Origin of the sequence: Nonomuraea sediminis (genome assembly GCF_018531495.1) — a bacterium.
Lineage (GTDB): Bacteria > Actinomycetota > Actinomycetes > Streptosporangiales > Streptosporangiaceae > Nonomuraea > Nonomuraea sediminis.
Genome location: NZ_JAHDTI010000024.1, coordinates 1 through 56,404, shown reverse-complemented (window position 1 = coordinate 56,404; position 56,404 = coordinate 1). Strand labels below are relative to the sequence as shown.

55 protein-coding genes and 2 pseudogenes are annotated in these 56,404 nt (G+C 68.5%); 18 read left to right on the top strand and 39 right to left on the bottom strand.

Features of this window, described 5'->3' with window-relative positions; genetic code table 11:
* Window positions 1–23: 23 nt before the first annotated feature.
* Window positions 24–977, bottom strand: a complete 954-nt coding sequence (locus KIK09_RS54360) for a methyltransferase domain-containing protein (protein ID WP_214327500.1) — start codon at window positions 975–977, stop codon at window positions 24–26.
* A 595-nt stretch (window positions 978–1,572) separates the two neighbouring features.
* On the opposite strand from KIK09_RS54360, the gene KIK09_RS54355 reads away from it, so the two are divergent.
* On the top strand, window positions 1,573–2,157 hold the full coding sequence (locus KIK09_RS54355) for a hypothetical protein (RefSeq protein WP_214327499.1): 585 nt from the start codon (window positions 1,573–1,575) through the stop codon (window positions 2,155–2,157).
* A gap of 245 nt (window positions 2,158–2,402) precedes the next feature.
* Here KIK09_RS54355 and KIK09_RS54350 read toward each other — a convergent pair whose 3' ends face one another.
* The 4 genes and pseudogenes from KIK09_RS54350 to KIK09_RS54340 all read right to left on the bottom strand — a co-directional run bounded on the left by KIK09_RS54350 (window position 2,403) and on the right by KIK09_RS54340 (window position 4,700).
* On the bottom strand, window positions 2,403–2,939 hold the full coding sequence (locus KIK09_RS54350) for a barstar family protein (protein WP_214327498.1): 537 nt from the start codon (window positions 2,937–2,939) through the stop codon (window positions 2,403–2,405).
* Window positions 2,936–3,133, bottom strand: coding sequence for a helix-turn-helix domain-containing protein (locus KIK09_RS60995; protein ID WP_443678898.1), 198 nt, complete (start codon window positions 3,131–3,133; stop codon window positions 2,936–2,938). Before KIK09_RS60995 ends, KIK09_RS54350 begins: the two co-directional genes overlap by 4 nt.
* Window positions 3,134–3,166: 33 nt before the next feature.
* Window positions 3,167–3,521: pseudogene (locus tag KIK09_RS58805) on the bottom strand (recombinase family protein); the annotation flags it as partial.
* Between the two features lie 228 nt (window positions 3,522–3,749).
* The gene (locus KIK09_RS54340) at window positions 3,750–4,700 is read right to left on the bottom strand and encodes a helix-turn-helix transcriptional regulator (protein ID WP_214327497.1); all 951 of its coding nucleotides are present in this window, start codon (window positions 4,698–4,700) and stop codon (window positions 3,750–3,752) included.
* A gap of 187 nt (window positions 4,701–4,887) precedes the next feature.
* On the opposite strand from KIK09_RS54340, the gene KIK09_RS54335 reads away from it, so the two are divergent.
* Entirely contained in the window at window positions 4,888–5,325 is a 438-nt protein-coding gene (locus KIK09_RS54335; RefSeq protein ID WP_308164849.1) for a carboxymuconolactone decarboxylase family protein, read from the top strand.
* Between the two features lie 163 nt (window positions 5,326–5,488).
* Complete coding sequence (locus KIK09_RS54330; protein WP_214327495.1) at window positions 5,489–6,094, top strand: YdeI/OmpD-associated family protein; 606 nt, start codon at window positions 5,489–5,491, stop codon at window positions 6,092–6,094.
* A 103-nt stretch (window positions 6,095–6,197) separates the two neighbouring features.
* Here the strand turns inward: KIK09_RS54330 and KIK09_RS54325 are convergent, their stop codons facing one another.
* The 3 genes from KIK09_RS54325 to KIK09_RS54315 all read right to left on the bottom strand — a co-directional run bounded on the left by KIK09_RS54325 (window position 6,198) and on the right by KIK09_RS54315 (window position 7,719).
* On the bottom strand, window positions 6,198–6,584 hold the full coding sequence (locus tag KIK09_RS54325; protein WP_214327494.1) for a Tn3 family transposase: 387 nt from the start codon (window positions 6,582–6,584) through the stop codon (window positions 6,198–6,200).
* A gap of 119 nt (window positions 6,585–6,703) precedes the next feature.
* The gene (locus KIK09_RS54320) at window positions 6,704–7,453 is read right to left on the bottom strand and encodes a sulfite exporter TauE/SafE family protein (protein WP_214327493.1); all 750 of its coding nucleotides are present in this window, start codon (window positions 7,451–7,453) and stop codon (window positions 6,704–6,706) included.
* Window positions 7,450–7,719: a YciI family protein gene (locus KIK09_RS54315; protein ID WP_214327492.1), complete on the bottom strand. Its 270-nt coding sequence runs from the start codon at window positions 7,717–7,719 to the stop codon at window positions 7,450–7,452. The genes KIK09_RS54320 and KIK09_RS54315 overlap by 4 nt, the downstream gene beginning before the upstream one ends.
* Before the next feature lie 59 nt (window positions 7,720–7,778).
* Between KIK09_RS54315 and KIK09_RS54310 the strand changes: the two genes are divergently transcribed.
* Entirely contained in the window at window positions 7,779–8,444 is a 666-nt protein-coding gene (locus KIK09_RS54310; protein ID WP_214327491.1) for a Crp/Fnr family transcriptional regulator, read from the top strand.
* A gap of 470 nt (window positions 8,445–8,914) precedes the next feature.
* On the opposite strand, the gene KIK09_RS54305 is transcribed toward KIK09_RS54310, so the two are convergent.
* The 8 genes from KIK09_RS54305 to KIK09_RS54270 form a co-directional block, all read right to left on the bottom strand.
* The gene (locus KIK09_RS54305) at window positions 8,915–9,904 is read right to left on the bottom strand and encodes an MBL fold metallo-hydrolase (protein WP_214327490.1); all 990 of its coding nucleotides are present in this window, start codon (window positions 9,902–9,904) and stop codon (window positions 8,915–8,917) included.
* A complete protein-coding gene (locus KIK09_RS54300; RefSeq protein WP_214327489.1) occupies window positions 9,901–10,308 on the bottom strand; it encodes an SRPBCC family protein in 408 nt (135 codons plus the stop codon). Before KIK09_RS54300 ends, KIK09_RS54305 begins: the two co-directional genes overlap by 4 nt.
* Window positions 10,305–11,552, bottom strand: a complete 1,248-nt coding sequence (locus KIK09_RS54295; RefSeq protein WP_214327488.1) for a M24 family metallopeptidase — start codon at window positions 11,550–11,552, stop codon at window positions 10,305–10,307. Before KIK09_RS54295 ends, KIK09_RS54300 begins: the two co-directional genes overlap by 4 nt.
* Window positions 11,553–11,631: 79 nt before the next feature.
* A complete protein-coding gene (locus KIK09_RS54290) occupies window positions 11,632–14,340 on the bottom strand; it encodes an ATP-binding protein (RefSeq protein WP_214327487.1) in 2,709 nt (902 codons plus the stop codon).
* Between the two features lie 293 nt (window positions 14,341–14,633).
* Entirely contained in the window at window positions 14,634–14,861 is a 228-nt protein-coding gene (locus tag KIK09_RS54285; RefSeq protein ID WP_214327486.1) for a cupin domain-containing protein, read from the bottom strand.
* Between the two features lie 57 nt (window positions 14,862–14,918).
* Window positions 14,919–15,698: an ABC transporter permease gene (locus KIK09_RS54280; protein WP_214327485.1), complete on the bottom strand. Its 780-nt coding sequence runs from the start codon at window positions 15,696–15,698 to the stop codon at window positions 14,919–14,921.
* Window positions 15,695–17,203: a DUF1349 domain-containing protein gene (locus KIK09_RS54275; RefSeq protein WP_214327484.1), complete on the bottom strand. Its 1,509-nt coding sequence runs from the start codon at window positions 17,201–17,203 to the stop codon at window positions 15,695–15,697. The genes KIK09_RS54280 and KIK09_RS54275 overlap by 4 nt, the downstream gene beginning before the upstream one ends.
* Window positions 17,200–18,117 (bottom strand): ATP-binding cassette domain-containing protein, encoded by a 918-nt coding sequence (locus tag KIK09_RS54270; RefSeq protein WP_214327483.1) that lies wholly within the window; start codon window positions 18,115–18,117, stop codon window positions 17,200–17,202. Before KIK09_RS54270 ends, KIK09_RS54275 begins: the two co-directional genes overlap by 4 nt.
* An 86-nt stretch (window positions 18,118–18,203) precedes the next feature.
* On the opposite strand from KIK09_RS54270, the gene KIK09_RS54265 reads away from it, so the two are divergent.
* Together KIK09_RS54265 and KIK09_RS54260 are read left to right on the top strand one after the other, a co-directional pair.
* Complete coding sequence (locus tag KIK09_RS54265) at window positions 18,204–19,358, top strand: sensor histidine kinase (protein WP_214327482.1); 1,155 nt, start codon at window positions 18,204–18,206, stop codon at window positions 19,356–19,358.
* A complete protein-coding gene (locus tag KIK09_RS54260; RefSeq protein WP_214327481.1) occupies window positions 19,355–20,011 on the top strand; it encodes a response regulator transcription factor in 657 nt (218 codons plus the stop codon). Before KIK09_RS54265 ends, KIK09_RS54260 begins: the two co-directional genes overlap by 4 nt.
* A 310-nt stretch (window positions 20,012–20,321) precedes the next feature.
* On the opposite strand, the gene KIK09_RS54255 is transcribed toward KIK09_RS54260, so the two are convergent.
* Window positions 20,322–21,521 carry a serine hydrolase domain-containing protein gene (locus tag KIK09_RS54255; RefSeq protein ID WP_214327480.1) on the bottom strand — a complete coding sequence of 400 codons (1,200 nt, stop codon included), beginning with the start codon at window positions 21,519–21,521 and terminating at the stop codon, window positions 20,322–20,324.
* A 554-nt stretch (window positions 21,522–22,075) separates the two neighbouring features.
* On the opposite strand from KIK09_RS54255, the gene KIK09_RS54250 reads away from it, so the two are divergent.
* Both KIK09_RS54250 and KIK09_RS54245 read left to right on the top strand, forming a co-directional pair.
* Window positions 22,076–22,333: a hypothetical protein gene (locus KIK09_RS54250; protein WP_214327479.1), complete on the top strand. Its 258-nt coding sequence runs from the start codon at window positions 22,076–22,078 to the stop codon at window positions 22,331–22,333.
* Window positions 22,334–22,977: 644 nt separating this feature from the next.
* On the top strand, window positions 22,978–23,673 hold the full coding sequence (locus KIK09_RS54245; RefSeq protein ID WP_214327478.1) for an alpha/beta fold hydrolase: 696 nt from the start codon (window positions 22,978–22,980) through the stop codon (window positions 23,671–23,673).
* Here KIK09_RS54245 and KIK09_RS60890 read toward each other — a convergent pair.
* Window positions 23,670–23,861, bottom strand: a pseudogene (locus tag KIK09_RS60890) (response regulator transcription factor); the annotation flags it as partial. The gene KIK09_RS54245 and the pseudogene KIK09_RS60890 sit on opposite strands and share 4 nt — an antisense overlap.
* Before the next feature lie 427 nt (window positions 23,862–24,288).
* On the opposite strand from KIK09_RS60890, the gene KIK09_RS60885 reads away from it, so the two are divergent.
* Window positions 24,289–24,741 carry a GNAT family N-acetyltransferase gene (locus KIK09_RS60885; protein ID WP_372455831.1) on the top strand — a complete coding sequence of 151 codons (453 nt, stop codon included), beginning with the start codon at window positions 24,289–24,291 and terminating at the stop codon, window positions 24,739–24,741.
* On the opposite strand, the gene KIK09_RS54230 is transcribed toward KIK09_RS60885, so the two are convergent.
* The 7 genes from KIK09_RS54230 to KIK09_RS54200 form a co-directional block, all read right to left on the bottom strand.
* On the bottom strand, window positions 24,684–25,532 hold the full coding sequence (locus tag KIK09_RS54230) for a family 3 encapsulin nanocompartment shell protein (RefSeq protein WP_214327476.1): 849 nt from the start codon (window positions 25,530–25,532) through the stop codon (window positions 24,684–24,686). The genes KIK09_RS60885 and KIK09_RS54230 overlap by 58 nt on opposite strands.
* 10 nt (window positions 25,533–25,542) lie before the next feature.
* On the bottom strand, window positions 25,543–26,265 hold the full coding sequence (locus KIK09_RS54225) for a sulfotransferase-like domain-containing protein (RefSeq protein ID WP_214327475.1): 723 nt from the start codon (window positions 26,263–26,265) through the stop codon (window positions 25,543–25,545).
* A complete protein-coding gene (locus tag KIK09_RS54220; protein WP_214327474.1) occupies window positions 26,262–27,245 on the bottom strand; it encodes an aldo/keto reductase in 984 nt (327 codons plus the stop codon). The genes KIK09_RS54225 and KIK09_RS54220 overlap by 4 nt, the downstream gene beginning before the upstream one ends.
* A 1-nt stretch (window position 27,246) precedes the next feature.
* On the bottom strand, window positions 27,247–30,186 hold the full coding sequence (locus tag KIK09_RS54215) for a non-ribosomal peptide synthetase (protein WP_214327473.1): 2,940 nt from the start codon (window positions 30,184–30,186) through the stop codon (window positions 27,247–27,249).
* Window positions 30,187–30,270: 84 nt separating this feature from the next.
* Entirely contained in the window at window positions 30,271–31,377 is a 1,107-nt protein-coding gene (locus tag KIK09_RS54210; protein WP_214327472.1) for an NAD(P)/FAD-dependent oxidoreductase, read from the bottom strand.
* The gene (locus tag KIK09_RS54205) at window positions 31,374–32,807 is read right to left on the bottom strand and encodes an MFS transporter (RefSeq protein WP_214327471.1); all 1,434 of its coding nucleotides are present in this window, start codon (window positions 32,805–32,807) and stop codon (window positions 31,374–31,376) included. Before KIK09_RS54205 ends, KIK09_RS54210 begins: the two co-directional genes overlap by 4 nt.
* Window positions 32,807–34,459, bottom strand: coding sequence for an AMP-binding protein (locus KIK09_RS54200; protein WP_214327470.1), 1,653 nt, complete (start codon window positions 34,457–34,459; stop codon window positions 32,807–32,809). The genes KIK09_RS54205 and KIK09_RS54200 overlap by 1 nt, the downstream gene beginning before the upstream one ends.
* 193 nt (window positions 34,460–34,652) lie before the next feature.
* Between KIK09_RS54200 and KIK09_RS54195 the strand changes: the two genes are divergently transcribed.
* Window positions 34,653–35,546, top strand: coding sequence for an ATP-grasp domain-containing protein (locus KIK09_RS54195; RefSeq protein WP_214327469.1), 894 nt, complete (start codon window positions 34,653–34,655; stop codon window positions 35,544–35,546).
* 70 nt (window positions 35,547–35,616) lie between these two features.
* Here the strand turns inward: KIK09_RS54195 and KIK09_RS54190 are convergent, their stop codons facing one another.
* Window positions 35,617–36,003, bottom strand: coding sequence for an aldehyde dehydrogenase family protein (locus tag KIK09_RS54190; RefSeq protein WP_250575338.1), 387 nt, complete (start codon window positions 36,001–36,003; stop codon window positions 35,617–35,619).
* Window positions 36,004–36,022: 19 nt separating this feature from the next.
* Between KIK09_RS54190 and KIK09_RS54185 the strand changes: the two genes are divergently transcribed.
* Complete coding sequence (locus tag KIK09_RS54185; RefSeq protein WP_214327565.1) at window positions 36,023–36,166, top strand: hypothetical protein; 144 nt, start codon at window positions 36,023–36,025, stop codon at window positions 36,164–36,166.
* A 60-nt stretch (window positions 36,167–36,226) separates the two neighbouring features.
* Here KIK09_RS54185 and KIK09_RS54180 read toward each other — a convergent pair whose 3' ends face one another.
* From KIK09_RS54180 to KIK09_RS54170, 3 genes are all read right to left on the bottom strand, one after another.
* On the bottom strand, window positions 36,227–36,397 hold the full coding sequence (locus KIK09_RS54180; RefSeq protein WP_250575337.1) for a cupin domain-containing protein: 171 nt from the start codon (window positions 36,395–36,397) through the stop codon (window positions 36,227–36,229).
* Window positions 36,398–36,526: 129 nt separating this feature from the next.
* Complete coding sequence (locus KIK09_RS54175; protein WP_214327466.1) at window positions 36,527–37,951, bottom strand: FAD-binding oxidoreductase; 1,425 nt, start codon at window positions 37,949–37,951, stop codon at window positions 36,527–36,529.
* 50 nt (window positions 37,952–38,001) lie between these two features.
* The gene (locus tag KIK09_RS54170) at window positions 38,002–38,907 is read right to left on the bottom strand and encodes an LLM class flavin-dependent oxidoreductase (protein WP_214327465.1); all 906 of its coding nucleotides are present in this window, start codon (window positions 38,905–38,907) and stop codon (window positions 38,002–38,004) included.
* 577 nt (window positions 38,908–39,484) lie between these two features.
* Between KIK09_RS54170 and KIK09_RS54165 the strand changes: the two genes are divergently transcribed.
* Together KIK09_RS54165 and KIK09_RS54160 are read left to right on the top strand one after the other, a co-directional pair.
* A complete protein-coding gene (locus KIK09_RS54165; protein WP_214327464.1) occupies window positions 39,485–39,871 on the top strand; it encodes a hypothetical protein in 387 nt (128 codons plus the stop codon).
* Window positions 39,872–40,129: 258 nt separating this feature from the next.
* Window positions 40,130–40,369: a hypothetical protein gene (locus KIK09_RS54160; RefSeq protein WP_214327463.1), complete on the top strand. Its 240-nt coding sequence runs from the start codon at window positions 40,130–40,132 to the stop codon at window positions 40,367–40,369.
* 4 nt (window positions 40,370–40,373) lie between these two features.
* Here KIK09_RS54160 and KIK09_RS54155 read toward each other — a convergent pair whose 3' ends face one another.
* Window positions 40,374–40,871, bottom strand: a complete 498-nt coding sequence (locus KIK09_RS54155; protein WP_214327462.1) for a hypothetical protein — start codon at window positions 40,869–40,871, stop codon at window positions 40,374–40,376.
* Between the two features lie 185 nt (window positions 40,872–41,056).
* Here KIK09_RS54155 and KIK09_RS54150 point away from each other — a divergent pair, with 185 nt between their 5' ends.
* Both KIK09_RS54150 and KIK09_RS54145 read left to right on the top strand, forming a co-directional pair.
* A complete protein-coding gene (locus tag KIK09_RS54150) occupies window positions 41,057–43,450 on the top strand; it encodes an NACHT domain-containing protein (protein WP_214327461.1) in 2,394 nt (797 codons plus the stop codon).
* Window positions 43,451–43,545: 95 nt separating this feature from the next.
* Window positions 43,546–43,923, top strand: a complete 378-nt coding sequence (locus KIK09_RS54145) for a hypothetical protein (RefSeq protein WP_214327460.1) — start codon at window positions 43,546–43,548, stop codon at window positions 43,921–43,923.
* A 139-nt stretch (window positions 43,924–44,062) separates the two neighbouring features.
* Here KIK09_RS54145 and KIK09_RS54140 read toward each other — a convergent pair whose 3' ends face one another.
* The 5 genes from KIK09_RS54140 to KIK09_RS54120 form a co-directional block, all read right to left on the bottom strand.
* Entirely contained in the window at window positions 44,063–44,275 is a 213-nt protein-coding gene (locus KIK09_RS54140) for a hypothetical protein (RefSeq protein ID WP_214327459.1), read from the bottom strand.
* A gap of 264 nt (window positions 44,276–44,539) precedes the next feature.
* On the bottom strand, window positions 44,540–44,764 hold the full coding sequence (locus KIK09_RS54135) for a hypothetical protein (RefSeq protein ID WP_214327458.1): 225 nt from the start codon (window positions 44,762–44,764) through the stop codon (window positions 44,540–44,542).
* A gap of 4 nt (window positions 44,765–44,768) precedes the next feature.
* Complete coding sequence (locus tag KIK09_RS54130; RefSeq protein ID WP_214327457.1) at window positions 44,769–45,872, bottom strand: branched-chain amino acid aminotransferase; 1,104 nt, start codon at window positions 45,870–45,872, stop codon at window positions 44,769–44,771.
* A 66-nt stretch (window positions 45,873–45,938) separates the two neighbouring features.
* The gene (locus KIK09_RS54125; protein WP_214327456.1) at window positions 45,939–46,586 is read right to left on the bottom strand and encodes a beta-ketoacyl synthase N-terminal-like domain-containing protein; all 648 of its coding nucleotides are present in this window, start codon (window positions 46,584–46,586) and stop codon (window positions 45,939–45,941) included.
* 10 nt (window positions 46,587–46,596) lie between these two features.
* Complete coding sequence (locus KIK09_RS54120; RefSeq protein ID WP_214327455.1) at window positions 46,597–47,202, bottom strand: CGNR zinc finger domain-containing protein; 606 nt, start codon at window positions 47,200–47,202, stop codon at window positions 46,597–46,599.
* Window positions 47,203–48,012: 810 nt separating this feature from the next.
* On the opposite strand from KIK09_RS54120, the gene KIK09_RS59790 reads away from it, so the two are divergent.
* Together KIK09_RS59790 and KIK09_RS54110 are read left to right on the top strand one after the other, a co-directional pair.
* Window positions 48,013–48,492 (top strand): site-specific integrase, encoded by a 480-nt coding sequence (locus tag KIK09_RS59790; protein ID WP_275956603.1) that lies wholly within the window; start codon window positions 48,013–48,015, stop codon window positions 48,490–48,492.
* Between the two features lie 798 nt (window positions 48,493–49,290).
* The gene (locus KIK09_RS54110) at window positions 49,291–49,818 is read left to right on the top strand and encodes a site-specific integrase (RefSeq protein ID WP_214327454.1); all 528 of its coding nucleotides are present in this window, start codon (window positions 49,291–49,293) and stop codon (window positions 49,816–49,818) included.
* 842 nt (window positions 49,819–50,660) lie between these two features.
* Here KIK09_RS54110 and KIK09_RS60460 read toward each other — a convergent pair.
* From KIK09_RS60460 to KIK09_RS54090, 4 genes are all read right to left on the bottom strand, one after another.
* Window positions 50,661–52,949: a golvesin C-terminal-like domain-containing protein gene (locus tag KIK09_RS60460; RefSeq protein WP_443678897.1), complete on the bottom strand. Its 2,289-nt coding sequence runs from the start codon at window positions 52,947–52,949 to the stop codon at window positions 50,661–50,663.
* Window positions 52,950–53,033: 84 nt separating this feature from the next.
* A complete protein-coding gene (locus tag KIK09_RS54100; RefSeq protein WP_214327452.1) occupies window positions 53,034–54,329 on the bottom strand; it encodes a hypothetical protein in 1,296 nt (431 codons plus the stop codon).
* Complete coding sequence (locus KIK09_RS54095) at window positions 54,326–54,742, bottom strand: hypothetical protein (protein WP_214327451.1); 417 nt, start codon at window positions 54,740–54,742, stop codon at window positions 54,326–54,328. Before KIK09_RS54095 ends, KIK09_RS54100 begins: the two co-directional genes overlap by 4 nt.
* A gap of 160 nt (window positions 54,743–54,902) precedes the next feature.
* Entirely contained in the window at window positions 54,903–55,868 is a 966-nt protein-coding gene (locus tag KIK09_RS54090; RefSeq protein ID WP_214327450.1) for a ketopantoate reductase family protein, read from the bottom strand.
* Window positions 55,869–55,958: 90 nt separating this feature from the next.
* Between KIK09_RS54090 and KIK09_RS54085 the strand changes: the two genes are divergently transcribed.
* Window positions 55,959–56,404, top strand: a 446-nt coding sequence (locus KIK09_RS54085; RefSeq protein WP_214327449.1) for a TetR/AcrR family transcriptional regulator, incomplete at its 3' end; no start/stop codon positions are given.

The following is a 56,404-nucleotide window of genomic DNA, read 5'->3' as shown; positions in this document are numbered from 1 at the left end:
TCGGACAACGCCTGGATCTGCACCTAACCGAGTGCCGGCGGGTCCTCGGCTGGACGGCGTCCCCAGGCCGAGATCAGCGGCGCGAGTGTCAGGTCGAGTTTGCCCGCGTGGATGGCGGCCAAGTGCGCGTCGATCTCGGCGTCGTCGGCCAGGCCGGCCGCGAGCAGCTCGCCGCGCACGTGCCGGATGGTCGCCGCCTCCAGCCGGTCGCAGGCCAGCCCGCCGACCGGGAAAGAGCCCGCCGCGGCGACATCTACCAAGCCGGCCTCACGCAATGCCCGCGGCAGTGTCCGGCCGTAGCGCAGGTCCGCGCCGCGGCGCGTCAGCAGCTCCCGGACCGCGTCGCGCAGCCGGTTGGCCCGCCGCTGCGCCGGACCGCTGTCGTCCAGGCATGCCAGTGGCTGCAGAGCGGTATCGGCGTCCTCGACCAGCAGCCAGCCACCGGGCCGCAGCGCCGCCACCATCGCGGCCAACGCCCGAGCCCGGTCGGGTACATGGACCAGCACGAGCCGGGCGTGCACCAGATCGAACGTCCCCAGCTCCGGGGGTGGATCAGCGGCGACGTCGTGCCGGCGCACCTCGTACCCGCCGCCTGCCTTCAGCCACGACGGGTCGATGTCCGTGGCCAGCACGTGCCCGGTCGGACCGACGGCCGCCGCGAGCGCCTCCGGGATACTGCGGCCACCGGCCCCCACCTCCCAGCAGCGCGAGCCAACTCCGACCCCCAGTCGATCGAAGTGCCCCCGCGTCATACCGTCGAACAGCTCGGCCAGCCAAACGAATCGCTCGCCCGCCTCGGCGCGCGCGTTGTCCAGCAGGTACCCGCGGGCGGGAGCGGGCTCTCCACCGAGCGCGGTAGTCCCGCCTATCGGATCCGGTCGGCCACCTACGTGCGGCGGGCGCGGCGAGGAGGTCATCACTACATGGTCACCCCCCCAGACCACCAGCACCACGACGACGGGAGAGGGATATCTCACACAGCCAGCGAACCCCGCACGTCCTACAGCACGGTTCTGCACCGTGACGCGCCGGACGGGGTACATGTATTCGGCCCCCACAGCCAGCGCACCAGGCGCGGGTCAGCGCGCTGACCGGACTGTCGGACCTGGCTACCGGGAGCCTGGCAGACCGCTTAGCCGCGTGCGACCGTGGGCACCATGTCCTCCCCTGGCGGGGACACCATCCGCACCATGCACCGGAAGCCCCCCCATGACTTGCCTGGTCGATGCTGGGTGGTCATGAAACACCCCCGATACACATCGGCGAGCTGGTCGAGCACTGGACGATCCTGGACGAGGGGTGCCACCGGAATACGGCAGACACGGGTCGCGCCGGAGCGCTGACCAGACAAAACCTTGACTCTGTCCCGTTCCTGGAGTGGCGTACTCCCAGGTCAGCGCAGTGGAGCAACTGCGAGCCAATCCGGCCCCACGCTGGACACGATCACCCACAGGCGAAACCCCGGCGTCCGACCCCATCGCCTGACCTGCGGATTTCGGTGGACGTAGCCCCTCTCAGCCGTATTCCGGTGGCACCCGCTATACGATCTTGCCCACCCAAAAGGGGGTGGACATGACCAAGGCGGGCGCCTGGATGCTGGCCATCGGGGCAGTTGTATTGCTGGTCTGGCTGGTGGTGGCCAAGGACGCGGAAGAGCCCCGGTGCGGTTTCGACCGGATGAGCCCGGGCGAGTACTGCTCAAGCAGAAAGTCGGGGCCGAGGAGCTATGAGGAGTCCAAGAGTAACTCCGCGGCCGTAGCGTCCGGAATGCTGCTGGTGGGCGGGACCCTCACCGGGGGCGGCGTGCTCCTGCTGGCCGGCGGCCTGGTGCGCGGCAGCCTGGACGTCCCGATGACGCGCCTGCGCGAATGGCGCCGGATCAGAGGTGCGGCGCACACCCCTCAAGCGAGGCTCGTACGAAAGATCCGCGGCACTCACGTTCCTGTCGTGCCCCAGGGCTACAGTGCGCGGCAGGTCGACGCCCTGATCAACCAGATCATCGCGGGCCTGGAGGGGCGGGGCCCCACTGTCCGCGCGGGGGCCTCCTCGAACGGGATCAAGATCTTCCCCAGCTTCTCGATCACCTCTCCAGGCCTGGATACGAGCGCCGTCGACAAGTTCTTTGTTGAGCTGGACGACGCGATGGACCAGCTCTGAGCTGTGTGTGACAGCAGCTGGCCAACATCCGCCGCATCTGCGGCCCGGAAATGGAGGCGCTCGGCGTGCTGGCCATCGAGATCGAACTCCTCCAGCCCGCCACCTCATGACAATCGCACCCCAGAACGAGCCAGAGCCCGTGCACCACGTGGGCCCTGGCCGCATCCGGGGTCTTGGGCATCCACTGACCGGCCGGGAAAATGCAGGTCCAAGTAAGTCATCTGCACAGCTGATGCCGGGATGGCTCAGTCGGGGTGCCGCTTGGAGTCGAGCCACTCGGCGTCGTTCCACAGGACGGGCATCGCGCCTACCGGGTCGAACCTGGTGTCAGGGTCGTCGGTTTGCACTAGGCAGCACATCCGGTGGCCGAACAGCGCCGCGCTGCGCGCCTGGTCAGCGATGATGGTCAGGGTGATTTGGGCGGCGCGTGGGCAGTGTGCGGCGAACTTGTCGTACCCGGTGAACACGATGACGAGGCCTGTCGCGTCTCGGCGGGCGCCGTACTCGAACGACGTGACATCGCTCAGGCAGTCGTTGAGGGCGTCGAGGTTTCTGCCGTAGTAGTTCGGAAACTCCAGCGCCTGCGCGATCGCCGTGTGGAGATCTTCCTCACGGGTCCATGCGGAGGCGTCCAGACGGACTACCTGGTAGCCGTGGTCGAGCAGCCAGTCGATGGACTGGTCCAGCAGGGCATGTCGCCAGAACAGCCGGACGAAGGAGGCGGCCACCAGGCGGAAGGCGACATCACTGGACAGGTCGCTGTCTGGGTCAAAGGCGCTCATGCTCGTTCCGTGGTGGCGTTGGCGGCGCGATCGAGGACGCGGTAGACGGCGGCGCGCCCGACAGAGAACAGCTCCATCAGTTCGGCGATGGTGTAGTCGCCGCTGGAGTGCATCCGGACGAGCTCGGCCTGCTGGCGTGCAGTGAGTTTGGGCTGGCGGCCTTTGAGTTTGCCGCGGGCGCGGGCGATGGCCATGCCCTCGCGGGTGCGCATCTTGAGCAGGTCGGCCTCGAACTCGGCGAACACGGCCCGCATGTTGAAGAACATCTTCGACATCGGGTCAGCTGGGTCGTAGATGCTGCCGCCCAGCGAAAGGCGTACGCCGCGGACGATGAGGGTGTCGCCGATGTCGCGCGCATCGGGGACCGACCGGGCCAGCCGGTCCAGCTTCGGGACCACGAGAGTGTCGCCGGCGCGCACGGCCGCCAGCGCCTGTTCGAGGCCGGGCCCGGTTGGTGCCGGTGAGCCCCTTGTCGAGGTAGATCCGTTCGTCGGCGACGTCGAGGGCAGCGAGGATCTCGCGCTGGGCGGTGAGGTCCTGCAGTGCGGTCGAGCACCTGGCGTAGCCGATGAGGTCTCCCACCCGCCAACCGTACCGTTCAGCCCCCCATCACCGGACAGCCCGCGGACCACCTATCTGGGCCGCGGGCGCGGCCTGTCGAGCTGGGCTTGCGTGATCTCCGTGGCTGCACGTCCCGGTGTCCGGTTGAGGTTCCTCGATTGAGACAGTCAAGATTGCAGTCGCACTTCATAGTGGCTGACAACATCCGTCACCGCAGGTAGCCGTGTCAGCTATCGGCGAGTGTTTGTGTCACTGGTTGTCCTTGAGGAGTTGTCGTGTGCGGGTGAGGAATGCCTGGCGGACCTCTTCTGGGTGCAGTATCTGGAGTGGTCGGCCGAGGCTGAGCAGGTAGCGGGCCAGGCCGTCGGCGTCTGGCCCGCCGATGTCGATGATCGTGGCGTCATCGCCGTCCGGGTGGTGGACGCCGACCGTTAGTGGTACCAGCCTGACGGCCTCATCGGCCGGTACGGCCAGGCGGATGGTCACCCGCACCGGGTAGGGCCTCAGCGCGATGCCCGTGCTGACCATCTGTGCTGGATCTGGCAGGTCGGGCAGGGCAGTGGCCTGCCCGGTGGCTGTGGCATCGATGATGCGATCGGTACGGAAGGTGCGCCAGTCCTGCCGCGTCAGGTCGTAGGCGAGGAGATACCAGCGGCGGCCGGTGTAGATGAGCCGGTAGGGGTCCACTCGGCGGGTGGACGTCGTTCCGGCCCGTTCGCGGTAGGTCAACTGGGTGCGTTCGCCTCGCCGGCACGCGGTGGCCAAGTCGAGCAGCAGCGCGGGGGAGATCTGGCTGTCGTCGGGTCGTGCGGTGTGGGTGAACGCAGCGTCCAACTCGCCGAGCCGGTCGGCGATCCTGGCCGGCAGCACCTGGCGTAGTTTCAGCAGCGCCGACAGGGCTGCCTGGTCGCTGCCGGACACTCCGCTGAAGGCGGCGGTGCGCAGCCCGACAGCGACCGCGAGGGCCTCCTCCTCGTCAAGGATCAGTGGCGGAATGCTGGTTCCGGGCCCGAGGTGGTAGCCGCCCCATGGGCCCATCTCCGATTCGATGCCGTAGCCGAGTTCACGTAGCCGAGCGATGTCCCGGCGAACCGTCCGTTCGGTGATCTCCAGCTGGGCGGAAAGATCAGCGCACGTCCAGGACTGCCGCGTTGACAGCAAAGACAGCAGCCGCAGCAGCCGCGCCGAGGTGTTGACCATGGCAAACAGTCTGCTCGATAACCAGGACCGTTTCTGACCGGGTCATACCGTAACGTCGCCGGCATGACCGAGAACTCCTCGGCCGAAAAGTCCATTACGACGACGATGACCTCCGCCAAGGTGCGGTAGATGACGGGCCCGGATGGGCGCACGTAACCGACGAGGGGCAGGACCCATGGAAGCACGCATGAAGAGCGTGGCGAATCCCGACGTGATCACAGCGATCCAGCATCTCCACAAGGCGATTCACGCCGGTGGCGTCGACCCGCTCGTGCTCGAGCTGGTCCATCTGCGGGCCAGCCAGATCAACGGCTGCAGCCCGTGTGTGTTCGCCGGCGTCCAGTCGGCGAAGAAGCATGGGGAGACCGAGGAGCGGCTGCACAACGTGGTCACCTGGCGCGAGACCCCGTTCTTCACCGAGGAGGAGCGGGCAGCGCTCGCCCTGACCGAGGCCGCCACCCGGATCCAGGACGGCGCGCCGGGCGTGACCGACGAGATCTGGGACGGTGCTGCCACCCACTTCGACGAGAACCAGATGTCCGTGATCATCCTGAACATCGCAATCACCAACTTCTTCAACCGGATCAACCACACGATCCGGGAGCAGGCCGGCAAGACCTGGTGAAGGCGGGCGGGCGTCATCTGTCCAGAGGCCGCGGTGGCGACGTGACGAAGGACGTGATCGGCCAGCTCCACCGCTGACCGATCCAGCGCCACTTTCCGGCAGGCCCCCGTCCTGGGCTCCCACCTTCGGGGTGACCGCCGACTTTGATGATCATGAGGGGCACATGACGATGAGCAACGAACTACTGGAACTGACCGTTACCGATTCCCGAGCCTGGCGGGAGTGGCTCAGCAGGCACCACGACAGCTCGGCAGGGGTATGGCTGGTCCTCGCCAAGCAGAACACGACCCGGCCCACCAGCCTGACCTATGACCAGGCGCTCGACGAAGCCCTGTGCCACGGCTGGATCGATGGTCGGCTACGACGGCGGGATGGGATCACCTTCTGCCGGCGCTTCACCCCTCGCGGAAGGCAAAGTCCCTGGTCAGCGCGGAACGTTTCCATCGTCACCCGTCTGATCAGCGAGGGCCGGATGCATCCGGCCGGAACGACCGAGGTCGAACGCGCCAAAGCCGACGGCCGCTGGGACACGGCCTACGCGGGACAAGCCGGCATCGAGGTACCAGCCGACCTGGCCGCCGCATTGGCCGCGAAACCCCAGGCACAAGCGATGTTCGACATCCTCACCTCCCAGAACCGCTACGCCGTTCTCTATCGGATCGCGAACGCCAAACGCGCCGAGACCCGAGCCCGCCGTATCACCCAGTTCGTTGACATGCTCGCCCGCGGCGAGGCGATCCACCCACAAAAGCGCGCCCTCGGCAGTTGAATGCGGGCCCACTCCTCTCCCCGCCTCGCTCCTCCAAGCCCACGCACATGGCGGCTCGGCGTTCGGCCAGACCCGGAACCTTACCCAGCCCCCCAAGAACCCGTCATGGGCGCAGGTTCGGCTCAACAGCGGCCGGGCGCAAGGGGCGCCAGCCGCCTCCGTCGAGTTCGGCGAGCTCGGCTTCGACGTCGACGGTGATGACGCCGAAGAAGTTGACGTTCTCGCTGTGGGCCGGGGAGATGTAGGCCAGCAGCTCATCAGGCACATCCCGGCCGCCGGCGCGCAGGTTTTTGACGGCGAGCTGGTAGTACTCGACCCACGTGATGACCGCGTTGGTCAGCACCGTCAGGCACCAAGCTTCGACACCGGCCGGGACAGTCAGCTCGTCGGGCTTGGCGCTGGCGGCGCGGACGGAGAGGCCAGCGGAATGGTGGCGGTTGATGACCGCCTGACCGACCTTGCCGCGGGCGCCGGTGATGAGGGTGGTCATGGTTACTCCTGTTGGTTGTTCATCAGGGCTTGTTGCCGCCATTTCCTGGCGGTGGATCCTTCGGTCGCCGGGCCCGGCGTGCTCCAAGCTGCGCCGACCCCATCTCAGCCAGACACCCCTCAACTCTTCATCGCAGTGACGATCGCGGTGGCAGCACTGGCGAACAGCAGAATGGCCACGAAACCCTCGCCCCAACGAGGGGCCAGTAGTCCAGCTACTCGCTCGCCGATCTGACGACCAACGAAGGCGAACGGCCAGCCGATGCCGGCACTGATCAGGGACTCCGTATTCACGGACCCGGCAGCGTTGAGCAGAGCCAGGCTGACGAGCCCGCTGGCGAAGAACACCCACGCGAGAGTCGCTCGCAGTCGAGGCCCGGAAATGCCTTGTATCTGCATTGCGATCACCAGCGGAGGCCCGTTCGTTCCTGTGCTCGTCGACAGGATTCCTGCACAGGCGCCGCCGAGCAGATCGAGGAGACCTCCACGACTGCTGACCCTGACGCCCCTGATCAGTGTCACCGTCAAGCAGAGGACCACAACCCCGACCACCCCCTGCATGACCCGGTCACTCAGCACCGATAGCAACCACACTCCGACTGGCGCGACTGCCGCGGCAGCCGCCACCATCCGGACAGCGACACCGCGGCAGGCCACCCGGCGATGACGTAGCGACGACCAGGCGTTGATCGGCAGGGCGATCAAGCACAGAGCCACCACCGACTCCTTGGGGCCTGCGACCACCGCGAACAAGGGCGCAGCGACCAGTGCGAACCCAAAACCTGTGATCCCCTGAGCGAGGGCCGCCACCACGACAATCACCGGCATTGCCAGAAGACCTGCGGATATCACCAGATCAGTTCTGTTCAACCATGTTCAGGCTTCAGAATGGGACACCACACGCGCAGCGAGACGACGTCGACACCCGCCGTGGAGTAGTACGGATCCTCGGCCATGATCCGATCCACCCGTGCACGGTCGACGGTGAAGACCAGCAACGCCCCCGAGTCGTCCTCCCAAGGGCCGGCCAGAAGCAGAGCGCCCTGTTCATACAGCGCACGCAACCGTTCCCGGTGAGCGGGCCGCGCCGCCAGACGCGCGCGGTCGTTGGTAAAGGACAGTTCTACGCAGATCACGGAGGGAACGGTACGGACTCCTCGCCCGCGCCGCTGTATCGCGAGATACTCTCCCAGACGTGGACAAGGGGAAACTGGCGGCGGTACCTCTGTTCTCAATGCTCGAGGATGCGCGCCTCGACTGGCTCGCCGAGCAGTGCCCGCCGCGGGAAGTCCCCACGGGCGCCACTGTTGCGCGTTTCGGTGACCCGGCTCAGCATCTGGTCATTCTTGAGCGGGGGACCCTGGCTGCCACTTACGACACCGGCGACGGCTCGAGAGTTCGATTCGCGACGGTGACGGGGCCCCGCGTGATCGACAAAGCCGCGGCGCTGGACGGCGGAGCGCACACGGCCACCTGGACCGCCTCGGCCGCCTGCCGGGTTCGCTTCCTGCCGGCAAGCCTCCTTCGAGGTCTCATCGACGAAGTGCCAGCGCTACGCGACCACGTACTGCGCCACCTGTCGGGGCAGGTCAACCGTGACCGGCGGGCCCATGTCCGCCGCGCCGCGCCGCAGCCGGTCGTCCAGATCGCGGACTGGGTCGCCGAGTCCATGCGCGAACAAGGGAGCCGGATCACGCTGCCAGGGGCGCAACAAGGACTCGGCGAGGAGATCGGTCTGTCGCGGGTCACGGTCAACCGCGCTCTGCGAGTCCTCGCCAAGGCAGGCGCCATCCGCATCGAGCCCGGCATCATCGTGGTGCTAGATCCCAGACGACTCACCGCCATGTCCCGTAGAAGCTGAACCTCCCGCTGCCGAAATCTGGTGTTGCACAGCAGCCCCAGCTATCGCAGTTCCGTCACCTCCGAGTCCTCCATGGGCCTGACCACCACACCGGTGGTGTGTTCGAGATGGATGATCTCTGGCGAGGCCGAGATACGCCATTGGTTGCTCGCTCGTTGCTCTTCGGCCACCAGCACCCAACGGCCCAGGGCGTACCCCACCGCCCTGGGCCGTTCCACGTCCGTCCCTCTGCCCCGCCTGACCGGATGATCAATCCTTAGTGGGAATTCTCGGCCTGCGCGGAAAGCTCAACTCCTTGGCGAGGTACTCCTCGCCTGCTGCGGGGCCGGGACAGCCCTCCGGGTGAGGCGTGACGCGCCGCTGTACAGCCAGACCGAACAGCGCGCAAGGAGCGGCAGACCACCCCCAGCTCAACAGGTGGACCCATCAGCGGGTCGTGCTCGCAGATGGTGCCGCTATCACCTCTTCTCCTAGCCGCCTGCGTAGAGGCGGTAGGTGGCCAGGATGTTGAGCCGGTGCAGGTTCCTGCACAGGTCCAGCATGGCTTGCCTGGCGCGATCCTGCGGGATCCGGTAGGTCGCGAGTGCGGCCTCAAGCACCGGATCGAGGCCCTCGTCCCACGGGTCTGTGCTGGAGGCCATCGTCTCCTCCGGCGTGAGGCCCGCCTGCACGCGGTCGACGACCTCGTCGTGCAATCGTTCGAGGTAGGCGATGAGCGCGTCGATGGCCGCGTGGCCGTCGCCCATGGGCCCGTGACCCGGCACGATCGTCGCCAACTCGGGGAGTGTCTCTTTCATCCTGCGCAGGGTGGCGATGTAGGGTTCGGGGCCGCCCTGCAGCAACATGTGGGCGATGCCCGCGTGGCACAGGAGGTTGCCGGTCCATGCGGCGCGCGCATCGGGGACGTAGACGACCGTGTCGCCGGGGCCGTTGCCGGGGCCGAAGTGCCAGAGCTGGACCGTGCGCCCGCCCAGGTCGATCTCGGCGAAGGTGTCAAACACGATGTCCGGGGTCCGCCATGCGGTCACCGAGTCGAACAGTGCCTCGTCGCCGTACATGTTGCCCGACCTGACCTGCTTTTCGTAGGCGAAGTCGGTCATGTTCTCCTTGTTGAGCCGCGACGACACGATGACGGTGTCCCTCGGAAAGGCCATGTTCCCGAAGGTGTGGTCACCGTGGTACGTCGTGTTGACCAGATAGCGTGCGGGCCGATCGGTCAGGTTGGCGGCCACCTGCTGGATGTGTCGGGAAATTTCGGGGGTTATCCCGGCGTCGACGATCAGGGCGGCGTCGCGGCCGACGATGAGCCCGTTGTTGTCCTTGGGCGGGATGTTGGCCATGAGCGCATGGACGCCGTCGGCCAGGGACCGCGGGAGCAGCTGCAGGCCTACGGGCGAGAGGTTGGGGCCGGCGTAGCCGCTGGGCCGCTCGGCGATTTCGCGCTCGGGGATGCGCATCATGCCTCCAGGAGCGCGCCGAGGCGCTCGAACATCAGCGGGACCTGCTTGCCCAGCTGGGCCTTGACCAGGTGCTCCGCCATCTTCGGCACCCCGTCGAGCTCCAGGTGGAACGCCACCTCGCTGCCCTGTCCTGCCGGCCGTACGACGTAGCTCTGCGTGACGCCGGGCCGGGTGCCGGCGGCGGTCTGGAGGGTGAGTCGCTCGCCAGGGAGGAACTCGGTGACGTTGAGGTCGATCTCGGCGCGCCGCCCCATCACCTTCCGCACCTGGGCGACCCCCTCCTCGGTGCGCCGTGCTTCCAGCACGTCGACCTGCCAGCGGGGATAGCCTTCCAGATCGGACAGGACCGCGAAGATCTCCTGCGGCGGCCGCGCATAGCCGGCCACGTGGTCGATGGTGATCACGACGTGCTCCTCAGCAGCTGAGCGGTGAAAGGGTTGAGCTCGATGGGCTCGTCGTCGCCGATGACGACGGTGCCGCCTAGGTTGACCAGGTGCTCGCCGATGACGGCGTTGGGCTCGAAAGCGAAGGTCATGCCGGGCGCCAGCGGCAGCTCGCCGCCCATGGTCGGCAGGTCGAACAGCCGGCCGTACTCGGCAGCCTCGGGCAAGCGGCGCAGGCCCGGACCGAAGCCGCAGACCGGGCCCATCGGGTTGAGCGTGTGCACCAGCGGGTGGACGTTCCAGGCATCGGCGTCGCGCAGCGGGCCTTGCATGGCCTCGACCAGGTCGCCGAAGGTGTTGCCCGGACGGGCCGCGGCCAGGCCGGCCTCGTAGCTGGCGCGCGCCACCTTCGCGCCCGCCTCGATGGCCTGGTGCGGCTCGCCGACGGCGATGGCGACCTGGTGCTGGGTCTCCTTCATGCCGAACCGGCAGAACACCTCGGCCATGACGACGTCGCCGTCCTCGATGACGCGCGGCGCCTGCGGCCGGTAAGACCAGGCGGGCGGCCCCCAGGAGATAGGGTTGGGCCCGGACGACAGCAGCATGTCGGGGGCGGCCAGCCCGCGGCGGAAGGCCGCCGCCATGCCGGCGGCGTAGACGTCCGCCTCGGTCACGCCGGGCCGCGCGGCCTCCAGCATCGCCTGGGCCATCGCGTCGCCGGTGGCGGCCGAATGCCGGATGACCGCCAGCTCCTCCTGCGACTGGCAGATGGTGGCGAACAGATAACTCAGCCCGACGGGCTTGAAGGTCACCTCGGGTAGTTCGGCCAGCACCTGGCTCCACAAGCCGTGCGGCATGATCGGGTTGATGTGGAACGGCGGGTAAGGGTCCAGCCCCAGCACGCCGACCGCCGCGCTCTCGAGGCGGTGCTCGCGCAGGACCTCCACCACGCCCGCCGCATGCTTGGCGACGCGGATGCGCTCCGGCGGGATCCACAGCCTCTCGCCCCGCCTGCGTGCCTGGATGTGATCGGCCACCGGCAGCGTCGACCAGGTCAGCTCGATCGGATCGGCGTCGCGGCAGAAGATGACGATCGCGCCGGGCCGATCGTTGGTGAAGTACACGTCGGGGGCGAAGGGCGCCAGATCGACGCATTCGTGCTCGCCGTAGGCGATGAGGGCCTGCACGCCCTCGGCTTCCATGATCTCCCGGGCGAGCGCCCAGCGGCGGTCCCGCTCGGCGATGGAGTAGGTGGGGACGTTCATGCCGCTGACGCTAGGGATGTACGGCGACGCGCCGCGTCCGTCACGTGACCGTAGTGACCGGTACGGCTCGGCCGCGCGCTTAGGTCATCACGTACTTGGCCAGTTCCGCGCGTGAGGTGATGCCGAGCTTGGGGAAGGCCTTGTACAGGTGGTAGGCGACCGTACGCGGGCTCAGAAACAGCTGGGCACCGATCTCGCGATTGCTGGCTCCCGTGGCGGCCAGCCGTACGACATGGAGCTCTTGGGGGGTGAGCGCGGCCAGCGGGTCCGAATCGTGCGGACGGTCCCGTTGGCTGGCGCCGGCGGCGCGCAGTTCGGTCGCGGCGCGCTCGGCCCACGGGCGGGCGCCGAGCCGGTCGAAGGTCTCGAGGGCGACCTGGAGATGGGGCCGGGCTTCGGCGCGGCGCTGGTGGCGGCGCAGCCACTCGCCATACAGGAGTTCGGTGCGCGCCTGGTCGAAGGGCTGGTCGCTGCGCTGATGAAGGGCGAGCGCACGCTCGTACAGTTCTGCGGCCTCGTCGCCGTCAGCCAGCAGGGCCCGGCAGCGGAGCAGCACGGCCGTCGCCCACGGCTGCTTGATCACCTTCGCCCAGGCAGCGAAGCGGGCCAGTGCCCGCTCCGACCGCCCCGGATCGCCCGCTCGGACCGCGGCCTCGACATAGTCGGGATAGGCATGCAGCCAGACCAGCGCATGTCCGGCGGGACCGTCGATGGCGCGGTCCAGCCGTGCCAGGGCCGACTCGTAGCGGCCCAGTCCAAGATCCAGCACGCACCGCGCATAGGTCGCCCAGCCCAGACCGAGCAGCCGAACCTCATCGCCTCCCTGTCCGGCGCTCCTGGCGGCCATGGCCAGGCATTCCTCCTCTGCACCCGCGACGCCCGCCAGCCACGCGGCCAGCCCTGTGAGATAGCTGCCCCACTGAGACTGGCCCAGATCCATGGCGACGCGCAGCCCCTCCTCGACGCTCGCCCGCGCGGCGGGGTGCCGCCCGCTGACCACCTGGGCCGCGGCCAGCACCCGCAGCGCCTGCGACAACCGCCCGATCCGCCCCGTGCTGCGGCAGTCCTCGACCAGGCGGGTGGCGTCCTCGAGCATCGTGCGATGGCCACCGCACGCCAGCCCGAGGTAGGCGGCCAGCACCCGCAACTCGAACGGCAGCTGCTCATCCCGGCCGAGCCCGTCCGGCACGAGGACGGCGGCCGCGACGTCGCCCTCCAGCAGCCGCCGCACCGCCTGATTGAGCGCAAGGATCCGGCCGTCCCCCGCCGACGGAGTCAGCTCCTCGGTACGGCGGGCCAGTTCCACCTGCTCGGGATGCGCGCTGGACATCCAGGTGTAGACGGTGGCCAGCCCCAGCATGGACAGCGTCGCCGCCGGATCACGATCACCCAGGGTCACGACGGTGTCGTGGAGAAGCCGGATCGCCTCCAGCGGTCGATCGGCCTCGAACGCCAGCGTCGCCCGCACCAGCGCCAGGTCCGCGATCACCGCGGTGCCGGACAGATCATTGATGCGGCGTTCGGCACGGGCGGCGAGGTCGGCGGCGCGAGCGGCAAGTCCCGCGGCTCCAGCGGCCGAGGCCGCGGCGGCCAGGCGACGGGCCGCCGACGGGGAGTCGGAGGACAGCTCAGCGGCTCGCTCGTAGGCGGTTGAGACAGCCGCCTGGCCGCCTCGGCGCCGTGCCCGCGCGGCGACGGCTTCCAGTTCCCTGGCCACCAGCTCATCGGGGCCCGTGGTCACCGCCGCCAGGTGCCAGGCGCGGCGATCGTCGTCGACGGCTCCGGCCAGCGCGCGATGGGCGGCCATCCGCTGGGCCACATCACCCGCGAGCCGCGCGGCCGTCGCCACCAGTGGATGGCGGAACGCCACTCCAGCCGTGGTGACCTGGAGCAATCCCGCACGCTCCGCGGGTGCGAAGTCGGCGAGCGAGGCGTCCAGATCGCCCAGGGCGCGGCTGAGAGTGTCGAGGGCCCTGCGGTCGTCCAGCGCCGCCACCAGCACACACCGCCGCGATGCCGCGGGCAGCGCCTCGATCCGTGCGCGAAAGCCGGCCAGCACCCGGCTGGACACGGGCTCGGCGCCGCCCAGCGACATCGGCGTGAACCCGCCCACCCGCTGCTCCGCGGTGAGCGTGCGCGGCAGCTCGAGCAGCGCCAGCGGATTGCCCTGGGCCTCGGCGACGATCTGCTCCCGTACGGCCAGCGCCAGGCCGGCGGAGCTCTCGGCGAGCAGCTGTCCCGCCGCCTCCGGATCCAGACCCGCCAGCCACAGCTCAGGTACGCCAGGAGCGGGAAAGGACCCGCCCTCATCCCTGGCCGCGAACAGGAAGACGACCGGCTCGGCGTGCAGACGACGCACGGCGAACAGCAACGCGTCGGCCGATTCCTGGTCCAGCCACTGGGCGTCGTCGACCACGCAGAGCAGCGGGCCGTCGGCCGACAACTCGTCGAGCAGGCTCAGCGTGGCAAGGCCGATGAGAAACCGGTCTCCCGGGCGGGCCGCGCCCATCCCCAGCGCGCTTGTCAGCGCGTCGGCCTGCTGCCGTGGTAGAGCGTCGATGCGATCCAGGACCGGCCGCAGGAGTAGGTGCAGGGCGGCGAAGGGCAGCTCGGCCTCGGATTCGACCCCGTTCACCCGCAGCATCCGGCCTGGGAAGTCGATGGCCGCATGCTCCAGCAGCGCCGATTTGCCGATGCCCGCCTCGCCGCGCACGACCAGCGCACCGGGACCGGCGTTGAGCAGCCGGCCGACCGTCTCTTGCTCCGCCGCGCGGCCGTACAACTTCATGACCCCTTCCTATCGGCTTTCGCCTCATATTGCCCCGGTCGACCAACGGGACCTCCTGGCCGCACCTTCGGGTCCTGGGGAGCAGGTTGACGAGCCGTGCTGCCACGAAGACCGTCACCTTGAATGGGCAGCGTCAGTACATCCTGGCCGTCATCGAGCATGCCGGCAGGCGGGTCCGTGTGCTGGGCACTATCGCTCACCCGACCTGCGCCTGGGTCGTCCAGGCGATCAGGAATCTCGTGATGGACCTGGAAGACGTCATGATCCGAGATCGGGACGGGAAGTCCCGGCCCTCATCGGTGTCTGCCTGGCCGGGCGGCGGGCCCGGCTGATGTGGTCAGAATGGGCAAGGGGCGCGGCGGTCCTTGCGGGGCAAGCTCTTCGTCGTCCACCAGGGTGAGCATCGGCTGGCCGGGTTCGCACAGCGTGGTGACGGTGAAGCGAAGCGGGATGTCGTCGCGATTGTTGCCGTCCTGGTAGTGGATGACGTCGCCGCCCGGGAACTCGACGACCACGGTCATCACGCGCGCTCCCTCCGGGATGAAGGGCGGTTCGGCCTCCTGCATCCTCCCGCACGGTTAGGCGTCGCGCCGGTGGAGGAGCCATCCGCCGGTCAGCAGGGCGGCTGCGGCCCAGGCGGCGAGGACACCAAGGCCCGCCCACGGGCTGAGCGGCTGGGCTGCCAGGTTGGCCGTCGCCTGGACGGCCAGCCCCGCGTTCATCGGCGAGATCCGCCACAGCAGCAGCTGCCAGTCCGGATCGGAGACCATGAACGGCAGTGCGGACACCACGTACAACAGCCCGAGCACGATCCCGATCGCGGTGGCCGAGTCGCGTACGGCGGTGGCGACGCCCAGGCTGAGGAGCCCGACCAGTGCGAGATAGAGCACCGAGCCGACGACCGCCCGCAACGTCGCCCCGTCGGCCAGCGAGAGCAGCGCCGGATACCCGTGCGCGGCGGTGAACCCGTTGCCTGGCAGGATGAGCCACCCGCACAGCACGGACAGCAGCACCGCCACGGTCCCTGCCACCAACACCAGCCCGGTCAGGGCCGCCGCCTTGGCGAGCAGTACGGTGACCCTCCTCGGCACGGCGGCAAAGGTGGTGCGAGCCATCCCTGTGCCGTACTCCCCGGTGATCGCCAGCACGGCCAGGATGGCGACGACCGCCTGGCTCACCTGAACTCCCATGAGGCTCACCTTGACGGCGTCGTACCGGCAGCCCGTCGACGGGCAGGACACGGTGGCCGCGGCGGCGGCGCCGGCGCCCACGGTCAGCGCGACGACGGCCAGCAGCAGCCAGCCGGTGCCCGCGATCGTGCGCAGCTTGGTCCACTCCGCGTACAGCGCCCGCATCATGCGTCCCTCCTGTTCAGCCGATAGACGGCCAGCCCTAGCGCGAGGGCGGCGAAGGCGCCGAGCACGACGAGCCCGGCCCACGGCGCCAGCGGGTAGTACCCGCCCTGCGGCGAGTAGTAGCCGAGCACCTGCGGGTATTCCGGAATGCTCTGCTGAATGGCGAACCCGGCGGCCGGAGTGACCCGCAGCAGCCACTGCGACACCGTCAGGGGAAACACAGAGGAAGTGGCGAGCAGGTGCGGCACCACGATCGCCACCAGGCCGAGGGTGACGGCCACGGCGCTGCGCCGGAACAGGGCACCCAGGGCCAGCACGAAGACAGCGACGAGGGCGAGGAACGCGGCGACGCCCGCCACCACGCGCACCTCGGTGAGCATGCTCACGGGCAGGACGTAGTTGCCGTTGGCACGCAGGATCCGCGTACCCAACACGGCCGACCCGGCCGTGGCGGCCAGCCCGGCGACGAAAGTCACCGCGGCGATCACCAGGGCCTTGGCAGCCAACATCCGACCGCGCCGCGGAACTGACAGCAGGCTGGTGCGGATCAACCCGCGCCGGTACTCGGCGGTCACGAACACCACCGCGACCACGATCACCACGATCAGCCCGGCGGGCAGGCCGGTGAACGTGCTCTCGACGGTCCGCCCATCGTCGGCGGGACCGATGTCGCCGACGCCGGTCACGCTGAACGTGCCACCGGACTCGGCGGCCCTGCCCGGGTGGTGGACGCTACCGTCGCCGTTGACGCTGGCTCCGACGTCGTCGTGCCGCCACTGGCCACCCGGCACTCTGCCCTGGATGCCGACCTGGTCGAAGACGGCGGTGGCCTCGGCGAAGCGCCCGGCGGTGATGGTCCCGCCGATATCACCCTGCGTCACGGTGATCTCCCCGGGGGAGGCGGCGAACAGGCCGATCTCCACCGTCTGCGGCAGCTCTGCCAGCCGTACGGTGTCGACCTTGGTCCAGTTCGCGCCGTCGGCCGATTCGAAGCCGGTGATCGTGTCTCCGGCGCGGGTCATCCGCAGCCAGCGGGCGACGCCGCCGGGACGGCCCGCGACGTCGTGGGTGAAGTTGTGCTGCATGCGCACGCCGTGCTGGGCAGTGACCATCACCGCCGCGTAGGCGGAGCCAGGGCGGGCGCTCTGCTTGATCATGACGCCGGCCTTGGCCCACGGCGTGAGTCCGGCCACCTCGTTACGTGCTCCCGGTTTGACGTCGGGCTTGCGGATCTTGCCGGTCATCGAGTTCACGCGGGCGGTGATGGTGCCGTCTCCGGCCAGCTGGCGGTGCACGAAGTAGAAGTGGTCGGTCACCGCCTGCCCTTCTGGGCCGATCGGAGGCGTGGGGCAGGGGACCTCGACTGGACCGGCGCTGCACGAGGCATGGTTGCCCGAGGCGGAGAACGCCCCGATCCCGACGGTGAGCAGCGCCGCCACCACCATGCCGATCATCCAGCCGCGGACCGTGCGGAATTTGGTCCACTCCGCGCGCAATGTCCTGATCATCGGGCGACCCCGCGGTATTCGACGGCGTCCCTGGTCAGCTCCATGTAGGCCTCCTCCAGCGTCGCCCGGTGCGCGGAAACCTCGGAGAAGGGCACCCCGCTCGCGCCGAGCAGCGCCACGATGCGCTCGGTGGGCAGCCCGGTGACGGTCACCGTGTCGCGGTCCGTCGCGGCCACGGTGGCCCCGGCCTGCGCCAGCACCGCCATCGCCTGCGATCCAGCGGTGGTCCGCAGCGTGACCCGGCCGTTGGAGGCCGCCGCGATCAGCTCGGCCACGCTGGTGTCCGCGACGACGCGGCCCCGGCCCACCACGACCAGGTGGCTCGCCGTATCCTCCAGCTCGCTCATGAGATGGCTGGACACCAGCACCGCGCGCCCCTCGGCGGCCAGCGACCGCAGGAAGCCGCGCATCCACACGATCCCCTCGGGATCCAGCCCGTTGATCGGCTCGTCGAGCATGAGGATCGGCGGGTCGCCCAGCAGCGCTGCTGCTATGCCAAGCCGCTGCCGCATGCCCAGCGAATAGCCGCCGGCCCTGCGCCGTGCCGCCGAGTCCAGCCCGACCAGCTCGATCACCTCATCCACGCGCCGCGCTCCCAGCCCCTGCGAGTGCGCCAGCCACAGCAGATGGTTGCGCCCCGTACGACTCGGTTGAAGTGCGCCCGCGTCCAGCAGCGCCCCCACGTGGCTCAGCGGACTTCGCAGACTCCTGTACGGCATGCCCCCCACCAGCGCGGTACCCGCATCGGCCGAGTCGAGGCCGAGGATCACCCGCATCGTGGTGGACTTGCCCGCGCCGTTGGGCCCGACAAAACCGGTGACGTGCCCCGCCCGCACCGTGAATGTCATCCCGTCCAGCGCCTGCGTCGGCCCGAAGCGCTTGCGCAGGCCGTTGACTTCGATCGTTGCTCGCATGCGATCGGTTGTACCGATGGGCCGCTAACATCGGCCGAACGACGCCTGTCACATCGTTGTTAGGTCCGACCAGGCATTCTGGGACGATGACAAAGCCACCGGGCCGCACCGTGAGGCAGCGCTTCACTGCGCTGTACGGTGCCGTGTTCCTGCTGTCCGGCGCCGTGCTGCTGGCCATCGCCTATTTCGTGACGCTCGGGTCCGCCCAGGTCGTCCCGGTGGGAAGCTCTCCGGACCAGCCCGCGACGCTCGCCGCGGCCAACCAGATCATCTCCCAGCTGCATGCCGAGCTGTCGCAGGTGGAAGCGCGTCAGTCGCGCCAGCTGCTCGTCGGCTCGGTGATCGCACTCGTCGTCATGGCCGCCGTGTCGCTCGTACTTGGCCGGCTGGTCGCGGGCCGGGTGCTGCGCCCGCTGCGCACGATCACCGCGGCCACACGCCGGATCTCCGCCGACAACCTGCACGAACGGCTGGCCGTACCGGGGCCTGCCGACGAGGTGAAGGATCTCGCCGACACCATCGATGGCCTGCTGGAGCGCCTGGAAGGCGCCTTCGCCACGCAGCGCCGCTTCGTCGCCAACGCCTCCCACGAACTGCGCACCCCGCTGGCGACCATGCGGGCCTCCCTGGACGTGGCCCTGGCCAAGCCGGAGCCCGCCCCGAGGCAGACGGTCGTGCTCGCCGGACGGATCCGCACCGAGCTCGACCAGGTCGATCAGCTGCTCGAAGGCTTCCTCACGCTCGCCCGCGCGCAGCACGCCGACCCGCCCGAGCCGACGCCGATCTCGCTGCGTGAGCTCACGGCCGAGGCCATGGACGCCCGGGCCGCCGACATCGCGGACAAGAACCTCACCGTCCGCGACGCCGACCTCGACGACCGCGCCCGGACGCGCGGAAACCGGACGCTCCTCGCCCGCATGGTGCAGAACCTGATCGACAACGCGATCATCCACAACCACGACGGCGGCTGGATCCAGGTCGCCACTACCGCCGACGACACCACCGCGCTGCTCGTCGTGGATACAGGCGGCGACGTCCTCGACCCGGAACAGGTAGCCCGCCTTACCGAGCCCTTCCAGCGGCTCGGCGCCGACCGCACCGGCTCCGACAGCGGCTCTGGCCTCGGGCTGTCGATCGTGGCGGCCATCGCCTCGGCGCACGGCGGCGCGCTCGAGCTGCGTGCCCGGCCGGAGGGCGGCCTGCGTGCCACGGTCTCGCTCCCGGTGGCGGTGACCGCGTGAGGGTGCTGGTGGTGGAGGACGCGCGCACCCTGGCCGACGTCGTGGCGGAGGGGCTGCGCGATCAGGGCATGGCCGTCGACCTCGCCTACGACGGCCTGGAAGCCGCGGCCAAGCTCGACGTCAACGCCTACGACGTGGTGGTGCTCGACCGCGACCTGCCCGGCATCCACGGCGACACCCTCTGCCAGCTGATCACCGAACGCCACGACCGCGTGATGGTGCTCATGCTCACCGCCGCCGACTCCCCCGGCGACCGTGTCACCGGCCTCACCCTCGGCGCAGACGACTACCTCGCCAAGCCGTTCCACTTCCCCGAACTGGTCCTGCGGATTCGAGCCCTGGCCCGCCGCCAGCCCGCCGCCCGCGCCCGCACGCTCCGCGCCGCCGGCATCGTCCTCGACCCACTCCGCCGTACCGCCACCCGCGACGGCCAGCGGCTCGACCTCTCGGTCAAGGAGTTCGCCCTCCTGGAGGCCCTCCTCCGCGCCACCCCCGCCTTCCTCAGCACCGAGGACCTGCTCGAACAGGTCTGGGACGAACACGCCGACCCGCTCACCAACACGGTCACGGTCACGATCGGCCGCCTCCGCCGCAAGCTCGGCGACCCACCGATCATCACCACCACCCCAGGGGTCGGCTACCGCATCGCTTGACACTTCGCCGCAACATCCCCACCGAGGGCCGGGCCGGTGCAGCCCTACTGAGGCAGGGAACACAAACGGCACAAAATGCCGACGGTTAAGAACGCATGGTTGCTCGCGTGTACGCGATACAGCGCGGTACGCCTGGGCCCTGACTGACACTCGGGTGGGGAGAATCCCGCTCACGGCGACACAAAACAACACTCCACGACACCGGATGACAGCCGGATGCTCTGTGGTGAGCCGGTCATCAGGCCGGGCGTCAACTCACCCACAAGAACGTCAGGAGATCCGTTCCCTTCGTGTCAACGGCCGGACTATCTCAGCCACCCCCGCCGCCGCCACCGGGCGTGCCTCCGGTGACAGCCTGTACCTCTCGCCCGCTCAGCTCCTGCAGCGTCTCGCCATCGGTGTTGCTGAGGATGACACCAACCCAGCCGGTGTACGGGTAGATGTTCCAGCTGGCGCCGACCCCAGGGTTGGCACCGGCGCGCCCGTGCACCCACTGACCGCTGACGATGCGGACCGGCATCTGGTAGGCCCCGAACGACCGAGGTCCGTGGGGGGACTTGGCCGCGGTGAGTACCTCGGCGTAGGGCCGTTCCAGCACCGTGCCGTCGCTCAGCGCGTGCGCGAACCGGACCAGATCCGGTGCGGTGGCGAAGCCGCCGTCCCCGGGGGCATCGATGAAGCTGCGGCCCGGGTTCTTGCCCAGCGTGGACTGGTTTGAGCTGCTCTTGTCCAGGTTGCGGACGGCGTCCACCACGCTGCCGTCAGCCAACGTCATGTAAGGGTGCGCGATATGCTCATCGGTGAGCCACTGCGGCCTGGTGTAGAACGCCGAGCCGGTCATGCCGCAGCGCTTGAAGATGTTTTCCTCCACGTAGTCCCAGTACGTCTTGCCGGTCACCGCCTGCACAATCAGCGCCGGGATGACGATCTCGGCGCCGGCGTGGTTGGTGGGAGTGCCGACGGGTGCCACCAGCTTCGAATGGCGGGCCCACTGCTCGTAGAACTCTTGCACCTCCTCCCGGCTCTGGAAGATGCGTTGCACGTCCTCATCCGGGGTCTCCAGCCCGGAGATGTTGGCGAGCATGTGGTGGATGGTCACCTGCTCAGCGATCTCCTTGGCGAAGCCCGTCAGGTAGGTGCCAACCGTGTCCGACAGCTTCAGCTTGCCCTGCTGCGCCAACTGCAAGATGGCCACCGCCTGGAACGGCTTGCCCGCCGAGCTGAGGCTGAACGCGACGCCCTCGCTGTTGGCGATCCCCTTCTTCTTGTCGGCCATGCCATAGCTGCGCGACAGCACCGTTCGGCCCTTGTGCGACAGCAGCACCACGCCGGAGAACTTGCCCTCGGCGGCCAGCTGCGCCACGTACTTGTCGTAGGCCCCGCCGGGCAGAGCGTCCGGCGGGATGGCGGAGTCCGCGTCACCGCCACTGGCTCTCGCCGTGACCGCAGTGCCCAGCAGCGGGACGGTCGCGGCGGCACCGCCCGCCACGGCGGCGGCACCGGCCGCCACGACGGCGCCCCGCAACAGCGAACGCCGGTTCCATACTCCGTCAATAGCCACGTCTTCTCCCCTTCGTGATCGCCTTCACGGCGACTTTCCGTCCAGCGGACGGTCACAGCGCCTCAGGCCTGCTCGACTCGCCCTGCCTGATGAGGGCGACGCCGGAGCCACCCCAGGCCGCACCGCATGAACCCGATGCGGGCGGCCGGATCGGCAGCCCCGAGCCGGGCCCGAGCCAGGTCCCACCTGGCTGGCCGGCGCGTCCGGCCTCGGCCAGCCGCCGGCACGGTCACCGTGTCGCAGTCCGCCCCCGGCCTGTCCGGAGGCGGCTTCCCGCCCACGGTGGACGGTTCGGGCGAGGGCCGGCTCAAGGCTCTCTCGCACGGCCGGCTCATCCCCGATCAACAACACTCGCGACATGCCCCGGGTCTCGCCTCGCGCTCCGTAACCCGTCCGCCTGTCAGCCCCGTCCACTGTCGACCGGCCGTGTCCCCGCCACGTCCGCGCCATGTCATCGTCGTGTCACGGTTCGCGCGACAGTGGCCGCCGTCGGGAACGGTGACATGGGGCGGGTCGGGTTCGACACCGCCGAGCGGTACCTCGGGCATGACGGCGACCCGACCACCGTGTACGAGCGGTCCATGGACGTGCCGATCGCGGGCCTCTACCTGGCCATGCGCGCCGGCCGGCTGGTCCCATGGCCGCCCTCGCATCCTCGTGACCCGCCTGTTGCCGTCAGATGCCTCGGCGCGGTCCTGGGCGTCGAGGACGTCGTCGCCGGGGCATGCCTCGCAACTGCTTGCGCAACTCCCGCGCGGTAGCGCGGTCACCGCGCCGGTATGCCCGATCTCTGGTGGCGCGCACCCTGGCGTAGGCGGTGTCCTGCTTACGGGTCATGTCGCGACAAGCCTGTTGGTGCCAAAAACTCGTCCACCTACGTTGAGCTGGAGTTTTCGGATATTGATCACTTTGTTCTGAGCGAGCGTTCAACTAAGTTTGAGCGGATGCTCAACGACTGGTCTCGGACTGCCACGTCGTTGCAGGTCACGTACTATGTGCGAGTTTTGAAGCGCTACACGGTAGCACTCTGATCAGCGCGGCCAAGACCGCTCGGTCGGCCCAGTCCGAACGTGGGCGGGCAGTCTGGCGCCGCAGCACGGAGATCTCATGGCGCAGCACCAAGATTTCCAGGCCCCTGGACGCTTCGCTCCGGGGCAGCAGCATCAGCCAGCCGATCAGACGAACAGAGATCGGATACAACAGCCGAGGGAACACGAGCTTCGAGGGTAGATGAGCAGGTCAACCGCCCCGCACACGACTTCTGGCACCCCACACGTCATGCATGCCGCGCAGGTAGAGGCCACCCCCACTTCGGCCGGTTCCTCATCCAAACGTGTGAGGGAGTGACCGCCCGATCCTGGGGAACGATGCAATCATCCGGCCTGAGGAGTCGAAGGAGCGGATCATGTCGTCACAGGCCAAACCGAGCATCGTGCTCGTCCACGGGATCTGGGCCGATGGCTCGTGCTTCAGCAAGCTGATTCCGCCGCTGCGGGCCGAGGGCTACGAGGTGATCACGAGCCAGCACGGCCTGGACTCCCACCAGGGCGACTACGACTGTGTCATCCGTACGCTGGGGCGGGTCAGCGGTCCCGTCATCCTCGTCGGGCACTCCTACGGCGGCAGCCTCATCACCGCCGCGGGCACCGACGACCGCGTCGCCGCTCTGGTCTACATCGCGGCGCTGGCTCCCGATGAGGAGGAGACGTCGCAGGGCCAGCTGGACAAGTTCCCGGTCACCGACGTCTTCCAGCACATCGAGGTCGCCGACGGCCGCGTCTGGCTGTTGCCGTCGGGGGTGGAGCCCTTCGCCGGCGACCTGCCGGACGCGGACAAACAGGTCGTGTATGCCACCGCCACGGCCCCGGCGGCCGACTTGTTCAACCAGAAGGTCGCGGGCGTCGCCTGGAGGTCGAAGCCGAGCGTGTTCGTGCTGGCGAGGCAGGACCGCACGGTCAACCCGGAGCTCCAGCGCTTCGCCGCGCAGCGGATGGGCGCCACGACCATCGAGGTGGAGAGCAGCCACGTGGCGATGCTGTCCCACCCCGACGTCGTGCTCGAAGCGATCCGGACAGCCGCCAAGACCGTGCCGGGCTTCTAGCCGACGCGCAACGTGGGGTCATGCGTCGGGCTCGCCGTACCTGTGGAGTTCGTTGGCGAGCTCTCGACGCGCGACCGGATGTCGAGCTTGGCGAAGATCGAACGCAGGTGGGTGGCGACGGTGTTGACGGAAACGCCCAGCTCGGACGCGGCAGTCCTGTTGGTACGGCTGGCCGCGATCAGAGTGGCGACGCGGAGCTCACCAAGGCCTGAACCAAGCCGCCCCGCTGCGTCCCGTTCCGGACCCGATCACGGATCCCGCGCGAATCATCGACCTGAACATACGCCGACATGACCGGCTCGGCGGCGTCCTCCACGAGTACTCACATGCCGCAGGGTCGCCGTGTCCTCCGCTGCGAGGAAGCTGTGCGGGTGTAAGCGATGTGCTCATGACAGAGCAGGACCAGGCCGAACGTCCTGTCGATGGCGCGGAAGACGATCGGGACGCGGCAGCGTCGGACAAGGCGTCACGTTCGTGACTGCGGCGGATGGGCCAGAGAAATCCGAGTGAGGCCATGGTGGCAGCGGTCTGCCGGCTGGACATCCTCGGTCAGAAGCTCACCGTCGAGAAGATCACAGCGGTGGCGGCGACGGTTCCCAAGGCCAAGGGCCTGACGTGGCAGACCTACCTCAACGGATCGCTCCTGGCGGAGCGCAAGACCATGTGGGCCACCCCGCTCACCCCCGAGTCCGCGGCCGGGACCGGCTCGTACCTCGTGGTCGCGGTGGAGGACGCGATCCTGCACGGGTTCGCCTACCGCTCCTGCAGCCTGACGGCCGGATCCTGCTGGACAACCTGCACGTGCTCCCCGCCCGCAAACGGTCGGGCATCGGCCGTCAGCTCATGCGGCACGCCTTCACCTGGGCGGCCACGCATCACCCAGGCAAGGCCGTCTACCTGGAGGTGCTGCGCGACAACGCGCCGGCCGTCGCGTTCGTCGACCGGGGCGGGCGGCGTCCTCCGCCGGCCCACCCCGGCCTCCAAACCCGAGCGAGAGACGGTCAGGTGGGCTACGCGGGTACGACGTGGAAGAAGTGGGTCGGCAGGTGGACCGCGACGCCTTCGTAGATCTCCGCGCAGACCGCCACGCCAGGGGCGGCGAAGGTGCCCGCCGGGGGCTCTGCCACCTTGATGACCGAGCGCCCCGCGTCCAGGAGCTGGGCGGCGACCGCGAAGTCGCCGACCAGGGCGCAACCCGGCTCGACCATGCGGGTCCGGCTGATCACGGTGCCGTTGCGGGCCAGGTCTTCCAGCAGGCTGCCCGCGCCGACCATGTGGGTGTAGTAGTCGCGGGGGTTGACCACCATGGCGTGCGCCGTGGCGCCCGTCTGCTCGATCTCGTCGCAGGCCGCGAGCACGCCGTCGACGTAGGTGTGCCGGTAGGGCAGCTTGGCCACCTCGGGGTGGCTGAGCACGCCCTTCTCGCCGATGGTCAGCGCCTGGTTCTCGGCGGTCGCGAGCCGTACCAGCAGGCGGTAGTCGAGGAAGCGGGCCAGGCCCTCCTCGTCGTCGGCCAGCTCGTCGGGAATCTGCACCCAGCCCCTGATCGGAGCGACGCCGAACTCGGCCATACCGAACTTGAAGGCGGCCTCGCGGCGCAGCCCGGACTCGTGGACCTGAGCCGCCTCGTCGGGGGTGGAACGCGACTCGCACCAGATCCTCACGGTGTCCGTGTCGATCAGGCGCTTCTTGAACAGGTTGCGCACCGTCACCCGAGGCCGGTCCTGGGTGGGCTTGAAGGCGTCGGTGATGGTGAAGTCGAACTGCACCTCCGCGCTGTCCCGCTCCTTGAGGTAGGCGCGGGCGAAGAGCTCTCCGGGCGAGAGCTCGGGCTCGGTGTGCTGTGCCGTGTCGGTCATGGCGGTCCCTTCAGACAAGAGCGTGCTCGACCAGGCGGTCGTAGTAGGGGCGGTGGTGGTCGTAGTAGGAGCGCAGCCGCTCGTCGTTGTCGACGGTGGCCGTGTACTCCTTGGCCGGTGCGCTGAATCCCGAGCTGCTGATCGCGTCCAGGTGCCAGCGCCGGGTCCTGTGCCATTCGGTGCGGTCCTCGGGCACCCACTCCAGCGCGTCCGGCAGGTACGGCAGGCCCACGGCCTCGCAGTAGGCGGCGACCGTCTCGGCAGGCCGGGCCAGCAGGCTCTCGGCCCGGATGACGACGGGACGGTCTCCGGTCACCTGCCAGGCCAGCTCGAACAGGTCGGACTGGTGCTCGTAGCCGATCTCGTGGCAGGCGACCTCGGGCTTGATCAGGTAGTGCGAGGCGATGGCCTTGGCCGGGTCGCGGACGATGAAGGTGTGCCGGAACCCGGCGATCTCCTCGGGGTGGTCGAACAGGTACTGGTGGCGGTATTCGAGGGTGTCCTTGAAGAACACCGGGCGGTCCGCCCCCAGCTTGGCGAGGTGCGCGAGCACCTCTGACGGGCTGTGCAGCGTGACGGCGTCGCCGTCGAGCCCCGGGATCTGCACCTCGTTCCAGTCGGTGAGCGTGACCAGTGGCTCGTGGACCACGGTGACGTCACCGCGTTCGATCATCATCCGCAGGAAGGCGGTGGAGACCGCCCGCGGATGCGCCCACATCGCGATCACGGTCACATCGACCACCAGGTCGGCTCGCGGTCCCAGCGGTGCGCCCGCAGTTCCTGGAGCAGCTGGGGGTCGAGCGGCGTCCCGTCCGAGACCGCCACGTTGGCCCGCACGTGCTCCGGCCTGCGCATGCCGGGGATGACGGTGCTGACCGCCGGGTGGTGCAGGATGAACCGCAGCGCCAGCTCGGGCATGGTCATACCGTCGGGGACCACCTTGGCCAGCCGCTCCGCCCTGTCCACGGTCGGGCCGAGGTTCTCCGGCCCGAAGTAGGTGGCCCGCCAGTCCCCCTCGGGGAAGACGGTGTCGGCGGTGAGCTTGCCGGTGAGGCCGCCCTCGTCGAAGGGCACCCTGGCGATGATGGCGATGTCGTCGCGCAGGGCCCGTTCGAACAGCTCGTCCTCGGGCGCCTGGTCGAAGATGTTGTAGATGACCTGGATGACGTCCACGAGCCCGGTGTCGATGGCGCTCAGGCAGTTGGCCGGTTCCCAGCGGTTGACGCTCAGGCCGAACGCCTCGATCAGGCCCTCGTCCTTCAGCTCCGCGACCACCTGCTGCCACCGCTCGTCAGCGGTCCACCTGTCCTCCCAGACGTGGAACTGCAGCAGGTCGATACGGTCGACGCCGAGGTTCTCCAGGCTGAGCTGGACGTACTCCCTGACGTGGTCGGCGGGGAAGACGTCGTCGAGGGTGTCGGTCGGGCGGGGCGGCCACTCCCTGTTCTTGGGCGGGACCTTGGTGGCGATCTTCAGCCCGGCGCCCGGGTGGTCCTTGAGCAGGCGGCCGAGCAGTTGCTCGCTGACGCCTCTGCCGTACACCCAGGCCGTGTCGAAGAAGGTGCAGCCCAGCTCGACCGCCAGGTCCAGGCATCGGGGCGCGACGTCGTAGTCCCATCCGGTGAACCCGCCGGGACCACCGCCGATGCCCCACATTCCATAGCCGATCTCACTGACCTGCCAGCCAAGGCGGCCCATCTTCCGGTATTGCATGTCAATTTCCCTTCAGCGAAGTCTTCAGCGAAGTGAGGTAGGCATCGATCGCGGCGTCGAGCGGTCCCTCGTCGAGAGCGGAATCGCGGACGAACAGGGCAGGGTTGTCGACCAGCAGGTCCGTCAGGTCGGTGCCCGTCAGCATCGCGCGCAACGTGTGGAGCTCGGGGTCGCCTTCCAGGGCCGCCATGAACTCGGCGGCGGGCACCTCCCGCACCGGCAGCAGGCCGGCGAGGTCCACGCTTTCCTCGCGGAACACGTGGAAGGTGCCGGTCGGTCCGGTCAGGCCTGCCACCAGCCGGGCGGCCACCTCGTCCACCGGCGAGTAGTCGGTGAGCATCGGCGCGTCCGGGCGGATACCCAGCCGCTGGAAGGCCGTGAGCAGCAGGTGGGTGAGGGCACGCGGGTTGGGCACGCCGTTGTCGGCGGCCGGCATCACCTCGCCGAGCCGGTAGACGGTGATGGCCGCGCCCTGGTCCCTCGCCTCCCAGAGCATGCGCTCGGCCACCCACTTGGAGCGGCTGTAGCCGCTGCGCGGGGGGATGGCCTCGCTCGGGTCGAAGTCCTCGGGGAGGGGCCGGCCGACGGCCGCGGCGTGCCGGTCGAGCACACCCAGGGTGGAGACGTGGTGCAGCGGCTTGGCCGTGCCGTGCGAGGCGAAGCGCAGCACCTCATGCGTCCCCAGCACGTTGGCGGGGCGGTGGGCGCGGTAGTCGAACAGGAAGTTCACCAGGGCGCCGATGTGCATCACCGCGTCGCACCTGGCCGCCAGGGCCTCCCACTCCTGGATGTCCAGGCCGAACCAGGGCTTGGACAGGTCACCGGCCATCGCTTCAAGCCGCTCGCCGATCCCGGGATCCCATAACCGCTGGCCACCGAGCGCGTCTATCACCCGGCGCCGAGCGTGCTCGTGGTCCGCGGCCCTGGTCAGGCAGATCACCCGCAGGTCGGTGGCCGACAGCAGCTGGTGGACGACCCGGGCGCCGACGAATCCGGTGGCGCCGGTGACCAGGACGGTGCGCAGGGGCCCGGGGGCGGCGGCGTTGATCTCGATGTCCGCGGGCAGCCGGGAGTCGCGGTCCATCAGCTCGGCCTCGTCCTCGTCGAGCTCGTCGAGCGCCGCGGACCCGGCCTGCTCCGCCCTGTCGCGCACCCGTCCGGCGAGCGCGGCCGGGGTCCTGAGCTCGTAGAGGTCCTGCACACCCACCCGCACGTCCACGACCCCGCGCAGCCCGAGCACCGCGGTCAGCGCGGTCAGCGAATCGCCTCCGCTGGCCAGGAAGTCGTCATGGACGCCGAAGTCGGCCAGGCCGAGCACGCTCCGCAGGACTTCGGCGATCCGTTCGTCGACGGCCCCACCCGCCGTCGGCAGCGTGCCGCTGTCGAGCTGCTCTTCCACCAGCGTCTGGATCGCGCGGAGGTCGACCTTGCCGTTGTCGTTGAGCGGCAGGTCCGGCAGTACGACACAGTGGTGCGGCATGCTGGTCCGCGGCAGCTGGGTGGCCAGGTGCTCGCGAAGCGCCGCCGGGGTCACCTCGGCGCTGGCCGCGGCGGCCAGGACGAGCCGGGTGCGGGTGCCCTGCCGTACGGCGACGGCCTTGGCCTGCCTGACTCCCGGATAGCCGGCCGCGGCCGCCTCGACCTCGCCCAGCTCGATGCGCACCCCGTCGACCTTGACCTGCCTGTCGGCCCTGCCGGAGAAGCGCAGCAGGTCCGCCTCGTCGTACCAGCCCAGGTCGCCCGTCAGATACAGCTTGTCGCCGGGGATCTCGGCGAACGGGTTGTCGACGAACACCGTGTCGGTCCGCTTGCGATCCCCCAGGTAGCCGATGCCCAGGCAGGCGCCGCCGATGACGATCTCACCGATCTCGCCGGGTGGCAGCAGGCCCAGTTCCTTGTCGACCACGATCGCGTAGCAGTTGTCGATGGGCCGCCCGAGCGGGATGTGGTCGCCGTCGGCGAAGTCGATGGGGTGGAAGACCATGCCGATCGAGGCCTCCGACGGGCCGTACCCGTTGGAGACCCGCAGACCGGGGATGAGGGTCCTGAGCCGGTGTACGGCATGCGGGCCGACTTCCTCACCGCCCACGACCAGGTGCCGCAGCGAGGTGACCTTGGCCACGGCCTCGGGCTCGCTGTCCAGCAGGGCCACCATCATGGCGAGGGTGGCGGGCACGAAGTCGGTGATGGTCACCCGGTGCTCGGCGATGGTGGCGACCGTGCGCTCCAGGTCCAGGAACTCGCCCTGTTCGGGGACGACGGCGTGTCCGCCGGTGGTCAGCGGCCACAGCAGCTGCCAGATGGCCGAGTCGAAGGTGTGCCTGCTGTTCTGCAGCACCACCTCTTCCCCGTCGGCGTGGAAGTAGCGCGACATGAACCTGAACCGGTTGGTCAGACCGCGGTGGATGTTGAGCGCGCACTTGGGGGTCCCGGTCGTGCCGGAAGTGAAGACCCCGTAGGCCACCTCGTCCGGTCCGGGCTCGATCGCCACGCGGTGGGGCGAGGGCGTCACGCGGTCCGCCGCGACGGGGTGGTGGCCGTCGCCGAGGACCAGCCGGGGGGAGATCACGGCCAGCGCGGCCCGCGTCCGCTCGGCGGGCCAGGCCGGGTCGCAGGGCACGAAAGCGGCGCCGAGCTTGAGCAGCGCCAGCATGGACAGCGGCAGTTCCAGGCTGTTGACCAGCAGCAGCGGGATGACGTCGCCGCGCAGGACACCGGCCTCGGCGAGCTCCGCGGCCAGACCGTTGGCCAGGTCGTCCAGCTCGCGGTAGCTGAGTGTGGTCGCTCGATAGGACAGGGCCGGACGGTCGGGAGTGCGATCGACCTGCTCCTCGAAGAGCCTCGTCACGGGGCGGTAGCGGCCGTGGTCGACCTGGTTGCCCGCCAGGCCGTTGAGCACCCGGGTGCGGGTGATTTTGTCCAGATTCGGAAGGGTCCACATGATTTCCGACATGCTTGTCCGATCTCTTGGCCCCATGGGGTTAGTGGGGCGACTTCGGCACCGGCTTTACCGGTGCCCGCTGGATCAGGAGGTCCTGACGGGTGATGCGGGGACGAGCGCCGGAACGCAGGCCGCGAGTTCCCGCGGCGGCGCGCCGGTGACCAGCGCGGACAGCAGCTGTCCGGCCGCCGGGGCGACCTGGATGCCGTATCCGCTGAGAGCGGCGAGCCAGAAGAAACCCGGGTCGTCGGGCGCCTCGCCGATTACGGGCACGTCATGGGCGACCGAGCTGCGCAGCCCGGCCCAGCGATGGGTGACACGTGTCACCTTGATGGTGGTTGCTTCCTCGAATCTGGCGATGGCGAGCGCGACGTCCAGGTCGTCGGGGCGGGGGTCGCCTGGGGGCATCGGCGTGGCGTCTGCGGGTGAGAGCAGCAGCCCGCCCGACTCCGGCTTGGCGTAGAAGGTCCCGGCCACGTCGGTGACCATCGGCCACGACGCCACCGCCGCCGCGTCGTGGCCGGCCGGCGCGGGAACCAGCGCTGCCGTACGGCGCAGCGACCGCAGACCGATCGGGGCGACCCCGGCCAGGTCCGCGACCTCGTCGGCCCACGCCCCGGCGGCGTTCACCACGTAGGGAGCGGTGAAGTCGTCGGCGGCCGTCTCGACACGCCAGCCACCAGGAACCCGCTCGATCGCCCGCACGTGCGCACCGGTCACGACCCGGCCGCCGCGCCGCCGGATCCCGGCCAGGAATCCCTGGTGGGCCGCCGCCACGTCCAGGTCGCAGGCCCGCGGCCTGAGCAGCGCCCGGTCGTGGTAGCCCGGCCGCAGCACCGGGCACATCGCCTGCGACTCGGCCGTGCTCACCTCGACGGCGCCCTCGGCCAGCGCCTGGTCGAACTCCTCGTCCGCCCCGGGTGGCACCAGCACGAGCGCGCCACGCGGGCTCAGCAGGGGGGCGTCCCCGAATCCCGGGGGCGGGGTCTCGTAGAAGTCCCGGCTGGCCGCGGTCAGCGCGCGTACCTCTGGGCCTCCGTAGTACTCGGAGAACCAGGCGGCGGAGCGTCCCGTCGCGTGGATCCCCGGGATCGGCTCGCCTTCGAGCACGGTGACCCGGCCGTGCTGGGCGAGGAAGTAGCCGGCGGACGCCCCGGCGATGCCACCCCCGATGACGACGAACTCGTTCATGATCTCCCACGCGGTAAGGTCAGGGCCGCGACGAGCAGCGCGAGCAGCACGATTCCCGCCGCGACGGCGAACCCGCGCCCCGCTCCCACGGCCAGCGCGTGGTCGGCGAGCGAGCGGCTGGCCGGTTTGGGACCCGTGATCGCGGACGCCGCCGCCCAGGCCACGGTGCCCAGGACCGCCAGGCCGGTTGCGCCGCCGACCTGTCTGGCCGCGCTGAAGACCCCCGAGGCGGTGCCCGAGTCCTCGGCCGGCACCCGCGACATGGCCGAGAGGGTGAGCGGCACCCCCGTGAGCCCGAGCCCCGCATAGGTGAGGACCGTGGGGACGAGCATCCCGGTGAGGTAGCCGCTGGAGTCACCGATCTGCGACAGCCAGGCCATGCCGGCCGCCGCGCTCAGCAGGCCGCCGATCACCAGGTTCCGCGCCCCCGTCTTGGCGACCAGCCGTGAGCTGAGCCGCGCGCCGTACACCAGCAGGGCGGTCAGTGGCACGTAGACCACCGCGGTCTGCAGCGGGGTGTAGTCCCAGACCTGCTGCAGGAAGAGCGTGAGGAAGAAGAAGATGCCGAACATGGCGGTGCTGGTGAGGATCTGCACGATGTAGGTGCCGGCCCTGACCCGATCGACGAAGATCCTTAAGGGGACCAGCGCGTGCGGGTTGCGCCGCTCGATCGCCACGAAGGCGGCGATCAGCAGCACCGCCGCCCCCAGCGTGACCAGCACGTCGGTGTCGGCCCAGTGGGTGGTGCCCGTCTGGTCGGTGGCCGCGTTGATCAGGCCGTACACCAGCAGGGTGACCCCGGCGGTGCCGGTGAGGGCGCCCGCCAGGTCGAACCGGCCGCGCACCCGCTCGGTCTCGGTCAGCACCCGCATCGCGGCGATGACGATGAACACCCCGAAGGGGACGTTCACGAACATCACCCAGCGCCACGACAGGGATGTGGCGATCAAGCCGCCCGCGAGCAGCCCCACCCCGCCACCCGCCGTGGCCACCGCCGAGTAGATCCCGACCGCGCGATCCCGCTCGGGCCCCTCAGGGAACGTGGTCGCGATCAGTGACAGCGCCGCGGGCGAGGCCGCCGCGGCCCCCGCTCCCTGTACGGCACGGCAGACCAGCAGCCACCAGGGCGTGGTCGCCAGCCCGCCGAGCAGGGACGCGACGGTGAACAGGGCGAGACCGGCGACGAACATCCGCCTGCGGCCCAGGATGTCACCGGCGCGCCCGCCCAGCAGCAGGAGTCCGCCGAAGGCGAGCGAGTAGCCGGTGACCACCCACTCCAGGCCTGAGCCTGAGAACCCGAGGGACCCCTTGATGCTGGGCAGGGCCACGTTCACGACGGTCGCGTCCAGCAGGAACATGAGCTGGGCGATCGATATGGTCCACAGGGCGAGGGTGCGTGAGCGCCGTCCCTCCGCGAGGTCCTGGGTCATTATCGGGGCGAGGCAGCGATCTCGAGCCGCTCGCGCAGCGGCTGCCGCAGGACCTTGCCCAGTGAGTTCTTGGGCAGTTGCCAGACGAACTGGAGGCGGTCGGGCCACAGCACCTTGGCCATCTTCTCGGCGGCCAGGTGCTCGCGTAGGTCCTCCAGGCTGGCCGGCGGGCCGTCGGACACCACCACGGCGCAGACCAGGTCGGCACCGGGCACGGCAGGGTCCGGATAGCCGACCAGGACGACCTCGGAGACCGCCGGGTGGCGCAGCAGGACCGCCTCGACCTCCAGCGTGGAGACCTTCTGGCCGCTGGCCCTGGTGATGAGGTCGACCCTGCGCCCGGTGATCCGGATGCCGCCGCGGCCGTCCTCCCTGGCCAGGTCGCCCGTGTCGAACCAGCCCTCGGCGTCCAGGCAGTTCTCGTACAGCTCGCGCTGGCCCAGGTAGCCCAGGCACTGGGAGGCGCCGCGGACCAGGAGCTTGCCCGCCCCTTCCTCGGCCTCGGCGTCGGGGACGACCTTGATCTCCATCCACGGCATGGAACGCCCGTCGCTGTGCGCGGCCCAGCCCTCGGGGTCGTCCGGCCTGGTGACGGTGACGCCGCCGTTCTCGGTCATGCCCCACAGGGCGTGCAGCGGGATGTCGAACACCTCGCGGACGTCGCTGATCAGCTGCGGCTGGATCGGCGCCGAGCCCGACACGATCCGGTTGAGGCTGGCGGCGTCCCGCGGGTTCTTGCGCTGGCCGGCCAGGAGTTTCACCAGGTAGCCAGGCGCGCAGTAGGCCCAGCTGATCCGGTGGGCGGCGATCAGGTCGAGCAGCAGCTCCATGTCGGTGTTGGTGTCCTGCATCACGCAGGTGCCGCCCAGGTGCAGCGGCATGTAGACCGCGTAGCTCATCCCCGCCATGTGGGTCAGGTAGTTGGGGATCGAGATGACGTCGTCCTCGGTCAGCCCGTACGGCTCGGACACCGCCCTGACCGCCGCGTAGACGGTGTTCTGGCTGTGCACGACGGCCTTCATCGTGCCCGTGGTGCCCGAGGTGTACAGCAGCAGCGCCGGGTCGTCGGGGCCGAGCGGCACCACGTCGCCGGGGTCGCCGGGGTCGCGGTCGGCGCGGACGAAGAACTCTTCGAAGTCGATGGCGCCGGTGGCCGCGGCGTCGCCCACCACGACTCGGTGCTCAAGGGTCTCCGGTGCGGCCTCCACCAGGCGGCCCGCGTAGTCGACGCCGTCGAAGGAGTCGATGGTCACGGCGACCTTGGCGGAGCTGGCCCGCAGGACGTGGGCGAGTTCGCGCCCGCCGAGCACCGGGATGACCGGCGAGCTCACCGCTCCGATCCGGTTGCAGGCGAGGTAGAGCGGGGTGAGCATCCACAGGTTCGGCAGATAGAGCACGACCACGTCACCGGGCCCGACACCGAGTTCGCGCAGTGCTCCCGCGAAGCGCGCAACGGTGTCCGCCAGCTCGGCGTAGGTCAGGGTCTTGGCCGGTTCCCCACCCTCATAACTGATGATCGCCGGATGGTTCGGACGCCGCTCCGCGGCACCGGCGAGATCATCGAGAAACGTGGACTCCCGCCACCAGCCAGCCGCGCGGTAACGGGCTGCGGTTTGCGGGTCAGGGGTCGCCAAAGTCTCCCAGATGGGCATTTTGCACGGCTCTTCCGGTCTAGATCATTGGACGACCGAAACTTAGTCCTAAACCCGGCCAAGAAGACATCTCTTGACATTTCCGTTATGTGCAGTCAGTGACTGCCTGAATAACCCGGTTTGACATGTAACGGCCGGGGGTCCACGCTCGTCGATCACACACCTGTCACGGACTGCTCGGGGAAGGGTCATCGTGAAGATCGGCGTGCTCGGCTGGGACTACGGGGAGATGGATCCAGACGCTCCCGCCCTGGTGGAGACCGGCAAGGAGCGAGGGCACGAGATGTCCCTGTTCACTCTGGAAGAGCTCGCCTTCACCCCGGGAACAACGGGTGGCCTGAACGTCACGGCGGGTGATCAGCCGGCCGAATCCTTCGACGCCATCATCTCCAGGGCCAAGCTTTATGGCGAGGACTGGCAGGACCGCGTGGAGCGGTTGACCGTACTGAGTAATGTCCCTGGCCTGCGCATGTTCGACCCTGCTGACGTGTGGGTACGCGGATACAGCAAATTCCTCACCGCGCAGAAACTGGCCGAGGCCGGCCTGCCGACCCCGCCTGTCCGCTCGGCCGACACCACCGCCGATATCGAAAAAGCATGCGAGGAATGGGGCGACATCATCGTCAAACCATCCTTCGGCTACCGCGGCGTCGACGTCGAGCGCATCACCGATTTCCGCACGCAGACGGACGTGGCCGACGACCTGCTCGCCAGGTACGGCAGGCTCGTGTGCCAGCCGTTCTACCCGACCCAGTACGGCGAATACCGCATCACCGTCGCCGGTGAGGTCGCGCCCATCAACATGCTGAAGTTGCCCGCCGCCGGGTCGTGGCGATGCAAGACCCTGGAGGGGGCGAGCTTCGAGTCCTTCGACGCGCCGCCCGAGCTCATGGAGCTGGCGCTGCGGGCGAGCAGGGTCATGGGGATCACGCTGGCGGGCCTCGACGTCCTGCCGACAGCGGACGGCTACATGATCCTCGAGGTCAACCCGATCCCGGGCTTCCTCAACATCTTCGGCGCCGAGCGGCACAAGCAGACGCTCAACGGCGTCTTCGACTGGGTGGAGAAGCAGGTCTCCCAGTCGTAAACCTGCGTCAACCTGCTTCGGCGGCTGAAAGCCCCCGGACGGAACGTGCCGCCGGGGGCTTTCCCGCGTGTCAGCCGAGGCGGGCGATCGACTTGTGTTCCACGTACGCCTCCAGGCCCTCGCGGCCGAGGCCGCTGGCCTTGAAACCGCCGAACGGGGCGTTGAGCTCGCTGTCGTTGGCGATGCGGATCGCCTCCTCCTCGTCGTCGAACGGGATCACGCCGATGACCGGGCCGAAGATCTCCTCGCGGGCGATGCGCATGGAGTCGTCCATCCCGACGAAGACCGTCGGCTCTACGTACCATCCGGTCGGCTGGTCGCCCCGGCCTCCGCCGTACGCCAGCTTGGCGCCCTCCTCCAGGCCCAGCTTGATGTAGGACTCGACGTGGTCGCGCTGCTGACTGGTGGCCAGCGGGCCGATCCAGGTCTCCGGGTCGTTGGGGTCGCAGCAAGGCAAGGTCGGCGGCCGACGCCCCGTGGTCGACGATGACAAGCGCGCCGCGATCCTCGACCGCCGCCGGCGCGGGGAATCCATCCGCGTCATCGCCGCCGGGGTGAAGGTCTCCGTCGGTGTCGTCCACAAGACCCTCGCAGCCGCTGCCGAGGGCAAACCCCACTGACCAGCCCCCGACTCCCTGAGGGGTGAGCTGGATCAAGACCGGGTCTTGGGGCGCGTTGCGTCAGTTCCCGTACTGCTTGGTGTCCGGGTGCTCGATCAGCAGGACCTGAGCGGTCTTGTCGGCAACGGGACGGTGCCGCATTCCCCTGGGAACGACGAACAGTTCGCCCGCATTCAGCACCACCGGGTCTTGCCCCTCCGATTGGATCTCAAAGCTGCCGTCCCAGCACAAGAACAACTCGTTCTCATCGTGGTAATGCCAGGGGAACTTGCCCTCCAAAGCGGCCGTCGGCGGTGACCCGGTCGGTGAAGGCTGCCGGGGCCCGCTTCAGCTCCTCGGTGGGCGTGTCGACGTCCTTCATCATCGACTCCCTCCGGCCGCTGGCGGAATGTTGTGGTTGAAGCGGAACATGTTGCCGGGGTCGTGGGCCGTCTTGACGGCGACCAGTCGCTCGTACGCCTCCGGTGTGAACGCCTGGCGCACGTCCTCCGGGTCGGTGTGGGCGACGCCTGCCATGAAGTTGAGCGTGCGCATCCCGCTGTTCCATGGGGTGAGGTTCTGGATGACCCGGTCGTGCCCGGCGTATACGGCCTCGTCCTTGCCGATGCCGAGGACACCGGCGGAGTACAGCTGGAACTGGGCGGTGGTGTGCGCGACCGCGTTCGGTAGGCGCGGCGGCCGGGCGAGGGCGCCGCCGAGATGACGGATCTCGATGCTGACCGTGCTGTTCGATCCGGGGCCCACCAGCGCCAGGATCGCCTCGACGGCGTCATGGTCGAGGTGGGTGAGCTGGAAGGTGTTGATGTGGTACGAGCCGGGCGTCGGCGGATCGTTGTGGATGGTGCCGACCTCGGTGTACGGGATGTCGGTGACCGTGTCGACCAGCGGCGTGGCGATCTCGCGCAGCGGCTTGACGAGCCGGGCACCGTCCTGCGGCGAGCCGAGGTAGCTCAGGCGCAGGTGCATGGCGAAACGCCCGCGCAACTCCTCGGGGACCTCGGGCACATCGGGCCAGGGCATCATGAAGAAGGAGGAGCTGAGCTCGTCGGGCACCTCGGTGACCCATGTGCGGTAGAAGTGCAGCACGCCACGGATCGACTCGGCCGGGAAGAACAGACCGCCGCCGTAGATCCGCGGCACCTCCACCAGTTCCGTCTCGAGTGAGGTGACCACGCCGAAGTTGCCCTTGCCGCCGCGCAGCGCCCAGAACAGGTCGGTGTTCTCCTCCTCCGAGGCGGTGCGCAGTTCGCCGTCGGCGGTGACGACCTCGATGAAGCGGACGTGGTCGGCGGCGTAACCGTAGCGGCGGGACAGGACGCCGATGCCGCCGCCCAACGTGTAGGAGACGGCGCCGACGAACGGCGCCGAGCCGTTCAGCGGGGCCAGGCCGTGTCGGGCGGCGGACTGGATGACCTCCCGCCACAGCACGCCCGCCTCCAGCCGCACGGCGCGGCGCTCGGGGTCGACCCGGTAGCCGTCCATGCGCCGCGTGGAGATGAGCAGGGCGCCGTCGGCGGGTAGCCCCACACCGTGGCCGGTGGCCTGTACGGCGACGCCCAGGCCGTGGTCGCGGGCGAAGCGCACCGCGGCCACCACGTCGTCGGCGCCCGCCGCGCCGACGATGACGGCCGGGTGGTGTACGACGGAGCGGTCGAAGCCCTCCGCCTCCTCGGCGTACCCCGGGTCGCCGGGGAGGAAGACCGGGCCCTTGACGCTGTCGGCGAGTCTCATCACCGCCCCGGCGGTCAGAGTGGGGCCACCCGTCGGCTGGATCTGCTCGATCACTGGCATGTCCTCACGTGTCGTCGTTCAGGTGGCGCGTCGGCCGGTCCAGGTCAGCCCGTGGTGAACTCGAAGGTCGGGTTCCGCCGGGCCCCCACCCGCTCCAGCGCCTCGGCCAGCAGGTGGACCTGGTCCAGGGAACTGCTGACCGGGTAGAGCACCAGGTCGTCGACGCCCGCGTCCGACAAAGCGATCAGCTCCTTAAGTAGGCGCTCGTCGGAGTCGAGCGAGTCGGCGCGGACCGGCTCGTAGTACGGCGACTCCTTGGAGCCGTAGTAGTGAGCCACGTACTCGTCGGTGAGCTGGACGGCCTCGGAACCGGAGCAGAAGTAGCGGCCAGTGAGGATGTGCGGCTCGCCGGGACGCTCAGCCGTGGCCCATGCCTCGGTGACGCCCTGCACGCCGTTCACCAGCAGGTCCAGGCTCAGCGTCGGCGCCACCCAGCCGTCGCCGAAGCGGGCGGCGCGGGCATAGCCCGCGGGGATCAGGCCACCGATGAGCAGCTTGGGACGGCCCTTGCCGGGCAGCGGGGTGGGGCCGGAGACGCTGGTGACCTCCCCGTCCCAGACACGGCGCATTTCGGTCAGGGTGTCGTCGAAGATTTTGCCGTGGCCCTTTTCGGGAGCACCGCTGAGGGTGAAGTCGTCCGGCCAGCCCCCGATGCCCAGGCCCGCCGTGAGCCGGCCCTCCGAGATCAGGTCGATGGTAGCGAGCTGCTTGGCGAACAGGATCGGGTTGCCCCGCCATCCGACGTTCAGCACGCTGGTGAACAGCTGGACGCGCTCGGTCACCGCCGCGGCGATGCCGAGGGAGACCAGCGGGTCCAGGATGTCGTAGACCAGGCGGTCGATGGATCCCAGGGAGTGGAAGCCGAGGCGCTCGCTGTCCTCCGCCCACTGCTTGACCTCCCGCGCAGGACGTCCGGGAACGGCGATCGGCAGACCAATTCCAATATTCACGAGCACTCCGTCTCAACCAGGATCTCACTACGGGCACAACGATCCGGACAGTCCATTTCCGGCCGTCCTCATGCGCCCGCCGTGACGATATTCAGCGAGATCGGCATCGGTCTTGTACGGATCGGACACGCTCCGGGGATCTCCCACCTGACCGCCGCCGAACAGGCGCCCACCGACCGGGACCGCCGGGGGGGCTGGCCGACCGCTCCGAGCGGTTCGCCAAGCAGATCCCCGCCCCAGACACCGTCCGCGCGGTCTGGGAGGTCCCGCGCTCCCCGATCACCCGCCCTACCAGCAGATTCTCACTGTCCTGGCCGACACCGGCCAGCCCACCCGAGCGCGTGATCTGTGCCCGGCCCTGGACCTGCCCCTGGTCCGTAAGAACATCGAAAACACCCGTGCCAAGCTCAAACGCCTGGTCGGCCTGAGCATCCTCGCGGAGATCGAGCCGGGATTGTTCGCTCAGCCGCGTCCGTAGCTAAGCCACGAGCCCGCAACCAGGTCTTCCGGGACAGCGCAAGCGATCACTCGCGAACCGCCCTCTAACAAAGGGGCGCCAGTAGTAGATCATGAAGGTATGTCCGACCAGATTCCCGCATTCCTCGACGAAGTCGGCCATGGCTGGCATCCGCTGCTGCAGCGGCTGCACAGTGACCTGCTGGCCGTCGACCCCGGCTACAGAGTCAACCAGGTCAAGGAGAAGTACGGCGAGCTGAGAGTCTCTTTACTGACCGGCCTGCTGCGTTCGCTCGCGGCGCCGGATGAAAGGGAGCCCGACCGCTACGAGGGATTGACGCCGTCACAACTCGTCCGCGCCGCCGAGCAGGAATCAGCCCGGATCTGCGAGTCCTGCGGCGCGCCTGGCCAGCCCAGGGACAGACCCTGGATCAAGACTCTCTGCGACGACTGCGCCACCCTCAGCGGCACCAGCTCCCATGAGAGAACGTTCTGCTTGCTTGAGTGATAGTTCATGGATTGTGCCAGGTCAAACCGGACACGACCCCTCCGAGTGGGCACCATGCCTGGCTGATCTGCGCCATCGCGATGACCTGGCACGCCCGCACACATCGGCTTCCCGGGCGCCTCATGGACTTCCCCGACGACGCCCGCCGACTGGACTGCTTCGCATGGTCGAGGCGGTCTATCAATTCCGGCGCGCCACGCTACACGAGCACCTCGCCACCTCAGACTCCCCGGGGCCGGGATGGACGGGGTGACGGCGGTGAACTTCGCGGATCTCGGGATTCTCCCACCCGTCTACGCCTTCGCCAGAGCCCTGGTGACCGGCCGCGGCGCCGTCCCCGACGCAGTGGTACGGCGAGCCGCGGCCGCCGGGCTCGGACCGGCCGACGTGCTGCAACTGGTCACCGAGTGCGCGTTCGCCACGCTGGTCGGCCTGGTCGACAACCTCGCCGGCCGGATCGGACTGGACGAGCCGTTGCGCCCGCAGTCCTGGAAGTAGCCGGTCACGCCTGAGCGCCGCCGATCAGGGCGAAACACACCCCCCACCCGCCGATGGCGAGCACGGCGGCGACCGGACCCAGCGCGACCAGGCACGGGATGAGGACGACGAAGACGTAGAGGCCGGCGACGAGCGTGACGTGGCGACCGAGGCCGACCCGGCGGCGTAGATCGGAAATGCCTGCCACGACCAGCCCGATCCCGGCCACCGGCGTGAGGATCGCGAAGACCGTGCCCGTCGCGTCAAGCGACATGAACGCGACCAGTTCGGCCGGGACGAACGCGGTCACCGCCACGGCCGTGGTCCAGTACCCGAACCCGCCCACCCGCAGCGCCAGGAGCACGAAGCCGACGGCCTGCGGCACGTGGACGAGGGCCAGGAGCACCGTCCACCATGCGGGTGAGCGGCTGTCGAACCCGAGCGCCGGGATCAGGGCCGCGGCGATTCCGGCCGCGGCCTGCGCCAAGCCACCGGCGACGAGCCAGGGAGCTGGATTCCTCATGAGCGTGGTCCTTTCGTAGCGGGTCGGGGCCGACGCTGCCCGTCCGGATCCCTGTCCGGCAATGGACACGGACGCCGCCCGGTTCGCTGGGCGAAGCCGGAGGTGGTGGCCTACGCTCGGAATGCGCACGCGTCCGGCGTCACCGGACATGTGGAGTCGGCGGCACGGCAAGGCGAGGTGCTCGAGTGGTCGACGATCCTGATCCCCGGCTGTCGTTCGCACGGCGCCTGCGGGCGTTGAAGGACGCCGCGGCGGTGTCGGTTCGCGAACTGGAGTCGGCCAGCGCCCGCACGCCCCGGCGACGCGGCGGGCAGCCCCCGTTACGGCTGAAGCGCAGCACCATCGCCGGGATGATCAGCGAAACCCGCCCGGTACGGCCCGAGCAGGAACACGTCGAGGTCTTCGTCGACACCTGCCTGCGCATCGCCGACGAATCCGGCCGGACCGTTCCCGCCGACCTGGGTGAGCCTCAGTCCTGGGACACGGCCTACCACGACCTCCTGGTACGGCTGGCCGACCTGCGCAGCGATCGCCGTCAGGCCGGCGAGGCGGTCAGGCGCCTGGAGTCCGTGGCGCGCCCCCGCCGGGCAGGTCCGGCGGATGCCGCGGTCGCCGAGGCCAAGGACGTGCTGGCCGGGCTGGTCGAGCAGCAGTGGCGCACCGAGGCGCGCATCCGCAGCCTGGCCGACCCCGATCCGATCCCGGTTCGCTGGCGGCCCACGGACGACGAGCGGCTGACCGATCACGCCGCCAACCTCACGCCGGGATCGGCGCGGCTGACCGCCTCCAGCGACGACGTCGCCGCGCTGACCAGCCGGTTCCGCGCGATGCGCCGCCAGCGCCTGGTGATACTCGGCGGTCCCGGCACCGGCAAGACCACCCTGGCGGTCCAGTTGCTGCTGGAGCTCCTGGCGTCCCGTCATGACGATCCCGACGAGCCCGTCCCCGTGCTGCTGCCGGTCGCCGAATGGGATCCCACGGCTTTCCCCCTGCTACAGGACTGGCTGGCGGCGCGGCTGGACCAGGACTATCCGGCGCTACGGGCCACGGTCCTGGGGGCGGAGGCGCCGGTGACGCTGGCCGTACGGGGGCATGTCCTTCCAGTTCTGGATGGATTGGACGAGCTCCCCGCGCAGGCGCAGGCCAGGGCCATCGCCACGCTCAACCGCTCCCTCGGCGGGGCCGACCAGCTCGTCGTGACCGGCCGCACGCCCGACTATCGCGGCGCCGTCGAACTCGGCGGTGACGTTCTCACCTCCGCCGTGGTCATCGAACCCGATCCGCTGACCCCCGTCGCCGCCGCCGGCTACCTGCGGCGCTGCCTGCCACCGAAGCCCGGACCTGCCTGGGAGCAGGTGCTCGACCAGCTCGGGTCCGCGTCGGGCCAGGCGGGCGCGATGGCCGCCGTCAGCACGACTCCGCTCGGGCTGTGGCTGCTCCGCGCCGTCTACATCACCCCGGACGCCGACCCGGGCGCGCTGCTCGACACCGGCCAGTTCCCCGACGCCGCGGCGCTGCGCGCCCACCTGTTCGACCGCCTCATCGCCGCCCTGGTCGAATCGCGCCCGCCCAGCACCCGTCCGGGCGATCTGTTCCGCCCGCGCCGCCACCACGACCCTGATCAGGTACGGCACGCGCTCGGCTATCTGGCCCGCCACCTCACCTACCCGCGCAATCCGGACGGCTCCCCGCGAACGCGTGACCTGGCCTGGTGGCGCCTGGCCGGCGACACGCACGCCGTTACCCGCACGATCCGCCTCGTCCTGGCCCTCACCTTCGCGCTCGTCACGGCGACCCTCTCCGTCATCGCCGTCGGCCTGGCCGAGGGATTCGTCCCCTTCCCCCGGTACGCCTTGGCCTACGGGCTGGCATACGGACTCGGCGGCGGCCTTCTCGTCGCCTACGCGGCCCGCACCTGGGAACGGCAGCCGCCGGGCTTCGCCGATCTCCGGTTCCGCGGCCGCCGGTTCAGACCGCGCTTCAAACCGCTGCGCGGTCTCCTGTTCGGCCTCGGCACCGGGCTGGTGATGGTCGCCATGATGTGGCTGACCGTCGACTCCGCCGTCACCATCATCGTGGCCGCCCTCGTCTCAGGCCTGGCGGTCGGCCTGGCACACGGTTTCGCCGCCGGGCTCGCCACCTGGGCCGAGGCACCGTCCTCGGCCGGTCGGGCCAGCACGCCGCCGACGAGCTGGCGCGCCGACCGGACGCTGAACCTTGTGCGTGCCGCCACCATCGGCTCCAGCGCCGCCCTCACCGGGGGCCTGGCGGCCGGCGTCGCGGCCGGTCTCACCGACACGCCGGCCTTCGGAGCCGCGGTCGGTCTGATCTACGCCCTCGTCTTCGGCGTCACCGCCGGGCTCGCCGCCGGCCGTCACCACGCCTGGATGGCCTACCTGATCGCCACGTTCCGCCTCGCCCTGTCCACCGGCACCTCCCTTGCGCTGATGTCCTTCCTGGACGACGCCCACCGCCTCGGCCTTCTGCGCACGGTCGGCCCGATCTACCAGTTCCGCCACGCCGAACTCCAGGACCATCTGGCCGGCCAGCCGTCCGGCCGGACACCACCGAACCCCTGAATGCCCAGGTAGGCCGGGATGCGTCCGGCTTGTATGCCGGACGCCTGACTCCTCCCACAAGGTGGGTGACCCAACCCGCCTACAAGGAGCGTCCCGTGCGTCCTGCCCTGCTGATCACGATCGTGGCCGTCGCCGCGCTGCTGCTCGCCATGTCCGCCGACGCCCGCCCCGTCCGGACCGACTGCTCGAGGCGAACCTGCTCCTACACCTTCCCGCCCGCGACCACGGCCGCGATGAAGCGGGCCGCCGATCGCGCCGGCTGGCTCGCCGGCCCGGCGGCGGACATCATCTGCGTGCGCCTCCCCCACCGTCCGGCCGCCCTGGCCTGCGCGGCCGCGCTGAAGATCACCTACGAGCACGCCAGGAAACGCCTCAATCAGGCGTACGCCCAGGGCGGCTGCTTCACGATCACCGCCTCGCCGGTCAGATTCTCCGTCACCCCGCTCGGCAGCCGCTCCTGCGTCAGCGGATGAGATCGGACTGGGCCACCGAGAACACGACCCCGTCTTCCTCGCCCTCGGTCATGCCCCAGACCTCCATGTTCTCGTACCACAGCGACATGTCCTCGGGACGGAACGCCCAGCGCGCATGGCTCTGGATCGTCCAGCCCAGCTACGATCCGGCCACGTCGACCGCGGCGAACCGGCGATAGGTGAGCGATCCCTTGGACATGCTGAAGCTGACGTAGAGCTCGTCGCCGTCGGCCTGCATCGGGTGGCGACGCGCCCGATCCAGCCAGGCCCGCGCGTCGTCGAACTCCAGGGCCGCGAGCCCGACGTCGGCGACCACCACCTCCAAGATCATTCCGGCCTTACCGTGGATCACCCGCACACCCTATGCCGACCCCGCGCACCGCCACGAAGGTGTCCGGCACCGCCGCCGCGACAATGCTGCGGAGGCCTGCCAAGTACGGGATCTGATTCCGAGCAGCCCCACACGGTTCGGCGCTGACCCGGTCTGCCCCGATGATCCGCTCGAGCAGACAGAGGCGGTGTTCGAACCCGGAGTCAACGCCCTGCAAGCCGGCGATCCAGTCGGCGCGCCGGAGTTCTTCGACCAAGCCGCCGCTCGTCTGGCCGACCGGAAGTATCACCGGTGGATGCAGCTCCTGCCCCAGTACCGGGGGACGCGCTGCTCGCCCTCGGCGATCCGGCCGGTGCGGCTGAGCTTCAGGCCGAACCGCGCCTCGCCGAAATCGGCGACGTGCGAGAACGGCTCGCGGATGACCAGGCAGTCCCGGCGCTGCCGCATCATCCTGAGGAACGCCGTGGAGCGGCACCGGGGTGCGCTCCACAGCGCGATGATTCGTGCCATCGGCTCAGGGCAGCAGCGTGTGCATCCACCCGTGGGGGTCGGGTGCCACGCCGGTCTGGATCTCGGTCAGCCGCCGGCGCAGCCGGGTGGTCACGGGGCCGGGTTCTCCTTCCCCGATGACCAGCTCGCCCCCCGCGTGTCTGACTCTGCCCACGGGTGTAACCACGGCCGCCGTCCCGCAGGCGAACACCTCGGTGAGGTCTCCCGAAGCGCTCGCCTTCTTCCACTCGTCAACCGAGATCTTCCGCTCCTCGACGCCGTAACCGGCGTCGCTGGCCAGCCGCAGCAGCGAGTCCCGGGTAATTCCCGGCAGCAGCGAGCCGCTCAGCTCCGGTGTGACGACTCTCGCCGTCGGTCCCGAGCCGAAGACGAAGAAGAGGTTCATACACCCCATCTCCTCCACCCACCGGCGTTCCACCGCGTCCAGCCAGACGACCTGGTCGCAGCCGTGCCGTACCGCCTCCTCCTGGGCAATGAACGCGGCCCCGTAGTTGCCGGCGAACTTGGCCGAGCCGGTCCCGCCGGGAGCGGCCCGCACGTATTCCTCCGAGAGCCACACGCTCACCGGCTTCGCCCCGCTGGTGAAGTAGGACGCGACGGGCGAGGCGATCAGGACATAGATGTACTCGGTGGACGGTGTCACCCCGAGCCCGACGGAGGTCGCGATCATGAAGGGACGGAAATAGAGGGAGTTGCCGTTCTCGGCCGGCACCCAGTGCCTGTCCGTCTCGGCCAGTTCCCTGAGCGAGGCGAGGAAGACCTCCTCCGGCAGCTCGGGCATCGCCAGCCGCCATGCCGAGGCGCGGAACCGTTCGGCGTTGGCCTCGGGCCGGAAGCTGGCGATGGAGCCGTCCGGCTGGAGGTAGGCCTTCAGCCCCTCGAAGACAGCCTGGCCATAGTGGAAGACCGCGGTCCCCGGCGGCAGGCCCAACGACTCGTGCGGGCGTAACCTCGCATCGTGCCAGCCGCGGTCCTGGTCGTAGGCCATGGTGACCATGTGATCGGTGAAATACCTGCCGAACCCCGGATCGCGCTGGATCTCCGCCACCCGCTCCGCGCCGGCGGGTTCGGGGTTCAGGGTGCGACTGAACTCGACTTCTACTTTCATTCCGCGCCAACCTCCTGTTTCTCAGCAGCGATGTGCTTGGCCAGTGACTGAACCGTGGTCACGTCCTCATACAGCCGCCTGAGCGGCAGTTCGATCCTGAATCTCCTCGTTCGCCTCGATCACCGAGTAGGAGGTGAACCCGAGCTCGAACAGTGACGTATGCGCGTCGACGTCGTCGGGCCGACGCCGAGCAGGCTGCCGACCAGGGAGCGGAGGTGCGCGCGCACGCCGTCCTCGGTGTCCGGGACCGCGCCACCTTCCGCGGGGCCGGGTCGCCGCAAACTCGGGTCCCGTCGCCAGGTGCAGGGAGTAGGCGCTGGGCATGTCCACGTCCTCGTGGTTGAGGAGATAGTTGCTCGCCGTACAGCCGATGAAGACGCCCACGTCGCGATCGAAGGTCTCCGGCCGGCACTCCCAGGCGTACTCCAGGAGGAGGCGATGCTGCTGGTCGAGGACACCCGCCTCGCGCGGAGCCATGTCGAAGAAGCCGGCGTCGAACAGCTCCGCGGTCTCGAGAAGCGCGCTCCTGTTGACGTAGTTGGGGTGGGAGAGCATCGCCGGATCAAACCTGTCCCTCAGTGAGTCCTCGGCGGTGATCGACGAGCTGGATTCGAGGCCCGCACACAGGTTTCGCCAGTATTCCCGGTAGTCGCGGGCGGCGGGCAGACGGACGGACATCTCGATGATCGCGATATCGCCGAGGTCGTGTGCCATTGCGAAGTCCTCAGGTCTTCGGAGCCTTTACCGACTCACCTGCCAGCCGGTCCTTGCGACGGTGATAGGCGCTTTTGCTCTTCTCCCGGTTTCCGCAGATGTCCATCGTGCACCAGTGGCTCGACTGGTTCCTGGAGCCGTCGTAGAAGAGCCACCTGCAGACATCCCGCCGGCACGCCTTCATCCTGCGCCAGCGGCCGTCGTCCATCGCGGTGCGCACGACATCGAGGATCTCGGCCATCGCCTGCCCGAAGGGTGACGGCGCGACGAGCGTCAGCGAGCCCTCGGAGGTGAGGGACATGGCGATCCGGAGTTCCTGGATCGCCATGTCCATGAGTGCCAGTGCCTCCCGATCGAATGGCACGCCGTTGTTGGCACGGGCCATCGCACGCAGGCCCTCCCGCAGCGCCGCGGCCTGCCGGAGCGCCAGGATGCCGATCTCGGTCTCCGGCTCGACCAGGTGCTCGTCCGCCAGCCAACCGTGCAGGCCGTCGAGGGAGGACAGGGCATCACGCCGCGCCTCCCAGTCGAAGGTGTTCACGAAGGCCTGAACGAGCCGCAGCGTGCCCGGCGCGGCACGCCGGGCACCTGGCTCGGCACCCGCGGGCGCACTCACGTCAACCAAGGTTCCTCCGCAAATGACGTCACCTGCATAGAAGGATAGAAGGTGTGATTAACACTTGCTAGATGCATTTACCGGTGAGATATCCGCGTTTGTGATTCGGCAGATGCTCTTCGGCTACCGATACGCCGGATCACCGGGCGGCATTCCCTGACATTCCGGAACCGGCATTGATGCCGCGAAGCGATACGAAGACGGGCGTTGAAGCCGCGCCCAACACATAGGTCGTTGACTCATAATCAGCGGCTTCTACCGAGCTGGAAGCTCCCGGATATCGTGAGTTTCTGTCGACTGACGGCGTGGGAGCCTTGCTGCCCATCTGCGCTGCACCCCGCCGGGGGCACATCACAAATGGGCAGCTTCTTCGGGGTTGCCCTCGGTGCAGTGGCTGGAGTCCGCCTCCCTGCCACTGTCCGCGTTGGAGGAGCCAAAGCACGCGCGGGCCGCCCTGGAAGCCCTCGCTCTCCTCCTGGACGGCAAGGCTGCCGCGACCTCGACCTACCGCCGCAAGAGGGCTGTCTTCCACCATGTGCTCGAATACGCCGTAGAGCTGCAGGAGCTTTCGGCAAATCCGCTCCACAAGGTCAAGTTCCGCAAGACAAAGACCAACAGCGAGATCGATCGGCGCTCTGTGGTCAACCCGGCCCAAGCCCGACGGCTGCTCACCGCAGTGACCTACGTGGGGAGGACACGCGGCCCGATGCTCGCGGCCATGTTCGCGTGCATGTACTTCGGTGGGCTGCGTCCTGCTGAGGCTGCCGGTCTCCGAGAGAGGACTGCTACCTCCCGGAGAAGGGCTGGGGGTTGCTCACGCTGGAGAAGACCCGGCCGCAGGGCAACACGCGCTATACCGACTCTGGCGAGGCGCACGATGTACGTGGTCTCAAGCATCGGGAGGAGACAGAGACCCAGTTGGTTCCCATCCCGCCGGAGCTGGTGGCTTTCATTCGCGACCACATCGCCATGAATGGCGTCGGAGAGGACGGGCGGCTCTTCCGAACCCGCACGGGCGGTGTGATCTCGGGGTCCGCCTACGCCAAGGTGTGGAAGGAAGCCCGGACCTACGCCTTCACACCTGACCAGGTCGCCTCTCCCCTGGCCGCTCGACCGTACGACCTGCGGCACGCGGCCGTCTCACTCTGGCTCAACGCCGGCGTGCACGCGCCTGAGGCCGCCGAGCGCGCAGGACATGGCGTGGACGTGATGCTCAGAGTCTACGCCAAGTGCATCGACGGGCAACAGGAGGTGGCCAACGCGCGCATCCTGGAGGCGCTGGCAGCGTGATCGGAAAAGCACGAAGGACCCCGCGGGAGACCCCGGGGTCCTTCGTCGTTCACGGCATCGGACTCACGATCCCATGCTCCAAACCAGCATGCCGACCTGCGAAAACAGAGGTGATCCCATTCCGCGTATGTTCCGCGACCAGTGGCACAGAGCTGCATCCGGCGGCATCCTGCTGCCTACCCCAGAGAACCTCGATCATGGAAAAGGCCAGGTCAACGCCATGGTCGCCTGGCCGAGAAGCGCGCCCTGCAGGATTCGAACCTGCGACCGTCGGATTAGAAGCAAGATCTTTTAGTGCCACGCGATACCGTTTGATGGTAGTTCATGCCGCCCGCGCGCACTTTGCGTGTCCGACAGTGCCAAGTCATGTCGGGGCGTGTCGGGGCGCAGGAGCACGCGCCGAGCACGGCCGACACCCTATTCGATCATCGCATCGTGGGCCCTCTGATCGAGTTCCGTACACCAGAGCACGCCGGCCCCTACGTAGAGATGACTGCTAAGGAACCACCTAACGGAGCGCTCGGAGGTTGGAGCACGCACCGAGCACAGCGCTCAGTCGCCTGCGGGCAGCCTGGGCTCGTTGGGGATTGAGGCGCGGAGGCCCTGCCTGCAATGCGCCCTCGCGGACGGCGCGCTCGACCTTGCCGACCTCTTTCCCGTCGCGGCAGATCAGATATCGGTAACCGAGATGCTCCTGGACATGGGTTCTGGTCAGTTGGCTCAGGCTGAGGCCCGAGGCCAATATCGGCCTGTTGCTCGGAGGTGAGGGCGGGGATGACGAAACGGTCGCAGACGTAGATGTTTGAACTGGTCCTCGAGCGTCTCCCCGACGCGTGCGCCTTCAGGGGCATCCACAACCTCAGTGGCTTCCGGATCTGGCCGACCGGCCGCTGGTTGTCGCCCACTACCGCGGTGCGGATCAACGCCACCTTGCGAACCCCGCTGAATGCGGCGGTCCGTGCCCGACTGATCCTGGTCAACCCCGCGAACGGAGCCGAACTGCCTCGTCCTCGGCGACGGCATCCGGTGATCTGGACCGCCGGATGGGCGGCCCGGTGGCGATTGTCGGGAGAGCGTCCGGCGGTGGCGATCTGGACCGAACAGCAGCTCGCGGCGTTCGTTGATGCCGCCGTATTTCGGGCCCTCTCACCGGGTTTCATGGCATACGAGCAACCGTCGAGCAACCATGGTTGGATTCTGGTGGACCACACTGTGCGTCTGATAGATGGCTCTATCCCTGGTGGCCGTCTGAATTACATCGTGATTCAGATCATACCTGTAGGGCGCGGCCACCACATGATCTTCAGTTCCAACACACGTGAATGATCACAGCGGTGGCCGCCTACCGTACGTACGGCCCAGTTACTACAAGCAACCAGTCTCGCGATCTAGGACTGAAGTGCTAATCAGTCCCATGAAAAGGTCCGAATCTCGACGGGGCGCGCGCGTCTCCATCATCTTCGTGCCATTGACAGTGAGTAGCAGCCACAAAGTCCGGACCGCTGTTGATCAAGAAGACCTTGCCATGGGCTGGCCATTCTATCCCGAACGCCTCCAATGAAGGATCGGCAGGGAGTGTGATCTCTTGGATTACGAGTTCGCCATATTCGGCCTCGATTCTCATGCGCTCAACGTTGCTGAAGAGGACATCGATTCGTTTTGGCGAGGCAGCAGGATCGATGCTCCTCACCAACAGGCGTGAGTAGCTCACGGCGTAGTGCCATAGGCGGAACTCCCTTCACCAGGTAGCACTCAGGGTCATCTCAACCTCCTAGGAAGCTGGGCAGAGGTATGTTGACTACCTCGCCCCCGCGATAGAAGGTGATGCTACTCCAGTCCCTGTAGCCCCTGCGCACGGAGTCTCCAACGATTCTCATCTCGCGCTCTGTCGTAAACCAGTTATTCCCACCACCCCGATCATACGCTTCCTTGAATGCGCGAGCGGGATCGGCGGCATGGTCGAATCCATCGAGGTTTACATGAATCCAAGTTTCAGGCTTATAGAAGGCGACGTCTCTTACTGAGGCAAGCGCCTCCTCCATTGTGCCGTCCAGGAAGTGGGTGAGTCCACGCTTATCGGCAAATTGCGAAGTCCTCCTTCTTTTCTAATACCGAGAGCGACTTCCCCGGCGTCCGGGAGCCCGCCAGGCGGGATGACTACTCCGCAACTAAGATTTGGCATTTCGGGCGTACGGCAGTCCATCGTTGCGTTCCCGTAGCCGGACTGCCAAGCCTTTATCGCCCAGCGGCTGATAACCGCCGCAGCTAGGATCGTCATCAATCCCTAGTCCATAAAACCAGTCACACTGATCCTGGAAGTGTGCCGCACCCCAAGGCGTGATTAGGCCGCCGACGAAGTCCCAAAAGCCTCCAGATTTCTGTTCTGTCGGTAGCTTGGTGGGCCCGTCACACTCCGCGTAGCACTTCGTTGGATGCGGGATATTGACGTTCTGGTTCCTGATCGGACGGAACGGGCTGCCGTCGGGGTGGTCGCCTGATGGGGAGCGGCGGCCGGTGTTGCAGGGTTCGCCTTCCATGCAGCCGGAGTGGCCGTCGATTTCGACGGAGTTGATGGGGTTGCCGCCGGTGAAGGCGTAGCGGTTGGCGGTCCAGGGGTCGAGGCCGAGGCCGAGGTCGTCGAGAGCGCCGTTGTAGGAGTCGAGGTTGAGGAAGCGGTTGAGGCCCGGGTTGTAGTCGCGGAACCCCATGTCGTACATGCCGGTGGAGTTGTCCCACCGCTTGCCGTTGAACCGGTACGGGTTGTACTCGTCCTTGGCCGTCGGGTCGACCGGGTCCGGCTTGTCGATACCGGTGAAGAGTTTGTCGTCGTTGCTGCCGTAGGCGGTGTAGCCGTAGGTGGCTCGGGTGTCGCCGTTCTCCTTGGTGATGTCCTCGACGTCGGAGTGGGCGTTGTAGCCGTAGTACGACGACTCCTCAGCGCCCGTGTCGGTGATCTTCGTCTGCGACAGGCGTTCGCCCCACGGCGAGTATTGGAAGGCCTTGGTCAGCTGGCCGGCCACCTCTTCGTCCAGGACCTCGCTGGATAGGCCGAGGTAGGAGTAGTTGGTGGTCTTCGCCGAGGCGGAGCCTTCCTTCTCCGTCTTCGACGTTGTCCGGTCGAGCGGGTCGAAGGTGTAGCTGGTGACCGTGGTGGCGCCGTCGCCGCCGAGCTTTTCGTGCTTGATGACGTGGTCGAAGCCGTCGTAGGTGTACTTCTCCTGGGTTTTGCCGCCGCCCTGGATGGTGCGCAGCCGGCCGTACGGGTCGTAGGTGTAGGTCGAGGTGGCACCGTCGGTGACCGAGGTCATCAGCCGGTTGCGGTCGAAATTGAAGGTGCTGGTCTTGCCCAGGACCTGCTGCTGCCAGACGTTGCTGTTGGGGTCGTGGGAGTAGGTCTCGGTCTCCGCCGCACCGCCGCCGACCGGGGTCTTCACCGTCTTGGCGATGCGGTCGCGCGGGTCGTAGGTGTAGGCGTAGTCGTTCTCTAAGTACGCACCCGGGTTGTCGGCGTTCTGGAGTTTGGCGTGGTCGCTCGCGCGTTGCAGGTTGCCCTGATAGCCGATGGTGTGCTCGGCCACGATGGCCGCGTTGGGCTTCTTCTCCACCGAGTAGCGCAGGACGCCGGACAGGAAGTAGTCGTAGTCAACGGTGTTGCCGTTGGCCTTGGTCTCCTTCAGCCACTCACCGCGCGGAGTGTAGGTGTAGCCGGTCGTCTTCGGCAGCGGATCCGATGCGGACTTCTTGTTGACCACCTGATCGACCAGGTCACGGATGTCGTAGCGGTAGGTCGACAGCACCTTGTCGTGGGTGAGCTGGGTGACGGCGCTGTTTTCGTTGTAGCCGTAGCTGGTGGTGTTCTTCAGGACACCCTTCAGCGTCTCCTTGATGGTGTCGATCTGGTTGAGACCGGTGTAGGAGATGTCCCAGTTGTCGATCTTGGCGTTGGCCGAGTTGTCGGCGATGTCGACCAGGTTGGCGTTCGGGTCGTAGGTGTAGGTGAAGTGCTTCTTCTCGCCGTCGGTCTGACCGCTGTTGTCGCGCACCAGCTTGACGGCGTCAGCGATGACGCTGCCGTTGGCGTTGTCGGTGTCGCCCAGGCCGGCGGTGAAGGTGTAGGTACCCAGCTGAACCCAGTCGCCGCTGTTCTTGGTCTGGTCCACCGTCACGGTGTCGGTGGTGGCGCCGTGCTTAACCTGGTAGCCGGCGTTGGTCGCAGTCGCGCCGGCCGGGTATTGGGCGTAGACCTTATAACTGCCATCACTGGGGATGGTCAGGTTCCAGGTGAAGGCGGACGACCCGGTGCCAGCCGGGGCGACGGCGTAGTCATATCCGACGAACCCCGAGGTCGCGTCGGCCTGCACGCGCGGGCCGACCGCATTGGAGGCGAAGCTGCCGCCCGAGGTGGTGGTCCACGAGCCGGTCGCACTCACCTGGCCAGTGTCGGAGTTGTCGTCCAGGACGACGTCCAGGCCGAGCGGGACGCCGTTGTCGGAGTGGGTCTTGAGCTTGCCGTCCGGGTAGTAGCTCCAGTCCAGCGCCCGCTAGCTGGAGTTGCCCGCGCTGGTGACGGTGCGGTTGGTCTGCTCGCTCAGCTCGTTGTAGTCGTATGAGGTTTTGATCTTCCACGCATCGGTGGTGGTCTTGGACCAGCCGTTGTCCCAGTACGTCATCGAGGAGACGTTGCGGATCGACTGGCCGTGCGAGGGCGGGGAGGAGATCTCCTGCAGCCGCGAGACCGGGTCGTAGGTGTACAGCACCGAGTCGGGGGTGTTGTAGACCGGGTCGGACCGGTCGTAGGGGAAGACCTTCTCGCTCGGCCGGTTCAGCTTGTCGTACTTGGTCTCCTGAACGAAGTCGACCAGGTCACCGCCGCGCTCCACCCCGCGCGGGGTGATCACCTTGGTCTGGTTGCCGACCTGGTCGTAGACGAACTTGGTGGTGACGTACTTGATCACACCGTCGGTCTCGGCGTGCGGCACGCGGGTTTCGACGACGGCGCCGCGCTTGTCGTAGACGGTGATCGACTTGTTGTTCTCCTGGTCGGTCTGCCCAACCACCAGCCCGTCCAGGTCATAGTCCGTCGAGGTCTGATAGCCGGCCGCGTCCTTGACGGTTTTCACCCGATGGTTCAGGTCATAGCCGTAGATCGCTGTGTAGTCGTTCGCGTCCACGGTGGCGTTCTTGCGCGGATCGATGACCTTGGTGGTGTTGCTGACGTTGTCGTAGCTGTAGGTGATCTTGTCCTGCTTCGCGTTGACGACGTCGGTCAGCTGGTAGATCGCGTCATACAGATAGGTGGTGACGTAGTCGTTCAGGTCGGCCGGGGTGAGGTTGCCCTTGGGCTCGGTCTGCGTCTTCAGGTTGCCGGCCAGGTCCCAGGTGAAGGACGCCTTCCGCTCGGGATCGCCCGCTTTGTCCACCGGCAGGATCGAGCTGAGCAACTGGTCGGCGTCGTCGTAGGTGGCGGTGGAGATAGCCCCGTTCGGCGCGGTCACCGTGGTGATGTTGTCGTTGGCGTCGTAGATGGGCGCCGGGGTGACTATGAACTTCCCGGTGTCCTGGTCCTTGGGGGCCTTGTTCTCCAGCGGCCGCTTGAAGATGTCGTAGGTCTGGGTGGTCTTCTTGCCCAGCGCGTCGGTCACCGTCAGCACGTTGCCGCGCACGTCATAGGTAGTGGTCGTGACGTTCGAGTAAGGATCGGTGATCGTCTTGGGGTAGCCGGTCGGGTCGTAGTCGCCGTAGGAGGTGGCGTTGCCGTTGGCGTCCGTCGAGGTGATCAGCTGGCTCCGGGCTGGGCGGCAATCGCCGGCCGCAAGGTCGCCGCCGGGCGGCGTCACCTCAGAAGGAGGAGGCCGCGTGGCGGCAGGCCCTGGACGCCATGTTTCTGATCTGCGGCCAGCAGGTGCTCGACGCGGGCATCAGGGATATAGAGCTGACCGAGGCGCGAATCGCGGCGCGCGGTGATCGTGTTGATGGTCGGGGCCTGTCGCGGGCGTTGAACCGGGCGATGCGAGAGGACATCTTGATGCGGCCGAAGCTGTAGCTGCGCCATCGAGCTAGAGGCCGACGTGGGATCAGTGGTCATGGTCGCCCTCTCGATACCGTTGGCCACAGCGAGCAGTGCGTTGTCGACGGTTACGCCCCGATGCAACTCGAAATGCTCTTGTTCGCTGATCTCCTCATACGCCGGCGGCGGCGCGAACGGGCACGTACGGGCCATGGGGAACTCGTGCTTCTCGGCGGTAGTCATGACTTTTCCTTCCACGACGTCACGGACAGGCGATAGAGGCTGGACAGCGAAAAGCCGTGTGTGAACGGCAGTTGCTCGACCGGTGCGACCGGGTTTGGCTCTGGGACGCGGCGGACCAAGGAGCCGCGATGAATCACCGGGACCGACGACATCGGTGAATTCAGACTCGACCTGTCCCCTCGCGGGCGAAGTTCGGTTCCGCCGCTTCAAGTCGCGGTACTGAGATGCCCAACCGTCGTGCTTCGGCCAGGGTGTCCCGGCAGACCTCGCGCGGCTCCTCGGCGTCGGGGTCGGAGTGCGCCGTGAGGCTCACGCGCGCGGGCGCGACATGAGCGGTCAGCCAGGCGAGCACGGGTGCCGTCAGCCAGGTGGGCGCCCGGAACGGCAGCACACCGCCCCGGTGTCGTCGCAGGTCGAGGCCGCGCGCCTGGAGGAGCGGCAGCAGTTCGCGGCCGGCCAGCAGCGCCTCGCGCAGGTCGCCCGTTGCCCCGGCCAGTTGGGACAGGGATCCCAGCCGCAGGCCCTGCGAGAACATGCCGGCATCCGACGCGAAATGGACCCACAGCCAGCCGCGGAAGTCAGGCCGCTCCTTGATCCGGAGGCCGGCCTGGCGAAAGGCCTGGCGCACGGCCCGTTCCCGGTCGGTCGGGGGCCGGTCGAGGGTGCCGAAGATGACCGACGGTAGCAGTGCCCCGTGGAGTACGCCGTCCGCGCCGAAACCGCCACCGGCCTGGGGAAAGCCCCAGGCGATCTGGTCGGCGGGGAGTGCGCCGATCGCGGCGAGCGGCTCGGTCCAGAGGTTGCCGAAGATCAGCACCGTGGCCTGGCCGACACGCGGGGCCAGGAAGGCCGTCGCCTCCGCGAGGCGGTGGTGGGGCACGCTGAGCACGATCAGGTCGAAGTCGTGGTCAGGCTCCAGCGCCTCGCGGTAGCGCACCGGCCACTTCTCGGCGACGCGCTGCCCCCACACTCGCCGCCGCATATCGAACAGGTCGAGGTCCACCGCGTCCCCGTACGTCGCCGCGCGACCCGGCCGGACGTAGAACTCGACGTCATGTCCCGCCTGTTGCAGAACCCAGCCGTAGATGGTGGCGATCACGCCTCGGCCGAACATCAGGATCTTCACGCTGCACCTCGTGGGGTACGATCGATTTGGAGGTAATCTCCACTTTTCAAAATATGGAGGTCATCTCCATTTGTCAACGCGAGGTAGCGCATGACCGCCGACAAGCCCCTGCGGGCCGATGCCCAGCGCAAGCGCGACGCCCTGCTCGCCACCGCCCGGGAGGTCTTCGACGCCGGCGGTTTCTTCGACCTGCGCTTCGATGACTTCGCCCGTCTGGCCGGGGTGGGCACGGGCACGCTGTATCGCCACTTCCCCACCCGGGAGGCGCTGGCCGAGGCGGTCTACCACGGGGAAGTCGCCGCGCTGTGCGACCGCGCCCGCCAGCTACAGGCCACGCTGCCCGCGGCGGAGGCTTTGGCGACCTTCCTACGCGGCATGGTCGACCACATAGACGCCCACGAGGGTCTGGCCCGGACGTTGGCCACGCTCATGGCCGATCGCTCGGGTGCCCTCGCCGAGGGCAGCCGGGCGCTGGAGCAGGCTGTCACCGACCTGGTGGCCGCCGCCGTGCGGGACGGCGCCGTTCGCGACGACGT

What these genes read in the sequence shown, in the direction of transcription:
- KIK09_RS54200 (WP_214327470.1), bottom strand. Translation starts at nt 34,459, where the DNA reads ATGCCCATCTGGGAGACTTTGGCGACCCCTGACCCGCAAACCGCAGCC.
- KIK09_RS54275 (WP_214327484.1), bottom strand. Translation starts at nt 17,203, where the DNA reads ATGATCAGGACATTGCGCGCGGAGTGGACCAAATTCCGCACGGTCCGC.
- KIK09_RS54285 (WP_214327486.1), bottom strand. Translation starts at nt 14,861, where the DNA reads ATGACCGTGGTCGTCGAGTTCCCGGGCGGCGACGTCATCCACTACCAG.
- KIK09_RS54210 (WP_214327472.1), bottom strand. Translation starts at nt 31,377, where the DNA reads ATGAACGAGTTCGTCGTCATCGGGGGTGGCATCGCCGGGGCGTCCGCC.
- KIK09_RS54110 (WP_214327454.1), top strand. Translation starts at nt 49,291, where the DNA reads ATGTTTGAACTGGTCCTCGAGCGTCTCCCCGACGCGTGCGCCTTCAGG.
- KIK09_RS54335 (WP_308164849.1), top strand. Translation starts at nt 4,888, where the DNA reads ATGAAGAGCGTGGCGAATCCCGACGTGATCACAGCGATCCAGCATCTC.
- KIK09_RS54135 (WP_214327458.1), bottom strand. Translation starts at nt 44,764, where the DNA reads ATGGCACGAATCATCGCGCTGTGGAGCGCACCCCGGTGCCGCTCCACG.
- KIK09_RS54215 (WP_214327473.1), bottom strand. Translation starts at nt 30,186, where the DNA reads ATGTGGACCCTTCCGAATCTGGACAAAATCACCCGCACCCGGGTGCTC.
- KIK09_RS60995 (WP_443678898.1), bottom strand. Translation starts at nt 3,133, where the DNA reads ATGGCCATCGCCCGCGCCCGCGGCAAACTCAAAGGCCGCCAGCCCAAA.
- KIK09_RS54265 (WP_214327482.1), top strand. Translation starts at nt 18,204, where the DNA reads ATGACAAAGCCACCGGGCCGCACCGTGAGGCAGCGCTTCACTGCGCTG.
- KIK09_RS54125 (WP_214327456.1), bottom strand. Translation starts at nt 46,586, where the DNA reads ATGGCACACGACCTCGGCGATATCGCGATCATCGAGATGTCCGTCCGT.
- KIK09_RS54305 (WP_214327490.1), bottom strand. Translation starts at nt 9,904, where the DNA reads ATGATGCGCATCCCCGAGCGCGAAATCGCCGAGCGGCCCAGCGGCTAC.
- KIK09_RS54270 (WP_214327483.1), bottom strand. Translation starts at nt 18,117, where the DNA reads ATGCGAGCAACGATCGAAGTCAACGGCCTGCGCAAGCGCTTCGGGCCG.
- KIK09_RS54220 (WP_214327474.1), bottom strand. Translation starts at nt 27,245, where the DNA reads ATGCAATACCGGAAGATGGGCCGCCTTGGCTGGCAGGTCAGTGAGATC.
- KIK09_RS54350 (WP_214327498.1), bottom strand. Translation starts at nt 2,939, where the DNA reads ATGAGCGCCTTTGACCCAGACAGCGACCTGTCCAGTGATGTCGCCTTC.
- KIK09_RS54295 (WP_214327488.1), bottom strand. Translation starts at nt 11,552, where the DNA reads ATGAACGTCCCCACCTACTCCATCGCCGAGCGGGACCGCCGCTGGGCG.
- KIK09_RS54330 (WP_214327495.1), top strand. Translation starts at nt 5,489, where the DNA reads ATGACGATGAGCAACGAACTACTGGAACTGACCGTTACCGATTCCCGA.
- KIK09_RS54325 (WP_214327494.1), bottom strand. Translation starts at nt 6,584, where the DNA reads ATGACCACCCTCATCACCGGCGCCCGCGGCAAGGTCGGTCAGGCGGTC.
- KIK09_RS54245 (WP_214327478.1), top strand. Translation starts at nt 22,978, where the DNA reads ATGTCGTCACAGGCCAAACCGAGCATCGTGCTCGTCCACGGGATCTGG.
- KIK09_RS54095 (WP_214327451.1), bottom strand. Translation starts at nt 54,742, where the DNA reads ATGACTACCGCCGAGAAGCACGAGTTCCCCATGGCCCGTACGTGCCCG.
- KIK09_RS54230 (WP_214327476.1), bottom strand. Translation starts at nt 25,532, where the DNA reads ATGACCGACACGGCACAGCACACCGAGCCCGAGCTCTCGCCCGGAGAG.
- KIK09_RS54340 (WP_214327497.1), bottom strand. Translation starts at nt 4,700, where the DNA reads ATGGTCAACACCTCGGCGCGGCTGCTGCGGCTGCTGTCTTTGCTGTCA.
- KIK09_RS54205 (WP_214327471.1), bottom strand. Translation starts at nt 32,807, where the DNA reads ATGACCCAGGACCTCGCGGAGGGACGGCGCTCACGCACCCTCGCCCTG.
- KIK09_RS54165 (WP_214327464.1), top strand. Translation starts at nt 39,485, where the DNA reads ATGTCCGACCAGATTCCCGCATTCCTCGACGAAGTCGGCCATGGCTGG.
- KIK09_RS54155 (WP_214327462.1), bottom strand. Translation starts at nt 40,871, where the DNA reads ATGAGGAATCCAGCTCCCTGGCTCGTCGCCGGTGGCTTGGCGCAGGCC.
- KIK09_RS54130 (WP_214327457.1), bottom strand. Translation starts at nt 45,872, where the DNA reads ATGAAAGTAGAAGTCGAGTTCAGTCGCACCCTGAACCCCGAACCCGCC.
- KIK09_RS54280 (WP_214327485.1), bottom strand. Translation starts at nt 15,698, where the DNA reads ATGATGCGGGCGCTGTACGCGGAGTGGACCAAGCTGCGCACGATCGCG.
- KIK09_RS54250 (WP_214327479.1), top strand. Translation starts at nt 22,076, where the DNA reads ATGGGGCGGGTCGGGTTCGACACCGCCGAGCGGTACCTCGGGCATGAC.
- KIK09_RS54355 (WP_214327499.1), top strand. Translation starts at nt 1,573, where the DNA reads ATGACCAAGGCGGGCGCCTGGATGCTGGCCATCGGGGCAGTTGTATTG.
- KIK09_RS54290 (WP_214327487.1), bottom strand. Translation starts at nt 14,340, where the DNA reads ATGAAGTTGTACGGCCGCGCGGCGGAGCAAGAGACGGTCGGCCGGCTG.